The sequence below is a fragment of the Mycobacterium sp. ACS4331 genome (genome assembly GCF_001667265.1).
Classification (GTDB): Bacteria; Actinomycetota; Actinomycetes; order Mycobacteriales; family Mycobacteriaceae; genus Mycobacterium.
The window spans coordinates 171,317-227,873 of record NZ_LZHW01000013.1 but is presented as its reverse complement, the minus strand read 5'-3'; the positions used below and the strand labels follow the sequence as shown (position 1 = coordinate 227,873).

Below are 56,557 nucleotides of genomic sequence, written 5' to 3'. Positions count from 1 at the left end.
CGGAGATCTCGCGGATCACGCACGTCTCGAAGGACTCGCCGGCTTCGACGAATCCGGCCAGCAGCGAGAACATCCGCTCGGGCCAGGCCTGCTGCCGCGCCAGCACGACCCGATCCGCGCCGTCGTGCACCAGGCAGATCACCGCGGGGTCGATCCGCGGGAACTCCTCCACGCCGGTGACCGGGTTGATCCGCGCCCACCCGCCTTTGATCGCGCGGGTCGGCGCACCGTCGACCGGCGAGAACCTCGCACTGTCATGCCAGTTCAGCAGCGCGGTCGCGGTGGACACCAGCTGCGCGCTGACGTCGTCGAAAACCCTTCCGGTGCGCCGGATGTCGAGGACCGTGGCGTCCGACGCCTCATCCGGCGGCACCAGCGGCGCGCGGATGGCCCAGACGTGCCTGCCGTCGTCGATGCGCCCGAGGAACACCGCGTCGTCGGGGGGCGTGTCGCCGAGATCGGCGGTGCCGCCGAGGGCCACCCGGCCGTCCACGATGAGCACCTGTCCGCGGTTGTCGACGCGCAGGACCGCGGCCGACGCCCAGCCCTCGACAGCCGCGTCGACGTCGGTGCGAAGGTGATCGGAGCGGTCGGCCCCGACCCGCGACAGCAGGGGCGTGTTGCGCAGGGTGAAATCAGGCACGGTCTTCGCCTCCGCTTCGGACGTAGAGCAGTCGGTCGCCGAGCTCGAGCGCGTCGACCTCGGGATCGTCGACGCGGTGCAGGTTTCCGTCGCGCACCACACCCAGCACGATATCGACCAGGTGTTTGGGGGACCCGCCGACCTCTTTGCGTTCCACATCGCGTTCGGCGACCGCGAAACCCTCGTCCGGGGTCAGCAGGTCCTCGATGAGTTCCACCACATTGGGTGTGCTGGTCGCGATGCCGAGCAGGCGGCCCGCGGTCTCCGAGGAGACCACCACCGAGTCCGCGCCGGACTGCTGAAGCAGGTGCTGGTTCTCGGCCTCCCGGATCGAGGCGATGATCTTGGCCGTCGGCGCCAGTTCCCGCGCCGTCAGCGTGACCATCACCGCCGTCGGATCACTGTTGGTGGCGACGATGATCGACTTGGCGTGCTGGGCCCCGGCCAGGCGCAGCACGTCGGACTTGTTGGCGTCGCCGCGCACGGTCACCAGACCGGCGGCGCTCGCGCGGTCCAGTGACGCCTGATCGGTGTCGACGACGACGATCTCGCCGGGCGGGACGCCGTCACCGATCATCGCCGTGACGGCCGTCTTCCCCTTGGTGCCGTAGCCGATGACGATGGTGTGGTTGCGCACGGTGTTCCTCCAGCGCTGGATCTTGAGGGCCTGCCGCGACGCCGCGGTCAGGGTCTCCACGGTGGTGCCGATGAGCACGATCAGAAACGCCACCCGCAGCGGCGTGATGACCAGGACGTTGATCAGTCGCGCGGTGGGGGTGACGGGGGTGATGTCGCCGTAGCCCGTCGTCGACAGCGACACCGTGGCGTAGTACAGGCAGTCCAGGAAGGACAGGCCGCCGGGCACCGGCTCGTCGGAGATGTCGCGGTAGCCGTCGCGGTCGAGGTAGACGATGATCACCGCCGCAAACAACGCCAGCAGGGCGTAGATGACGCGCATGAAGATCCTGCGTCCCGGGCTGACGAACTGCTCCGGGATGTGCAGGTGTTCGACCAGCGCGGCGTCCGGCTTGGCCGTCAACGTCTCGTCCAGTCGGCGCAGGCGCCTGCGCATTCTGTTTTTAGCCACGATGCTCTGTCATCGACACCGGCACTGCTCGCCGCACGTCATCATGTAACCATGACGTCCTTCCGTTCCGCGCCGGGAACCGCCCTGACCGACTCCGACCGGCGAGCCGGAGCACGCGCCGCGCACAGGCTGGCCGCCCTTCTGGGTGGTGTCGGGGTGCTGCACTTCGTGGCGCCCGCGCCGTTCGACTCGATCATCCCGGTCGAGCTTCCCGGCAGCGCGCGCACGTACACCTACGCCTCGGGGGTCGCCGAACTGGCCACCGCGGGCCTGCTCGTGGCACCGCGCACCCGCAGGGTGGGCGCCGCGGCCGCGGTGGCCCTGTTCCTCGCGGTGTTCCCGGGCAACCTCAACATGGTCCGGCTGTGGTGGGGCAAGCCCTGGCCCATGCGGGCAGCCGCCCTCGCCCGGCTTCCGCTGCAGATTCCGATGATCACCGAGGCGCTGAAGGTGCGCCGGCTGTCGTGATCGCCGGGTCGGCCTCACGCAGCAGCTGTTCGAGTTCCTCGCGGGTGGGCAGATCGTCGGGCTCCAGCGTCTGACCGCTGCGGACATAGTGGAAGGCCCCGCGCACCGACGACTCCGGGCAGCCGTTGAGCGCGGCCCAGGCCAGCCGGTACACCGCGAGCTGGATCGCCGCCGTGCGCATGCCGTCGGCGTCGGCGGGTGGGGCGCCGGTCTTCCAGTCCACCACCGTGAATCCGTCCTCGTCCGCGAACACCGCATCGATGCGCCCCCGCACCACGCGTCCGGCGACGGTCATCTCGAACGGCACCTCGATGTCGATCGGCGTGCGCGCGGCCCATCGCGAACTCATGAACTCCGCCTGCAGGTCCGCCAGTTCCTCGGCCTGGGCCCGCGCGTGCTCGCCGTCGACCGCACCGGGCAGGTCATCGAGGTCGAACAGCCGATCCGCGCCGTAGAACCGCTGCACCCAGTCGTGGAAGGCCGTGCCGAGCAGGGCATGTGGGTCCGGCCGCTGCGGCACCCGGCGGCTCAACCGGGCCAGTGCCGCGCCCGCGTCCTTGCCGAGTTCGACCAGGGTGCTCACCGACAGCAGGTTCGGCAGGGCCGCCGACGCCGCGGCGGGCCGCTCGGCGCGTTCGGCCAGCAGTGCGTCGACGTCGGCGACCCACCCGTGCTCGTCGCCGTCCGCGTCGACCGCACCACGCATCGCTGCGGCGACCAGGGCGGCGCCCCGCTCGACCTCGACCCGCACGCCGGCCAACGGATCCACCGGCCAACTGGCTTCGACCACGTTGTCCCGCAACGGGTTCTGCTCCGATGACGGCGGGTCGGGGGCCCACTGCACCACCTCACCGCAGGGGTGCCCCTCGGCCGCCGCGGTCTCGATGATGTCCTTGAGTTCGCACAGAAAGTCCGACGGGCCGCGCGGTTTGGTCTCGGTGGCTCCCCAGTGGTGACCCGAGAGCAGCAGCGTGTCCTCCGAGCGGGTGATGGCCACGTAGAGCAGTCGGCGCTCCTCGTCGATGCGCCGCTGTTCCAACTGTGCGCGATGGGCGTCGATGGTGTCCGACAGCTGCTTTCGGTGGGTGACCATGTCGGTGTCGAGGACCGGAACCCCGTGCGCCCCCAGTTCGGCGCGGTCACCGCGCAGCAGCGGCGGCAGATCGGCCGGATCGGTCAACCATGTCCGCGCGTTCGCCGTGGACGGGAACACCCGGGCCGACAGGTGCGGGACCGCCACGATCTCCCACTCCAATCCCTTCGCCGCATGCACCGTCAGCACCTGGATCCGGTCCGCGGACACCGACACCTCGGCGGGCGCCAACCCGTTCTCCACGTCCTCGGCCACCGTGAGATACCCCAGAAGACCATGGACATCCGTGCGCGCCAACGGAGTTCGGGACGCATAGGCATCGACCACCGCCGCGAACGCGTCCAACTGCTCGGCGCCGAGTGAATCGGGACCGACATGGCGGGCCCGCACCTCGGTGTCGACACCCAACCTGCGGCGCACCTCGGCCACCAGGTCCGGCACGGGCCGATCCAGGTGCCCGCGCAGCACCGTCAACTCCTCGGCCAGCGCACAGATGCGCTCGTAGCCCGCGGCCGAATACTCCTCGGCGGGACCGGGATCGCAGATCGCGTCGGCCAGCGAGGCCACGTCGGTGTCGGGACGCAGCTGGCTGAGCACCTGATCGACGGACCCCTCGTCACGGGGGCGGTCGTCGAGAGCACGGGCCCGGTTCCACAGCGCGGTGAGGTCACGGGCACCCAGGCGCCATCGCGGTCCGGTGAGCACCCGCATCGTCGCCGCTCCCGCGGTCGGATCGGCGACCGTGCGCAGCATCGCGACCACGTCGGCGACCTCGTCCACGGCGAGCAGGCCCGCCAGGCCGACGACCTCGACGGGAAGTCCGCGGGCCCGCAGGGCCTCGGCCATGGGGACCGCGTCCGCGTTGCGCCGCACCAGAACCGCCGCGGTGGGCGGGTTCTGCGGTCCCGCTGCCGCGAACGCCCGCGCCATCTGGTCGGCGACCCACTCCCGCTCGACGGCCACATCGGAGAGCAGCGCGCAGCGCACCGTGCCGGGGCCGGCATCCGGACGCGCCCGCAGTTCACGCACCTCGACCGACCGGCGCCGGGCCTCAGCGGACACGGCGTTGGCCACCTGCAGCGTGCTCGGCGGATTGCGCCAACTGGTGCGCAGTTCCAGCGTCGGGGCCGGTGTCCCGTCGGCGCACGGGAAGTCGGTGGCGAACCGGGGCAGATTGGTCGCCGACGCCCCGCGCCACCCGTAGATGGACTGGATCGGGTCGCCCACCGCGGTCAGCGCCAGCGACTCGTCGACGCCGCCGCCGAACAGGGCCGACAACGCGACACGCTGCGCGTGCCCGGTGTCCTGGTACTCGTCGAGCAGCACGACCCGGAAGCGTTGCCGCAGGGCCGCTCCGACAGTCGGAAAGCGCGTCACAAGTTGGGCCGCGGCCGACATCTGCATGCCAAAGTCCATCGCCTTCTCGGCCCTGAGGCGCTGGTGCAGCGCGTCGATGAGGGGCACGAGTTCGGCCCGCTGGGTCTGGACGGCCAGCATCTTCAGCAGCCACTGGTTGGGTCCGCGGTCCCGCTGATTCGGGCCCGGCGGCAGCGTGTGCACGAGCCGTTCCAGTTCCAGGTGGGTGTCGCGGAGTTGGTCGGTGCTGACCATGTGTTCGGCCAACTGGGCGGACAGCCCCAAGACCATCCGGGTCACCGCCGCGGGTGTCTTGTCGGTCTCCAGATCCCCGGGGTGGGCGCAGACGACGTCGAAGGCCAACTGCCACAGTTCGGTCGCGCTGAGCAGCCGGGTGTCGGGCTCGACGGGAAGCAGCAGACCGTGGTCACGCAGCAGCGATCCGGCGAAGGCGTGGTAGGTGCTGACGGTGACGGGTTCGCTCGGACTCGCCTCGACCAGGCCGGTGCCCGCCAGCCGCGACAGCCGCGACCGGACGCGGCGCAGAAGCTGGCCCGCGGCCTTGCGGGTGAACGTCAGACCCAGGACCTGCCCGGGCGTCGCGAAGCCGTTGGCCACCAGCCACACGACCCGCGCCGCCATGGTCTCGGTCTTTCCCGCACCGGCGCCCGCGATGACGACCAGCGGTCCGAGCGGGGCCGAGATGACGGCCGCCTGCTCGTCGGTCGGCGTCGGCAGGCCCAGGGCGGCGGCCAGTTCGGCCGGACTGTACTGCGGCATGTCATACACCTTCGGGTGCGCCGGCGGCGCGGTTGTGGGCGGGGCAGCTGCGGCGGACCGGGCAGTGCGCGCAACCGTCGTTGACGCGCGCGGTGAACTCCGGTCCGGCCGTGGCCGCCGCCGCCTGGTGCACATCGTCCCGCCACGCGTCGCGGGCCTGCGCACCCATCGGATCCTGTTCGCGCTGAGCGGCTCCCGAGGCGCCCGATCTGCCGATGTAGACCAGCCGGCCACCGCCCGGTTCGGTGCCCTCGGGCAGCAGGCCCGCCGCGACCGCGAGCTGATAGGCCGCCAGCTGCGCATGCTGCTGCGCCTCATCCTTGCTGACCGGGTTCTTGCCGGTCTTGACGTCGACGATCACCAGACGTTCCTCGGCGTCGCGCTCCAACCGGTCGATGCGCCCGCGCAGCCGGACCGCGGGATCCGCGGGGTCGACCGGCTCCAGCACACCGTCGACGTCGACCTCGGTGCCGACCTCGGTGAGTTCCCCACGAGACTCCTCACGCCACCGGGTGAACGTCTGCACCATGGCACGATGGCGCGCCAGTTCGTTGCGGGCGAACCACTGCGACTCGAACGGGAGTTGGTCCCAGACGGCATCGAGGCGGGCCAGCACGGGCGCCTCGTCGGCGCCGGGCTCGGCGATCAGGGCGTGCACCAGCGACCCGAGCGCCGAGCGCAGTTCACGCGCATCGGTCCCACCGTGGCGTTCCATGAGCCAGCGCAGGGGGCAGTCCTGCAGCTGCTGCAGCGTCGACGGCGACAGGGTGACGGTGTGGCTCTCACCGGCGTCGGCGGACCAGCGCGGCTCCTCAGTGCTCACCGCCGTCAGGCCCTGCCACTGCGCGGGGTCGGCCCCCGGAACACCGGCTTTGGCCAGGCGGGCCAACTGCGCTGCCGCACATGCCCTCTCGTCGGCTCCGATGGCGCCGTCCGGTGCGCACACGACGGCCCGCAGCCGGCCCACCACCGCGGGCACCGACAGCACCGCAGGCGCCACCACGGGCGTCATCTGCCCGGGCACCGCCTCGTCTGTCGCGAACCTGGCGATGTCGTGGAAGAACGGCGACGGAACGCGCAGCCCGTCGTCGGCGTCGGTGCCGGTGCCGTCGACCGCGGTGACGACCAGCCGCCGGCGCGCTCGGCCGACCGCGGTGATCAGAAGACGGCGCTCGTCGGCGATCAGCGGCGCACGATCCGACACCTCGGCGCCGATGCCGTCGAGCACGTCCATCAACCGCTGGGTGCCCAGCACACCGCCGCGCGGAATCGTGTTCGGCCACAGGCCCTCCTGCAGCCCCGCGATCACCACGGTGTCCCACTCCCGGTCCAGCGCCTGATGCGGGCTCAGAATGGCCACCTCCTGGCCGGGCTGGTCCGGCTGGGCCGCCCGGATCGGCAGCTGCCAAGCCCGCACGGTGCTCACCAGACCGGCGACCGTGGCGCCCGCAGTCCGCGACACGTACTGGTCGGCCGCCTCGAAGAGCGCGGTCACCGCGTCGAGGTCGGCGCCCGCGTGCCGACCCGCGTCCCCGCCCCGTTCGACGGCGTTGACCAGCCTGCGCTGCAGGCCGCTGCGGTGCCACGCCTGCCACAGCGTCGTCCGCGGGTCGGCATGCTGCCGCAGTGTGCTCGAGGCCGCCGCCAGCACGGCGTGGACGCGGCGCACGGGGCGGGCCAGCGCTGGTGCCAGTGCCGCCGACGGTCCGTCGGTCAACGCCGCGATCAGCAGTTCACTGAAGTCGCGAGCCGGATCGAGACGGCGCAGCGCGCGCCGAAGCTGCCGCAGGGTGACCGGGTCGACCCGACCGATCGGACCCGTGATGAGGTCCTGCGCGTGCTCGGCGGTCAGACCGTCGACGGCAGCCGACAGCACCGTCAGCAGGGCGCGCACCGTGGGGTTGTAGGCCAACGGCGGATGCGTCGCGCCGCCCGCGACCGGTACTCCCGCGTTCGCGAGCACTCGCGGCAGCATCGCCCCGACCCCGCCGACTGACCGGGCGATGACGACCATCTGCGACCACGGCACGCCGTCGATCAGGTGCGTGCGCCGCAGGGTGTCCGCGATGACCGCGGCCTCGGCCTGCTCGGAGGCGGCCAGCGTCGCGATCACCTGACCGGGTTCTGTGGTGCCGCTGCAGAGTTCACGGATGGGGCCGGACCCCGGAAGCTGGCGGGCCAACCCGTCGACCACGGCTGCGATGCGGTCCGCGCAGCGGTGCGACGCGGTGAGGGTGACGGCGGGCCACTCGGATTCGAGCAGCAGCGCCGGGTCCGCCCCACGGAATTTGAAGGCCGCGCGGTTGGGGTCCCCCGCGAACACCGCGAAGTCCGCCCCGGCGGCCAGCACGCGCGCCAGCAGCGCGGCCTGCGGATCGAGGTGCTGTGCGTCATCCACCAGCAGCACCCGCACGCGCGCGCGTTCGGCCGCCAACAGGTCGGGGTCGCTGCCCAGGGCCTCCAGGGCCGCACCGACAAGTTCGGCGGCGCCGAGCGCGGGCACGGTGGCCTGCGGGGCCGCGGTCCCGACCGCCGAGCGCAGGAGCATGACCTGTTCGTACTGCTGCGCGAACCGGCCCGCGGCCACCCATTCGGGCCGTCCCTGCGACCGGCCGATCCGCTGCAGTTGCCGCGGGTCGATCCCGCGTTCGGTGCAGCGCGCGAGCAGATCACGCAACTCGGTGGCGAACCCCGCGGTGCCCAGTGCCGCATGCAGCGTCGCCGGCCAGTACGCCGCGCCGTCCTCGAGGTCACCGGCGAGGAGTTCGCGGATCACGCCGTCCTGCTCGGCGCTGGTGATCAACCGCGGTGGAGGGTCGCCGACCCGCTGTGCGGCCAACCTCAGCACGCCGAACGCGTACGCGTGCACCGACCGCACCAGTGGTTGCCGCACGACCGCACGACCCGACCCGGCTTCGGCCGCGGTGAGCAGCGCCGTCGTCAGCGCGCTGCGCACCCGGGCGCTGACCCGCCCCGAACCGGTGAGCAGCAGAACGGATTCCGGGTCGGTGCCCGCGGCGATCCGGCTGCTGGCGATGTCGACCAGCAGGCTCGAGGTGCCGGTCCCCGGGCCACCCAGCACACGCACGGTGCCGCGACGGTCGGCGTCGAGGAGCTGACCGGCGGTGCCGTCCCAGTGCCGCGTTCCGGCCGAGGAGACCTCGGCGGTGGCGGTGTGCGGTGTGACCATGCGGGCATGACACCACAGGCCTCCGACAAGTTGCCCCACCCGCGACGGCACCTGGCAGGATCTACAGGCCGTGAGCCCTCTGCATGTGCACCGCCACGGACCCGCCGGACCCGCCGGAGTGCTGGCCGTCCACGGCCTCACCGGTCACGGTCAGCGCTGGCGGGCGCTCGCCGAGACCCACCTGCCCGATGTCACGCTCGTGGCCCCCGACCTGCTGGGGCACGGCCGGTCCCCGGTCGCCGCGCCCTGGACGATCGACGCGAATGTGGCTGCCCTGGCCCGGGTTCTCGACGAGACGGCGCAGGGCCCCGTCGTGGTGGTGGGCCACTCGTTCGGCGGCGCGATCGCCCTGCACCTGGCGGCCACACATCCCGACCGGGTCAAGGCGCTGGTCCTGCTCGACCCGGCCGTCGGGTTGGACGGGTCCTGGATGCACGAGATCGCCGAGTCGATGTTCGCCTCACCGGACTACACCGACCGCGCGGAGGCCCGCAATGAGAAGAGCAGCGGATCGTGGGGCGACGTCGACGACGCGCAACTCGACGCCGAACTCGACGAGCACCTCGTCGAACTGCCCAACGGCCGGGTCGGGTGGCGCATCTGCGTTCCCGCGATGATGGCGTACTGGAGTGAGCTTGCACGCGATGTCGTGTTGGCGCCCAAGGGTATTCCGACCACGCTGGTGCGCGCGACCCGCACGTCGCCGCCCTATGTGACCGCCGACCTCATCGACGGCCTTGAGACTCGACTGGGTGCGCAGTTCACGTTGGTCGACCTCGAGTGTGACCACATGGTCGCCCAGGCCAAACCCGCCGAGACCGCACGCCTGATCCGGGCCGCGCTGGAGTCCTGACATGCCCGCGGTGACCGACGAACAGGTCGAACGGGTGCGCGCGCTGGTCGCGTCGATCCCGCCTGGGCGCGTGGCCACCTACGGCGACATCGCCTCGGCGGCAGGGCTTTCCAGCCCGCGCATCACGGGGTGGATCATGCGGACCGACTCCTCCGACCTGCCCTGGCACCGCGTGATCTCGGCGTCCGGACGGCCCGCGGAGCACCTGCGGGCCCGGCAGTTGGAACTGCTGCGCGCCGAGGGCGTGCTGGCCTCCGACGGCCGGGTCAGGCTGCACGGACCCGACTCCGTGCGGCACACCTTCGCCGCGGACCGGAGCTAGAGCGCGAGGCGGACCAGAGCCGCCGTGCGGGCCAACCCGGGGAACGCCGCGGCGGTCGCGCGGGGGTGCAGAGCGTGCACGGCCAGCCGGAACATCAACGCGCGCAGCAGCATCTGCGGCCACTCGGGCAGTGCGCTCCAGCGCTCGATCAGGCCGTCGTCGGCGTCGCCCCAGGCGAGCGCATCGACGACCACGACGCCGGCGGCCCAGGACGGCGGCCGCCAATACGGCGTGATGTCGGTGATGCCGGGCGCCGCGGTGCCGGCGAACAGCACCGTGCCGTGCAGGTCCCCGTGCACCAACTGGTTCGGGCTCTTGGTGGGCCGGCGCAGTCCGGCGAGCTGATTGATCAAGTCGATGGAGCGTTGGCCGTCCGCCGAACCGGGACCGACCCTGGCCTCCGACGGCAGCGAGTGCAGTGGGCGCTCCTCCCACGCCGCGCGGTCAGCCGCGACGAAAACGTCGACGTCGGCCCAGGGCAGCGCGGGCGGCTGGGTCAGGAAGCGCGGACGCTCGAGCTTCGCGGTGGCCTCGTGCAACCGGACCGCGGCCGAGACCACTTCGTCGTGACGCGGTTCGGGAGTGCCCGAGACGTAGGTGTCGGCCCGCCAGCCCGACACGACGTAGCGCCCGTCGGTGGACCGCACGGGCCGGGCCAGCCGGACCCCGTCGACGAACAGCGTCTCGCGAACCTTCGCCGACCATGCGGCGCGGGCGTGGTCGGCCACCAGTGACAGCACGACCTCACCGCAGCGCCAGCCACCCTCCCAGGCGGAACCCAGGGACGTCGGCGTCGATCCGGTCAGACCGAACGCCGCCATCACATGCTCGGGCGGCTGCTCATCGGTCACAGCCATCACCCTATAGTCGGGCGGCCCGCAAACCTGCACGCTGACCTGTTGTGTCGCCCAAGTCGGTGGTTCAGTACATCACCATGTCGGGTTCGTACTGCTTGGCCCACGCGGTGATTCCGCCCTGCAGATGCACCGCGTCGGAGAATCCGGCCTTCTTCACCGCGGCCAGTGCCTCGGCCGAACGCACACCGGTCTTGCAGTACAGCACCGCCTGCCGGTCCTGCGGCATCTTGGCCAGGCCGGCACCGGACTCCAGCGTGGACTTGGGGATGAGTTCGGCTCCGGCGATGTGGTTGATGTCCCACTCGACGGGCTCACGAACGTCGATCAGCGCAAGGTTTCGGCCGGAGTCGATCAGTTCACGCAGTTCGCGCGGCGTGATCGTGGAATCGGCCGCGGCGGCCGCGGCATCCTCGGAGACCACACCGCAGAACGACTCGTAGTCGATGAGTTCGGTGATCTTCGGCGTCGACGGGTCCTTGCGGATCTTGATGGTGCGGTAGGTCATGTCGAGCGCGTCATAGACCATCAGCCGGCCCAGCAGCGTCTCGCCGATGCCGGTGATGAGCTTGATGGCCTCGGTGCCCATCACCGAGGCGATCGAGGCGCACAGGATGCCCAGCACACCGCCCTCGGCGCAGGACGGGACCATGCCCGGAGGCGGGGGTTCGGGGTACAGGTCGCGGTAGTTCAGGCCCAGTCCGTCCGGGGCGTCCTCCCAGAACACCGACACCTGACCCTCGAAACGGAAGATCGAACCCCACACGTACGGCTTGCCCGCCAGCACGGCCGCATCGTTGACGAGGTATCGGGTGGCGAAGTTGTCGGTGCCGTCGAGGATCAGGTCGTACTGGCTGAACAGATCGACGGCGTTCTCCGGTTCCAGCCTCAACTCATGCAGGTTGACCTGCACCAGCGGGTTGATCTCGCGGATCGAGTCGGCCGCGCTCTGCGCCTTGGAGCGGCCGATGTCGGACTGGCCGTGGATGATCTGGCGTTGCAGGTTGGACTCGTCGACCACGTCGAACTCGACGATGCCGATGGTGCCCACGCCGGCCGCGGCCAGGTAGAGCAGGGTCGGCGACCCCAGGCCCCCGGCACCGATGACCAGCACTCGCGCGTTCTTCAGGCGCTTCTGTCCGTCGACTCCGAGGTCGGGAATGATCAGGTGCCTGCTGTATCGCGCGACCTCCTCGCGAGTCAGCTCGGCGGCCGGTGAAACCAGCGGGGGCAGTGTGGACACGAAAGCGACTCCTCCAGGGTGGTGACCTTCACCAATTGTCTCAAAGCGCGTGACACATCAACACGGGAGGCGGGCAGGAACTTCCCAGCAGGGTGTGCATCACACCGCGACCACCGCCTCGGGGCTAGGCGATGGGATACGGCCAGGGGTTGAACCGGCAGGTCTTGTCGTCGGGCTTGATCCAGTCCGGATCGAACTTGGCCGCGTCGACATTGGAGGTGGAGAACGTCTGCTGCATCATCACCGGGGCCAGCGCACCGTTCTCGTCGCACGCCTCGTGGTGCTGATACCCGATGCCGTGACCGACCTCGTGGTTGATCAGGTACTGCCGGTAGGACCCGATGTCGCCCTGGAACGGCACCGCCCCGCGGACCCAGCGCGCCTCGTTGAGGAAGACCCTCGGCTCCGCGGGGCCGCCCGAGGGGGGCCGATAGGCGGGGTTGTAGCAGGACGCCTCGAGTTGGATCTCGTACCCGCAGCCCTCGCGGATGGTGATCGGCGACGTCAGCGACACCCGGAAGTCGGGTTCGCCGGAATCGATGCGGGCGAACGCGAACTGCGGGTTGTGAATCCAGCTCTTGGGGTTGGCCAGGGTCTGGTCGACCATCCGGGCGAACGCGTCGTCACCCCCGAAAGACGTGGTGTCGATGCCGTTCTCGACCTCGACGGTGTACCGGAACACCTTGGCGCTGCCCGTCCCGACCTGCGGCGTGCTGCCCGGGATGACGCGCCAGGTGCGCTCGCCGGCCTCGGTGTACGGGCCGCCGTCGGGCAGGATTCCGGTGGGCAGGTCGGCGTCGAACTGCGTCAGCCCACGCGGCGGCGCACCGATGATCGTGGTGCCCTCCGCACCGATCGTCGGGGGCCCGTGGACCTCCTCGGTGGCGACCGGCGTCCCACTGCTCGCACCGGTGATCGTCTGGTAGATCACCAGCACCGTCACCACCACCAGCACGGGCAGCGCGTAGGCACGCCACCCGTAGGTGGACACGAAGCGCCCCAACCAGGTTCGTTTGCGCCACCGCTGGTGTTCCTCGCGGTTGGCACGGCTGCGCCCGGAATCGCTGGCCAGCGGGTCGCGTTGTGCGCGCAGCGGCTCGCGCCACTCGTTGCGCAGCACAGGCACGCGATTTCCCCCGCGACGCCCCGGGTCGTAGGTCACCGACCAAGGATGGCACAGCGGGCAGCGGACGGGCTCCCGGCGCGCCAGCAGGAGCGACGCAGGGCGGCGCACCCGGGGTTTGGCAGCTCCGGGTAGTACTGTCGTTGCGACGAGCCACCATGCCGGGCTCCCCGCCCGAGCAAGCTCGACGAGGATAAGACAGAGGATTTGATGAGCGATCTCGCCAACACAGGCGCACGGCGAGGTGCCAGAACGGCCAGCGCGGAACGGACCGCCACCACCAACCGTCGCGGCAACCGACTCCCGCGCGACGAACGTCGCGGGCAGCTTCTGGCCGCGGCCAGCGAAGTGTTCGTCGACCGCGGCTACCACGCCGCGGGCATGGATGAGATCGCCGATCGGGCCGGGGTCAGCAAACCGGTCCTCTACCAACACTTCGCCAGCAAGCTCGAGCTGTACCTCGCGGTCCTGGCCAAGCACGTCGAGAACCTGGTCTCCGGCGTCCGGCAGGCGCTGCGCACCACGACCGACAACCGCCAGCGCGTGCGCGCGGCCGTGCACGCCTTCTTCGACTTCATCGAGCACGACGGCCAGGGCTACCGGCTGATCTTCGAGAACGACTACGTGACCGAGCCTCAGGTGTCGGCACAGGTCAAGGTCGCCACCGAGGCGTGCACCGACGCGGTGTTCGACCTGATCAGCCACGATTCGGGCCTGGACCCGCACCGTGCCCGCATGATCGCGGTGGGCCTGGTGAGCATCAGCGTCGACTCGGCGCGCTACTGGCTGGACAACGCCCGCCCCATCACCAAGGACGACGCCGTCGAGGGCACCGTCCAGTTCATCTGGGGCGGGCTGTCACACGTTCCTCTGACCCGGTCCTGACCGGCGCCGGGTCCGACCGATCTAGTCGGTGCTCGGCGGGGTCACCGGACCTGCGCCGATTCCGAACCCGACCCGACGGCTGTCGGCGGGGCCCAGTTCGACATAGGCAACGCGTGCTGCCTGGACCAGGAAACGGCGGCCCTTCTCGTCGGTGAGGCTCAGCACGCCGGCCCCCTCGGACAGCGCGGCACTCACCGACTTCTCCAGCTCATCAGGTGTCTGTGTGCTGTTGAAGACGAGCTCACGCGGGCTGTCCGTGACACCGATCTTGACCTCCACGCCGGACCCTTTCCGTTCAGATTCGCAGAAAACTGCGGCGCCGCGAGTTACGAGCGCGCTGTAGAAGCAGGCTAGTCCACGCTCGACGACCCGCGCCGCACCAGGCGTTCGCGGTCAGCGAAGCCTCTCGACGGACGGTTCTGACCTGCCCGGATGAACTTGGTCACCAAAGCCCGACACACCCCGCGCGCTGCGCCGCGCCGGATGCCCGCGCCGATACCATTCGCAGTGAAGGATGTGACTGGAGTGATCAAAGTGATTTCGAGCGCCGAAGGCGAGGTGACCCGATGAGCAGGCCCTACTGGAGCGGTACGGGAACGCGGGGCGGCAACACCTTCGCCGACGAGTCCCAGCACTCCACCGAGCACGGTGACCCCGGCACCGAATCCCACCCGCCGTCCTACAGGTCGTCGGCCTACAGGGCCGACGGAACCTACGACACATACGACACCGGCGCCACCGAGGTCCTCGACTACGAGGATTACGACGACTACGACGACTACGAGCACGGCCGCGACACCCGCTGGCGGTGGATCGCCGGCGCCGCCGCGGTGGTGTTGTTCGTCTCAGTCGTCGCGATCGCCACCGTGCTCGGCAACGACAGCGCGACATCCACCGCGACCTCGACGCAGACCAGCAGTGCCGAGGCGCCGGTGCAGGACGCCGCACCCACCTCGACGACCCCGCGCACCGTCATCGCCACCGTGCCGCCCGGTCCCGGCCCGTCCGCGCCGTTGGCTCCAGAGACCGTCGTGACCGTGACCACCACGCCGACGGCCACCCATCCATCCCCCGCCGAACTGCCGCCGCCCCCGCCCGTCGAGGGCGCCGCACCGGAGCGGACCATCACCTATTCGGTCACCGGCAACCGCCAACTGTTCGACCTGGTCACCATCATCTACACCGACGAACAGGGCTTCCCGCGCACCGACCTGAACGTCGCGCTGCCGTGGTCGCGCACCGTCGTGCTGAACCCGGGCGTGGAGACGCAGTCGGTGACGGCGACCAGCGTGACCGGTCAGCTCAACTGCACGATCACCGACGGCACCGGAGCGGTCACGGTCGCCCAGAACAACAACTCGCTGATCGCGACCTGCACCAAGTAGCAGCCGGCCTCAGGCCAGGCCGAGTTCGGCCATCCGGGTCGCGTGGGTGTTCTGAAGCCTGTCGAAGAACTCAGTGATCTGGCCGAGCCCGCCCGTGCCGGACACCACAAGGTCGACCAGTTCGTCGTGCTCGGCCAGCACATACTGTGCCTGCGTGATCGCCTCACCGAGCAGTCGGCGCGACCACAGAGCCAGCCTCGAGCGGTGCACCTCGCTGGCCGAGACCGCCTCGCGCACCTCGGCCACCACGAACTGCGAGTGGCCCGTCTCGGCCAGCACGCCGCGCACCACGTCGGCCACCTCGTCGGGCAGCGCATCGGCGATCTCGAGGTAGAAGTCCGCGGCCAGCGCATCGCCGACATAGGTCTTCACCAACGCCTCCAACCACGTGCTCGGCGTGGTCAGGCTGTGGTAGTCGTCGAGAGTGGGGGCGTACTCCGCCATCCTCGTGACGACGTCGACTCCCCTGCGCTGCAACGCATCCCGCAGAAGTTCGTAATGGCCCATCTCGGCGGCGGCCATGCTCGCCATGTTGACCCGCCCCGTCAGGTTCGGGGCCATCCGCGCCTCTTCGGTGAGCCGGTAGAACGCCGCCACCTCGCCGTAGGCCAGGAGCGCGAAGAGCTTGTCGACACCGGGATGATCCACGGGCACCCGGGGGGTCTGCGCAGACTCCTGCGGTGAGGACTCGGGGCCGGCCGCGGGCTGCGTCGAACTCATGGGGTCACTGTAACGATCGGCGGTTGCCTCCAGGCGCGGGCGGCACCCCGAAATCGCCGAAAACCGTCCCGGCGGGGCCGACCAGTTACAATGGTCAGCGGAAGGCTCGTATTCACCGCCTTCCGAGGAAATGTGCGTGCACGTGCACGGCCCGCCTCGAAGATTTTTTCCAGCGCTGGGCCCAGCGGATCCGGTGTCCGTCAGACACCGAGGTTTGTCTCTCTACGACTCGTGTGCGCGAGATGACGCGACGAGAACGACAGACGAGCTCACACCTCGGAATTTGACTCGCATAGACACCGAAAGGTTGCACACCCCCTCCATGACTCAGTTACATACGCAAGCCGAGCAGACCTTCGCCCAACTCGGCGTGCATGACGCCATCGTGCGCGCACTCGCCGAACAGGGCATCGAGCACCCCTTCGCGATCCAGGAGCTGACGCTTCCGCTCGCGCTGGCCGGCGACGACCTGATCGGCCAGGCCCGCACGGGTATGGGCAAGACCTACGCCTTCGGCGTCCCGCTGCTGCACAAGGTCGTCACCGACAGCACCCGCCCCCTGACGGGTGCCCCGCGGGCCCTGGTCGTGGTGCCCACCCGCGAACTGTGCCTGCAGGTCTACGGCGACCTGTCCGGCGCCGCCAAGCACCTGTCCGCCCCCGACGGCGACGGCACCCGCCCCCTGTCGGTGGTGTCCATCTACGGCGGACGCCCCTACGAGCCGCAGATCGAGGCGCTGCGCAAGGGCGCCGACGTGGTCGTCGGCACCCCGGGCCGCCTTCTCGACCTGGCGCAGCAGGGACACCTGCAGCTGGGCGGGTTGTCGGTGCTGGTCCTCGACGAGGCCGACGAGATGCTTGACCTCGGCTTCCTCCCCGACATTGAGCGCATCCTGCGGCTGACCCCGGACTCGCGCCAGTCGATGCTGTTCTCGGCGACCATGCCGGACCCGATCATCACGCTGGCCCGCACGTTCATGAACCAGCCCACCCACATCCGGGCCGAGGCCCCGCACTCGGCGGCCACCCACGACACCACCAAGCAGTTCATCTACCGCGCGCACGCGCTCGACAAGGTCGAACTCGTCAGCCGGGTGCTGCAGGCCGAGGGCCGCGGCGCGACGATGGTGTTCACCCGCACCAAGCGCACCGCGCAGAAGGTCGCCGACGAACTCGCAGAGCGCGGCTTCAAGGTCGGCGCCGTACACGGCGACCTGGGGCAGATCGCCCGTGAGAAGGCGCTGAAGTCCTTCCGCACCGGCGACATCGACGTCCTCGTCGCCACTGACGTCGCCGCCCGCGGCATCGACATCGACGACGTCACGCACGTCATCAACTACCAGATCCCCGACGACGAGCAGTCCTACGTGCACCGCATCGGCCGCACGGGCCGCGCGGGCAAGACCGGCGTCGCTGTGACCCTGGTCGACTGGGACGAGCTGACCCGCTGGACCCTGATCGACAAGGCGCTCGGCCTGGACTGCCCCGAGCCCGCCGAGACGTACTCCAGCTCGCCGCACCTGTACGAGGAGCTGAGCATCCCCGCCGAAGCCACCGGCTCGGTCGGAACCCCGCAGAAAAAGGCCACCAAGCGTCGCGAAGAGCGCACCGAGACCATCTCCAGCGGCGGTGAGAAGCCACGCCGGAGCCGTCAGCGCCGCCGCACCCGTGGCGGCAAGACGCTGACCGGGCACGTCGAGGGCACCGCGCCCGAGGCTGACGCGGTCGCGGTCGCCGTCGCCGACGCTCCTGCGGCCGCAGGCGAGGACGGCGCCGAGACCACGCGCGCTCCGCGCCGGCGTCGCCGTCGCGGGCCTCGCAAGCCCGCCGCTGAAACCAGCGCCACCGCCGGCTGACCGGCCCCGATGGTCAAACCGGAGCGCCGCACCCGCGGCGACATCATCGCGGCCGTCGCGATCATCGCGATCGTCGCTGTCGCCGCCGTGGCGATCTGGTGGACCAGCGATGCCCGCGCGACCCTGAGCCAGCCCGCGGCCGCTCCGTCGATCAGCGTGCCGCCCGCGCATGCGGTCCCCTCTCACCTGCGCGAACTCTGGTCCGCACCGAGCGCCGCGACCACCGTGCCCGTGGTGGCCAGTGGAACCGTGGTGACCGGTGACGGCCGCACGGTGCACGGCCGGAACCCGGAGACCGGTGAACCCGTCTGGACCTACGCGCGCGACCTCGACCTCTGCGGGGTGACCTGGATCTACCAGTACGCCGTTGCGGTGTACCCCGACGTCAGGGGCTGCGGGCAGGTCAGCACGATCGACGCGTCCACGGGCCGTCGCGGCCCGTCCCGCACCGGTTACGCCGACAAGCGCGTGGACCTGTCCTCCGACGGCACCGTCGCGCTGTCCACCGGGGCCAGCAGGCTGGAACTCTGGCGCTCCGACATGGTGCGGGTGATCGGGTACGGCGAGGTGGACGCGCGCGTCAAGCCCAACCACACCGGCGTCGGCAAGGGCTGCACAATCCTGTCCGCGGCGGCCAGCCCGTCGGCCGTCTCGCTGCTGCAGACCTGTGCGGGTGAGCCCGACGTGCGGCTGACGCTGCTGCGACCGGGTAAGGACGACGACGAGCCCGAACTGCGCGACATCCCGCAGGAGGGCGTGCCCTCGAGCGCGGGATCACGCGTGCTGGCGGTCTCCGACACCAACACCGCGGTCTACCTGCCGACTCCGCAGCCCCGCGTGTCGGTCGTCAACGACGTCGGGACCGAGACGTCGAGCACGCCGGTGGGCGCGCCGCCGTCGATGGCCGACCCGACCAGTTCCGTCACGCGGGCCGGGAGCCTGGTCACGTGGTGGACGGGCCGATCGGTCATGGTGTTCAACTCCGACAAGCTGACGCACAAGTACACCGTCTCGGCCGAGGAGAACGTCGTCCCGCTGGGCCCGGCGACCATCATGGCCGACAAGCTGCTGATTCCCGTCACCGGCGGGGTCGGCGTGTACGACGTCTCCGATGGACACCTCGAGCGTGTCATCGCCGTCGAACGTCGCGATATGGAGTCCGGCGTCGGCGTGATCGTGCCCGCCGCCGTCGGTGCGACGCTGCTGGAGCAGCGGGGACGCACCCTCGTCGCGCTCGGATAGTCCGCGCTCAGACCTCCGGAGTGAAGGTCGCCAGTTTCTTCCCCGACTTCCAGTACGTGAGCAGGCTGTCGGCCAGCTCGCGGTAGGCCGCCGCCCCCTTGTTCTTGCGCCCGGCGATCACCGAGGACCCGGACGCCGTCGCCTCCGCGAACCGCACGGTGCGCGGGATCGGCGGTGCCAGCAGCGCCAGTCCGTAGCGGTCGACGACGTCGAACAGCACGTCCCGGCTGTGCGTGGTGCGCGAGTCGTACAGCGTCGGCAGCGCGCCGAGCAGGTTGAGGTCGGAGTTGGTGATCTGCTGGACGTCGCCGACGGTCCGCAGGAACTGGCCCACACCACGATGCGCGAGCGTCTCGCACTGCAACGGCACGATCACATCGTCGGCCGCGGTCAACCCGTTGAGCGTGAGCACGCCCAGCGACGGCGGGCAGTCGATGATCACGACGTCGAAGTCGTCGGCGATCTTGGCCAGCGCGCGCTTGAGCGCATACTCGCGCCCGGCCCGCATCAACAGCATGGCCTCGGCGCCGGCCAGGTCGATGTTGGCCGGAAGCAGCGTGATCCCCTCGCTGGTCTGCACCAACGCGGCATTCGGCTCGACCTCGCCGAGCAGCACCTCGTGCACCGAGACCGGGAGCTTGTCCGGATCCTGGCCCAACGAGAACGTCAGACAGCCCTGTGGATCCAGGTCCACCAGCAGGACGCGTCTGCCCGCCTCCACCATCGCGGCACCCAACGACGCCACCGTCGTCGTCTTGGCCACCCCGCCCTTCTGATTGGCCACTGCCAACACCTTTGTCCCCACGGCGCCATCCTGTCACGTACGGCATCCGCCCGCCCGGACGACTCGACGGCGCGGCCTCGACGGCGTCGGGCAGAATCGTCACTCGTGAGTGTCGGTGAGCATCGGCTGGTCCTGTTGCGCCACGGGGAGACCGAATGGTCGAAGTCTGGGCAGCACACCAGCACGACAGATCTCGACCTCACCGAGTACGGGCGTGAGCAGGCCCGATTGGCGGCGCTGGCGGTCGCGCACCTGGGGCTCGAGGAGGCCGTGGTGTTCTCCAGCCCGCGGCGTCGCGCGCTGGCCACCGCCGAACTGGCGGGTCTGACGGTCGCCGAGGTTCTGCCCGGACTCGCCGAATGGGACTACGGCGACTACGAGGGCCGCACGACGCACGACATCCGCACGCAGGCCCCGGGATGGCTGCTGTGGACGCACGGCTGCCCCGGCGGCGAATCGGTGGCCGAGGTGAGCCGGCGCGCCGACGCGGCGATCGAACTCGCGCTGGACACCATGCGCGAACGCGATGTGGTGTTCGTCGGTCACGGCCACTTCTCCCGGTCGATCGTGACGCGATGGGTCGAACAACCACTGTCCGAGGGTGCGCGGTACGGCTTCGGTCCGGCGTCACTGGCGGTGTGCGGCTTCGACTACGGCCTGCGTCAGCTCAAATCGCTGGGGTTGACCGCCCACCGTGAGAACCCCGAGACACCGTGACAGCTCCGTCATTCGTCCTGAGCGGGCCCGCAGGCACCGTCGTCGGTTCCGGAGTGCGCACCCCGTTCTCCGAGATCGGCGCGGCCCAGCACGCGCTGGGCTCCGGCGATGTGCCGATCGTGGTGGGCGCGCTGCCGTTCGACACCGCCGGTCCCGCCGCGCTGCACCAACCCGAGACGCTCTCGCGGATCGACGCCCTGCCGTGCTGGCCGAGCGTGGTCCTGCCCCACGTCACAGGCCTTGTGCCGCAACCGAGTCCGGCCGTCCACCGGGAGCGGGTGGCGGCCGCGATCGCGCGACTGGGCGCCCCCGGCAGCGAACTGCACAAGGTGGTGCTGGCCCGCGCGCTGCGGATCAGCGCCGACGCGCCGTGGGACGCCCCGACGGTGCTGCGCCGCCTGCACGACGCCGACCCGGGCGCCTACGCCTACCTGGTCGACCTGTCCCCCGCCGGGGGCGCCCACGCGGGCACGACACTGGTGGGTGCGAGCCCCGAGCTGCTGGTGGCGCGCGACGGCGACCGGGTGACGTGCCGGCCGTTCGCGGGTTCGGCGCCACGCTCTGCCGATCCCGACGTCGACCGCGCCAACGGTAGGGCGCTCGCGGAGTCGGCGAAGAACCGGCACGAGCATCAACTCGTGATCGACGTCATGCGTGCCGCGCTCGAACCCCTGTGCGTCGACTTGGACATCGCGGCCGAACCCGAACTGCATCACACCGACGCGCTGTGGCATCTGAACACCCCGATCTCCGGGCGGTTGCGCGAAAGCAGGACCACGGCAATGGATCTGGCGCTCGCACTGCAGCCGACCCCGGCCGTCGGCGGAGTTCCGACCGCCGCCGCCAAGACACTGATCGCCGACCTCGAGGGCGACCGCGGGTTCTATGCTGGAGCCGTCGGCTGGTGCGACGCCCGCGGTGACGGTCGGTGGGTGGTGTCGATCAGATGCGCGCAGCTGTCGGCGGACGGCCGGACGGCCACGGCGCACTCCGGTGGGGGCATCGTCGCAGAGTCCGATCCCGACGACGAGGTCGCCGAGACCACGACGAAGTTCAAGACGATCTTGGCCGGACTGGGAGCGACACCATGACACAGCACATTCGGCCGGCCCGCCCCGGCGACGAGGCCGCCATCACCGCGATGGTCCACGAGTTGGCCGAGTTCGAGAAGGCCGCCCACGAGGCGACCGTCACCGAGGAGCAGATGCGCACCGCCCTGTTCGGCGACCATCCCATCGCGTACGCGCACGTCGCCGAGGTCGACGGCGCCCCCGCGGCCGTCGCGGTGTGGTTCGTGAACTTCTCCACCTGGGACGGCGTGGGCGGCATCTACCTCGAGGACCTGTTCGTGCGTCCCGAGTTCCGACGGCGGGGCCTGGCCCGGGACCTGCTGGTGACGCTGGCCCGCGTGTGCGTGCAACGCGGTTACTCGAGGCTGTCCTGGGCGGTGCTGAACTGGAATGTCAACGCGATCGCGCTCTACGACGGCGTCGGCGGCCTGCCCATGGACGAGTGGACCACCTATCGCGTGTCGGGGCTGAACCTGACCGCGCTGGCCGGCGAGCCGGTCCAGGATCAGCCCTGAGTCAATCTCGCCGCGAAACCCACTGCACGGCAGAGGGACTGAACAGCAGCCCGAGCACCACGAGCGCGACGAGCGCCACCGGAACGGCATAGGTGAGCTGGTGCGAGCTGTAGATGTACCAGGCCACCGGCAGCAGCAGCAGGTTGATGAAGACCGCGATACCGCGGCCCCATCGCCGCTCGGTGACCAGCGCCCACCCACCGGCCGTCACTCCGGCGCCGACCAACAGGAACCAGATGGCGGTGCCGTACCCGCTGACGATGTGCTGATCGGCCCCCAGGACCGCGCGCACCACCAGGATGGCGGCCACGATCAGCATCAGGATGCCTTCGGCCAGCACGATGAACCCGGCCCAGCGCACTGCCGGCGGCGGAGCGTCGATCACTTCGAGAGCCTCTCAGTCAGCCAGTCCACCGCGAACCGGTAACCCAGCGGACCGGCGCCGGCGATCACCACCTCGGCGACGGTCGAGACGTAGGAGTGGTGCCGGAACTCTTCGCGGCGGTGGATGTTGCTCAGGTGCACCTCCACGACCGGCAGTTCGGCGGCGGTCAGCGCGTCGGCGATGGCCACCGAGGTGTGGCTGTAGGCGGCCGGGTTGATGATGATGCCCAGACAGTCCTTGCGGGCCATCTGGATGGCGTCGATCAACGCACCCTCGTGGTTGCTGTGCACCGCGCGAACCACGAAGCCGTGCTCGGCGGCGGCATCGGAGGTCAGCTGCTCGATCTGCACCAGCGTGGTGGTGCCGTAGATCTCGGGCTGACGGGTGCCCAGCAGGTTCAGGTTGGGCCCGTTGACGAGGAGCAGGCGGCGTTCGGTCACCCTCGTACGGTACCGAGGTCAGGCCGGTGGGCGGCACGGCACACCGATACCGGGCGCCGACGCTAGCGCGGTGGCGCGTGGATGTCGGAGGGATGGGTGGCCAGCGGCGTGACCTCGATGTCCATGTAGCCGAACAACGGCAGCTCCGAAAGCATCGTGTGCAGTTCGTCGTTCGAATCGACGTCGAAGATCGAGTAATTGGCGTACTCGCCGACCACACGCCAGATGTGCGGCCATTTTCCGTCGTGCTGCAGGCGCTGTGAGTAGGCCTTCTCCCGGGCCAGGATCTCGGCACGCTCATCCGGGGCGAGATCGGCCGGCAGGTGCACGTCCATGCGAACGCAGAACAGCATCAGCCGACCACCGGGTCGAGGACGAAACCGTAGTCGACCTTCTGGACTCCGTCGGGCTGCGTGACGGGCGCCAGCACCAGCTCGGGCTTGACGGCGCTGGCGATGTCGTCGTCGTTGTGCGCGTCACCGGGGAAGTACAGCTGGGCGGTGAGCGTTTCGTGCCCCGGCGCGGACACCTTGACGTGCAGGTGCGCCGGCCGCCAGGCATGCCAGCCGGCGGCGGCGATCAACTTGCCGCACGACCCGTCGGTGGGGATCTGGTAGGGCGCCGGACGCACCGTGGCGATCTGGAAGGTGCCGTCGGGTCCGGTGGAGAACGTGCCCCGCAGATTCCACTCCGGAAGTCCCGGCGCGAACTGCGAGTAGAAGCCGTCGGCGTCCGCATGCCAGAGTTCGATCTTTCCGGCCAGCGGTCGGCCGTCGGTGGAGCTGATGCGACCGTCCCACACCAGTGGCGTCCCGGCCTCGTTCCGCCGCATCGGCATGGTGCCCATGGCGCCGCGTTCGGGTGAGTTCGGCACGTAGTACGGGCCTTCGATGCTGCCCTTGTTCCCCCGACGGTGGTCGGTGGCGACCTCCTCGACGACGTGCTCGAGCCAGACGTCGAGGAACAGGGGCCACTCCCCGTCCTGGCCCACGCTGATCAGCCACGCCTTCAGCGCGTTGTACTCGTCGTAGGTGACGCGATGCCGGCGGATCGTGTCGTGCACGGCGGCCAACACCTCGCGGGCCAGCACATCGACACGTTCGGGCGCGGTGCCCTTGACCGCGTCGAAGGCGGCCTTGTCGGTGTGGAAGCGTTCGGTCGCGGATGCACCGGATGCGGCGGCGCTGGCCTGTACGGGAACGGTGGATGCGGTCATGGTGTTCTCTCCTGAAATGTGGTGGGAATGGGTGGGGTTCGGACTAGATGTCGGACCGGTACCGAGCGAGCTTCTCGGGGTCGATGTCCACACCGAGCCCGAAGCCGGACGGAGTCTGCAGATGGCCGTCGCGGATCCGAAGCGGTTCGGCGAGCAGGTCGTCTGACATGTCGAGGAAGTTGGACAGCTCCCCCGCCCGTCTCGCCGTCAGCGGGTGCGCCGCTCCGAAGGTGACCGCGCAGGCCGTGCCGAGTTGGCCGTCGATCTGGTTGCCGACGACCACCTCGATGCCCAGCCCCTCCGCCAGATGGTGGACTCGCTGGGACTGTGTGAAGCCGGTGCGCGCGGTCTTGATGCTGATCGCGGTGGCGGAGCCGCCGAGCACCTCGCGCGTCACGTCGGCGGGGGTCGGCACCGACTCATCGGCGATGAACGGGACGTCGAGCCGGCCGACCAGCCAGCGCCGCCCGAGCACGTCGTCGGCCGGACACAGCTCCTCGGCGAACAACAGGTCCAGGTCGGCCATCTCGTTCATCGCGCGCAGCGACTCGGCCGCTGTCCAGCCGCGGTTGCCGTCGATGTAAAGCTCTACGGTAGAGCCGAATCGGTCTCGCAACGCGCGCACCACCGAGGTGTCCAGCGCCACCGGCCGACGGCCGACTTTGACCTTGAACGTGCTGATGCCGTAGGTGTCCCGCATCCGTTCGGCTTCGGCCACCATGGCCGCTGGTTCCTCGAAACCCAGCATGTGGCTGACCCTCATGCGATCGGTGAAGCCGCCGAGCAGGTCGCTGACCGGCATCTCCAGCGTGCGTCCGAGGGCATCCCAGATGGCCATGTCGACGGCGGCCTTGGCGGTCGGGTTGCCCACGGTGCGGGCCAGCCGGGCGTTGACCACTTCGCGTTCGGTGAGCCTCAATCCCACGATCTGCGGGGCGAAGATTCCCGAGATGACGGCGAGGATGCCGGCCTGGGTCTCGCCGTAGGTGAAGGGCCTCGGCGGGGCCTCAGCGACGCCCACGACGCCGTCGTCGGTGTGCACGCGGACCAACACGTGCTCGGCGGCGTACACCTCACCCGAGGCGAACTTGAGCGGCTTGGAGTAGGGAATGGAGAACGGAATCGCCTCTACAGCAGTGATTTTCATGAGTTCTCCTTGACCAGCGCGGTGCTCAGCACGGCCACGGCGGCGTCGAGCACGGGGTTGTCGGCGTCGCGGCGCCAGGCCAGCGACAGTTCCATGGATTCGGCGTCCACCAGATCGCGGAAGACCACACCCTGCAGCGGCACGGCACGCACCGACTCGGGGACCACCGCCACGCCGAGTCCGGCTGCGACCAGGGCCAGAAGCACACCCGTACCGGGTGCCAGATGCTCGCGGTGCGGCATGAACCCGGCGCGGCGGCAACTGCGCAGCACCGCGTCGTTGACCGCGGAGTGGCGACTCGAGTACGCGACGAACGGCTCGCTGCGCAGGTCGGTCAGTGAGACGACGGGTTCGACGGCCAGCCGGTGGTCCACCGAGACGGCCAGCACCAGGTTTTCGACGTCGATGGTGAGCAGTGCGATGCCCTCACCCGTGGCCGGTGGCCGCAACACGCTCAGATCCAAGGCGCCACTGCGGAGTCGGTCGCACTGATCCGGAGTGAGCACGTCGGCCTGGATCTCGAGGGCCACCCCGGGAAGTTCGCGTGTGAGCACCCGGGCGATGCGCGGCAGGTGGGAGAAGGCCGCGGTGCCGGTCAGGCCCATTCTCAGCAGTCCGCTCCGCCCGGCGGCGATCCGGCGCACCCCGCGTTCGGCGTCGTCGACCCCGGACAGGATCCTGGTGGCCTCGGCGCGCAGGTACTCACCGGCCGGTGTCAACGCCACCTGCCGCGTGGTGCGGGTGAACAGCGTGACATCCAGTTCGGCCTCGAGCTGGCGGATCGCGTAGGACAGGGCCGGCTGGGCCACATGCAGCTGCTCGGCGGCCCGGCCGAAATGGCAGGTGTCGGCGACGGCGGCGAAGTAGCGCAGGTGTCGCAGCTCCATGTGTGCCGCTCCCTTCATCGGGCCGGATGTGATCGGTGGCACATACGACGGTAGGACCGCGATCAATACAGAACAAGGACTTATTTACCGGCTATTGATCGTGTTCATTGATCAATCTGGGTCCAGGTCAGGACTGGGAATATGCCTAGTGTGACGGTGGCCACTTCCTGTGACAGTGCATGACAGAGCACACAAGACCCCGCTGACCAGCCTGAGTTGGAGGCCCCCATGACCGCTTCGATCGTTTCGCCCGCGCACGTGGCCGACGTCCTGGCCGACGCTGTGATCGACGACCCGGAAGCCGGCGTGTTCCGCACCAACCGCCGCATTTTCACCGACGAGGAGATCTTCGAACTGGAGATGAAACACATCTTCGAGGGGAACTGGGTTTACCTCGCCCACGAGAGCCAACTGCCCAACCCCGGCGATTACTTCACCACGTACGTCGGCCGCCAACCCGTGGTGATCACCCGCGGTCGCGACGGACAACTGCACTGTCTCATCAACGCGTGCGCGCACCGCGGCGCGATGATCTGCCGCCGCAAGACCGACAACCGTACGACGCTGACGTGTCCGTTCCACGGGTGGACGTTCCGCAACGACGGCACCCTGCTGAAGGTCAAAGACCCCGAGGGCGCGGGGTACCCGGACACGTTCAACTCCGGCGGTTCGCACAACATGACCAGGGTCGCCCGGTTCGAGGGGTACCGGGGGTTTCTGTTCGCCAGCCTCAACGAGGACGTGCTGCCGCTGACCGAACACCTCGGTGACGCCACGACCGTCATCGACATGCTGGTCGATCAGTCACCCGAGGGTCTTGAGGTGCTGCGCGGCTCGTCGACCTACACCTACGACGGCAACTGGAAGGTGCAGGCCGAGAACGGCGCCGACGGCTACCACGTCACCGCCACGCACTGGAACTACGCCGCCACCACCAGTCGCCGGGGCACCGGTGAGTCCACGAACGACACCAAGGCGCTGGACGCCGGAAGCTGGGGCAGATCCGGTGGCGGCTACTGGTCGTTCCCACACGGGCACCTGTGCCTGTGGACCTGGGCCGGCAATCCACAGGACCGGCCGCTGTGGGACAGGCTCGACGAACTCAAGAAGACCTTCGGCGAGGCCAAGGGCGACTTCATGGTCAAGGGGTCGCGCAACCTGTGCGTGTATCCGAATGTGTATCTGATGGACCAGTTCTCGACGCAGATCCGGCACTTCCGCCCCATCGCGCCGGACAAGACCGAGGTCACCATCTACTGCATCGCCCCCAAGGGCGAAAGCGACGCGGCCCGGGCTCACCGCATCCGCCAGTACGAGGACTTCTTCAACGCCTCGGGTATGGCCACACCGGACGATCTCGAGGAGTTCCGGTCCTGTCAGTTGACCTTCCAGGCCCGGTCCGCACCCTGGAATGACATGAGCCGCGGTGCCCAGCACTGGCTTTCGGGCCCCGACGAGATGGCCGAATCGCTGGGCATGCACGCCGTCGTGTCCGCAGGCGTGAAGAACGAGGACGAGGGCCTGTACCCCGTGCAGCACGGCTACTGGCTGCAGACCATGCGCGAGGCACTCGCGCGCGAGACCGGGACGTAGAACATGACCATCCTGGAGCAGCCGCAGCAGGCGAGCGCACTCATCACCCAGAACGCGATCGAGCAGTTCCTGTACCGCGAGGCCCGTCACCTCGACGACCGCGAGTTCGAGAAATGGCTCGACTGCTACGCCGACGACGTCGTGTACTGGATGCCGTCCTGGACCGACGACGACCGCCTGGTCGAGGACCCCCAGCGGGACATCTCGCTCATCTACTACGCCAACAAGGGCGGCCTGGAGGACCGGGTCTTCCGGATCCGCACCGAACGCTCGTCGGCGACATCGCTTCCCGAGCCCCGCACCAGCCACAACATCAGCAACGTCGAGGTGATCGAACGTCGCGGCGATCTGGTCGATGTGCGCTTCAACTGGCACACCATGTACTTCCGCTACAAGACCGTCGACCCGTACTACGGCACCTCGTTCTACACCATCGACTTCTCCGGTGAGCAGCCACTGATCCGCCGAAAGACGGTGGTGCTCAAGAACGACTACATCCACCATGTGGTCGACGTCTACCACTTCTAGGAATCTGGACATGACTGTGCCAACGGACACCGAAACCTACTCGGTGGCACTGTCCTTCGAGGACGGTGTGACACGCTTCATCAACTGCCGCGCAGACCAGACCGTCGCCGACGCCTCGTACCGCCAGCGCATCAACATCCCCCTGGACTGCCGCGACGGCGCGTGCGGCACCTGTAAGGCACTGTGCGAGTCGGGCAGTTACGACGGCGGGTCCTACATCGAGGACGCGCTGGCCCCCGACGAGGCCGAACGGGGATACGTTCTGCCGTGCAGCATGAGGCCGCGCTCGGACCTGGTGCTGCAGATCGCGAGCACGTCCGACGTCGCCAAGACCGCGGCGAAGACCCACACCGGCACCGTGGTCGAGGTCACCAGGCTGTCATCGACCACCGTGCGGTTCAGTCTCGAGATCCCCTCCCGCGCCGAATTGGCCTTTCTTCCTGGGCAGTACGTGAACATCGCGGTGCCCGGCACCGACGTCTCGCGGTCCTACTCGTTCGCCAACGCTCCCGACGAACCGCGGCTGACCTTCCTGGTCAAACTCGTCCCAGGCGGCGCGATGTCGGACTACCTCGACCAGCGTGCCGCCGTCGGGGACGCGATCAGCTTCACCGGTCCCCATGGCTCGTTCTTCCTGCGCGAGGCCGAGCGACCGATCCTCATGTTGGCCGGCGGCACCGGACTGGCCCCGGTGCTGTCGATGCTGGGCAAGCTGCGCGCGGAGGGCAGCACCCGCACCGCGCATCTCATCTACGGTGTCAGCTCCGACGCCGATCTGGTGGAGATTGATCGGATCAGCGACATCGGTTCCGAGATACCGGGATTCACCTGGGATCACTGCGTGTCCGATCCGGCCAGCACCGCCGTCAACAAGGTGCGGATTCCGGCCCTGATCCGGCCCGAACACCTCTACGGCGGGGACGTCGCCGTGTACCTGTGCGGGCCACCGCCCATGGTGGAGGCCGTGCGTGAACACCTCGCCGACAACGACGTGACCCCGACCGGGTTCTACTTCGAGAAGTTCGGGTTGGCGCGCGGCGGATCCCCGGCGGAGCCTCAGCCGGAGGCCGAACCGCAGACCAGGACGGCCGTCGGCGAAGAACTGCTCCTCGCCCGCGACGCGCGCGCCGTCGGCGGCCAGGAGATGCTGCCGGACCACACCCTGGGCCCCTGGCCGCACACGGTGCGCGTCGAGGAGTCCGCGGAGACGGCGCGCAGCATCGCCGGGCAGGAGCTCTTCGCGGCCGCCGCGACCGTCACCCCGGAGCGCGCCGCGCCCGTCGCGGTCGCCGCCGACGGCTATCAGATCGGCGAGGAGCACCCGGACGTGCACGAGTCCGACGCCCTGTTCGAGGCCCGCCAAGCACTTGAGTTCGGCGCGCTCGAGCTGACGCTGGGCCGGCTGACGAGCAGCCAGCTGACCGGTTACCGACTGCTCGCGGAGGCGACACTGCCCTATGTCGACGGGGACCGGTTCGTCGACGCCGCGAAGTACACCGAGACCAATGCGGCCTTCCACGAGCACCTGTTCACCCTCACCGGCAACGAGCACCTGCTGCAGGCCTACCAGGCGCTCGACGTCAAGGGCCGGATGAGCGAGGCGCTCCGGCACGCCACCTGGTGCCACCCCCTGTGCGCACAGGACCACGTCAACATCGTCACGGCCTTCGAGGCCGAGGACCGCGCGAAGGCACGCGCGCTGATCGCCGCGCATTCGGAATGCGCGAAGCAGACCATGCGGCGCGCGATGTCCGACCTCACGGCAACACATGCCGCCCATCGGCCCAGATTCGTCAGCCCGGGCCGGTTCGCCGGCAAGGTGGTGGTGGTGACTGGGGCGGCCCAGGGCATCGGCGAGCACACCGCGCGCCGGATCAGCGCCGAGGGCGGCACGCTGGTGCTCGCCGACCGCTCCGAACTGGTCAAGGAACTCGCCGACGAACTGGCCGGCTCCGGCCCGCGGACCCTGGCGGTGCAGGCCGACCTCGAGCGCTACGAGGGTGCGGATTCCCTGATACGGCAGGCACTCTCGACGTTCGGCCGCATCGACGTGCTGATCAACAACGTGGGCGGGGCGATCAACTTCAAACCCTTCACCGAGTTCACCGATGCCGAGATCCGCGCCGAGCTCGACCGCTCGCTGCTCACCACGCTCTACACCTGCCGGGCCGCACTGCCGGCCATGGTCACAGCCGGCGGCGGCGTCATCGTCAACGTGTCGTCGGCGGCGACCCGGGGTGTGCACCGAGTCCCCTACTCGGCGGCCAAGGGCGGCGTCAACGCCGTCACCGCGTCGCTGGCCCTCGAGTACGCCGACGCCGGGATCCGGGTGGTGGCCACGGCACCCGGGGGAACCGAGGCCCCGCCGCGGCGGATCTCACGGGGAACCCCGACCCCGTCCAGCGAGGTCGAGAGGGAGTGGTTCCAGGCGCACATCGACCAGACGCTCGACTCGTCTGTGCTCAAGCGGTACGGCACGCTCGACGAACAGGCCGCCGCCATCTGCTTCCTGGCCTCCGACGAGGCCTCCTACATCACCGCGACGGTGCTGCCGGTCGCCGGCGGCGATCTGGGCTGAGCCGCCGAATCGACGACAAGGCCGATTCACCCCGTCGTACCATGTGAGGCGTGCTGAGCCGGACCGAATGCGTCGGGCGCGAACGCGATCTGGCCGAACTCGCGGCGCTGCTCGGCACCTCCGAGCGCGGCGCAGTCGTGGTCGCGGTGTTCGGCGAATCGGGAATCGGCAAGACCTCCCTGCTGCGACAGTTGGCCGCAACACATCCCGGCCGATGGGCCACGGCGACCCCGTGGGAGACCGACCTGCCCGGCGGGGTGCTCGCCCAACTTCTGCAGTCTGATGTTCCCGCCGACCCAGTGGACGCCGCGGCGTGTCTGGTCGATCACCTGACCGGCGTGCCCGCTCAACTGTTGGTCATCGATGATGCCGACTACGCCGACATCGAGTCGCTGCAGGCGATTTCGACGCTGGTGCGGCATCAGCGCGAAGTGCCGGTGCTCATGGTGCTCGGCGCGACGGGCGATATCGGGCCGTGCGCCGATGTGTGCACCCGGGAGATCCGGTTGACCGGGCTGTCCCGCGACGACGTCGCGGAATTGGCCCGGCGCCGCGGTACGGCACTGCATCCGACGACGGCCGACCGATTGACCCGGCACACCCGCGGCAATCCGCGTGACGTGCTGGCCCTGCTCGAGGAGACGCCCGCCGCGGTGTGGACCCGACCCGACGCCGAGCTCCCGGCACCTGCCCACGTACTGGCCGCCGTGCGCGAGCGGCTCGCCGGCTGTGACGCACCCGGACAGGCCCTGGTGCAGGCATTCGCGGTGCTGGGTCCGCACGCCACCCTGTCCGAGGCAACCGAGTTGGCCGCCGTCGCCGAGCCACTGCCGGCGCTCGATGCCGCGGTGCGGTCCGGACTGCTCGACGCCACAACACCATTCGCGCCGACGCTGACCGATCCCCTGACCCGGACCGCACTCGCTCAGCTGATGGGGATCGCGGCCACGACCGAGGCCCATCGCCGCGCCGCGTCGATTGTCACCGATCCGATTCGACGGTTGCAGCACCGCGTGGCCGCCTCGCCGTTTCCCGACCCGGACCTGGCCGACGAGGTCGACGCCCTGGCCTGGGCGCGGGGCCGCGACGGGGCCTGGGCGCAGGCCGCCGAACTGTTCCGGGACGCGAGCAGGCTCACCCCCGACCCACTGACCCGGGACGAGCGGCTCACGCTGGCAGTCGACGCACTGGTCGCCGCAGGCGACTGCGGAGCGGCGGCGGCCATGGTGCCCACGGTGGAGAGCATGCGCGAGACACCGCTGCGCAACGCGGTCCTGGGCTACCTGGCGCTGTTGCGTGGCCGGGCCGCCGAAGCCGACGTCAGGCTGCGGCGGGCCTGGGACATCGTCAACGTCAAGCGGAATCCGGCGACGGCCGCACTGATCGCACAACGCCATGTGCTGCACCACCTGATGCGGTGCCGCGGCGACGAGTTGGTGCTCTGGGCGGACAGGGCGGCCGAACTCGCCGACCAGGACTCCCCGGCCGCGATCGAGTCCGCGGCGATCCGTGGTCTCGGACTTGCCGCAGCGGGACATCCGATCTCGGCGACCCAGGCCTACGAACAGCTCACCGCCCGGCTGCGGCACGGGGCGCAGGCGCAGCGCGTGACGATGGGGCGCGGCTGGCTGCAGCTGATTCGCGACGACGTCGACGGCGCTCGCGCCAGCCTCGAAAGTGCAGTCGCCACAGCCAATCTCGGTGGGTCCACCCGCATCACACTGTGGGCCAACGCCTGGCTGGCCCGGGCGCAGTTCGTCACCGGCGAGTGGGACGATGCCCTGGCCACCGTGGCGGCGGGCCGCGTTGCGGCACAGCAGAGCGGAATCACCGTCGTCACACCGCTGTTGGAGTGGACCGCCGCCAATGTCCACGCGCTGCGCGGAGACTGGACTGAGGCCGAGCGCGCGGTGCAGGCCGCCGATGCGGTGACCCACGACTATGCGATGATGCGGATCCCGGTCGTGTTGGCGCGCGCTGCGATCGCCGAAGCCGAGGCCGATTACGCCAGGGTCCGCGAGACCCTGACACCGCTGGTACGCATGGCCGACGGCACCTCGCTGACCGAGCCGGGTCACTGGCCCTGGCCCGATGTTCTGGCCAACGCCCTGGTGGTCGACGGTCACCTGACCGAGGCCGACGCGTTCCTTCGTCCGCACGAACAGCGGGCGCGGGCCCGCGGCCACCGCTCCGCGATGGCGCGACTCGGGTATGCGCGGGGCAGACTGCTCGGTGCACAAGGTGATGTGGCGGCGGCCCGTGCGTCATTCGACGAGTCGCTGCGTCTCCTCGAGGGGCTGCCCCTGCGCTACGACCTGGCGCGGGTCAACTTCGCCTACGGGCAGACCCTGCGCCGGGCCGGAAAGCGGCGCGACGCCGACGCCGTGATCAGCACCGCTCGCGACCTCTATCTGTCGCTGGGTGCGCACACCTATGTGGCGCGCTGCGACCGCGAGCTCAAAGCCGGCGGACTGCACCAGCAGCGCGGGTCACGCGACAGCGTCCAACTGACCCCGCAGGAGGAGGCCGTGACCGCGTTGGTGGCGCAGGGATTGTCAAACCGCGAGGTGGCCGCCGAACTCTATGTGTCGACCAAGACCGTGCAGTATCACCTGACCCGGGTGTACGCGAAGCTCGGGGTGCGCTCCCGGTCCGAACTGGCCGCGGTGCGCCGCTGACGTAAGGTGGCCACGGGACGGGAGCAGAGGAGTCTGACAGCGTGTTCGCCCAACGTCTGCCGCTGGCCGCCGGTGTCGTGGCGGCGATCGGTGTCGGAGTGTGCGCGCCGACCGCGATCGCCGATGCCGGTGTGGTGGCGATCTCCCCGTTCGATGTCAGTGATCCCGCGGTCGGCCACCTCGACCCGGCGCTGCTGACCGCCCTTCAGAACGCTGCGAGCGCCGCGGCCGCCGAGGGAATCACCATGACCGTCACCTCGGGATGGCGCACGCCCGAGTTCCAGCAGCAGCTGCTCGACGACGCGGTGGCCACCTACGGCAGTTACGCCGCGGCACGCCAGTACGTCCAGACCCCGACCGGCTCCAAGCATGTGCTGGGCCAGGCGGTCGACGTGGGTGGTCTCGGGGCCGATGAGTGGCTCATGGCCAACGGGCCGCGGTTCGGGCTGTGCCGGATCTACGCCAACGAGTCGTGGCACTTCGAGTTGGCCACCGACGCGCTGGGCCGCTGCCCGGCACTGCTGCCCAGCGCCGCAGGCTAGCCTGCCGCCGTCAGCACCCGCCCGTCGACCATCGGCGCGGCGGTCTGGACCACCACGTCGTCGTAGTCCACACCGGGCGCGAGTTCCACGACGCGGAAACCGGACCCGGTGACGTCGAAGACACCGAGATCGGTGATCACCCGGCTCACCACGGCTTTCCCGGTCAGCGGCAGATCGCAGGCCGAAACCAGTTTCGCGCCACCGGTTTTGGTGACATGGTCCATCAGCACGATGACCCGGCCCGCGCCGCTGACCAGGTCCATGGCCCCGCCCATGCCCTTGACCATCGAGCCCGGCACCATCCAGTTCGCCAGGTCACCGGTGCCGGCCACCTGCATGCCGCCCAGCACCGCCACATCGACGTGGCCGCCGCGGATCATGGCGAAACTCGTCGCCGAGTCGAAGAACGAGGCACCCCTGACCACCGACACCGTCTGCTTGCCGGCGTTCACCAGATCGGGATCCACCTCGTCCTCATAGGGGAACGGTCCGACGCCCAGGATGCCGTTCTCGGCATGCAGTGTGACGGCCGAGTCCGCGGGCAGGTGATCGGGGATCAGTGTCGGCAGCCCGATGCCGAGGTTGACGTAGTCGCCGTCCTTCAGTTCGGCGGCCGCACGCGCGGCCATCTCCTCCCGTGTCCAGCTCATTTCGTGGACTCCTCACGTCGGCGGGTGGTCAGCTTCTCGATGCCCTTACGGGCGGCCTGTTCGGGCGTCAGTTCGTGCACGCGCTGCACGAAGATGCCGGGCAGGTGGATCTCGTCGGGATGCAGGGCACCGACGTCGACGACGCGCTCGGCCTCGACCACCGTCACCCGGCCCGCCATCGCGGCGGGCGGGTTGAAATTGCGTGCCGCGGCGTGGAATACGCAGTTGCCGGCGGTGTCGGCCACCGCGGCGCGAACCAGCGCATAGTCGGTGACGATCGCCTCCTCGAGCAGCATCTCGCGGCCGCCGAAGCTGCGCACCTCCTTGGGCGGCGAGGCCAGCGCGACGGACCCGTCGGAGTGGTAGCGCCACGGCAGACCGCCTTCGGCCACAAGGGTGCCCACGCCGGTGGGGGTGAAGAACGCGCCGACACCGCTGCCGCCCGCGCGCAGTCGTTCGGCGAGCGTGCCCTGCGGGGTGAGTTCGACGGTCAGTTCCCCGGCCAGATACTGCCGGGCGAACTCCCGGTTCTCCCCCACATAGGACGCGATGACCCTGCTGATCCGGCGCGCTTCGAGCAGCAGGCCCAGGCCTGCGCCGTCGACACCGCAGTTGTTGCTGACGATGGTCAGATCGGTTGCGCCCTGCTCAAGCAGTGCCTCGATGAGGAACCATGGGATCCCGGCCAGGCCGAACCCCCCCACGGCCAGGCTGGCCCCATCGGGAATGTCGGAGACCGCCTCAGCGACCGAGCCGACGACCTTGTTCAGTGTCATGAGTGCTCCAGGTGTTCGATCAGTGCGGCGGTGACGACGCCGGGTTGTTCGGCGTTGGCCAGGTGCGCGGCGTGCTCGACCACCAGCAGCCGGGAGCCGGGAACCGCGGCGACGATCTCTTCGAGTCGAGCGGGCGGGGTTGCGGGGTCGTCGGCCCCGGCGATGGCCAGGGTGGGGGCGGTGATGGCCGAAAGGTCTTGGCGCAGGTCGAGTTCGGCGATGGCCTCACAGCAGGCGGCGTAGCCTTCGGCCGGTGTGCCGGCCACCATGTCGCGCCAGTAAGTTAGGGCGCCGTCGAAGTCCTGGCTGAACCAACGCTGCACCACGGCCTCGGCCACCGCGCCCGCCCCGTCGGCGCGCACCGTCGCGGCGCGCTGTGACCAGCCGTGCGCGGGCGGCAGGTATGCGGCGGTGCACAGCACAACCATGCGATCGACGCGTTCGGGATTGCGGGCGGCCACGCGCATGGCCGTCATACCGCCCAGCGACAACCCGACCAGGTGCGCGCGTTCGACGCCGAGCCGGTCGAGCAGGCCGACGACGTCGTCGGCCAGGTCGTCGATCGAGTAGGGCCCGTCGGGGACCGGGGATGCGCCGTGGCCGCGGGTGTCATAGCGCACCACCCGAAACCGTTCGTTGAGCATGTCGAGTTGGGCATCCCACATGTGATGGGTCGCGCCCAGCGAGTTGGCCAGGACGACGACGGGCCCGTCCGCCCGGCCGGTCACGACGGCGTGCACCTCGGCGGCGCTCATCGGACGACCTCGAAGACCGCGGCCAGGCCCTGCCCACCGCCGACGCACATGGTCTCCAGCACATGGCGGGCATCGCGGCGGTGCGCCTCGTATGCGGCGGTGGCCAGGATGCGGGCCCCGGTGGCGCCGATGGGGTGCCCCAGGGAGATTCCGGACCCGTTGGGGTTGAGCCTGTCGTCTTCTGGGTCGAGCTTCCACTCCGCCAGCACGGCGAGGACCTGGGCGGCGAAGGCTTCGTTGAGTTCGATCAGGTCGATGTCGTCCAGGCCCAGCCCCGCCCGGTCCAGCGCGGCCGCGGTGGCACCGACCGGGCCGATGCCCATGCGCTCGGGGGCACACCCCGACACCGCCCACGAGCGCAGGGCCAGCATCGGGACCAGGCCCCGGCGGTCGGCCTCGGCCCTGGTGGTGACCACGCACAGCGCGGCGCCGTCGTTCTGCCCCGAGGCGTTGCCCGCGGTGACCGTGGATTCGGGGTCGACGCTGGCGCGGATCGCGCGCAGCCGCCCCAGCCGCTCCGTGCTGATGTCGGCGCGCGGGTGTTCGTCACGATCCACGACGACGTCGGGCGCACCGCGCGGGCCGGCAACGGTGATGGGGATCATCTCGTCGGCGAAGCGGCCGGCCTCGTGCGCGGCCACCGCACGGTGGTGGGAGCGCACCGCGAGTTCGTCCTGCTCGGCGCGGTCGATGCCGTACTCACGGCGCAGGTTCTCGGCGGTTTCGATCATCCCGCCGGCGATGGGATGCGTTGTCCCGCCTGCGGTTTCGCGGGCCCGATCCAGCCGGTCCAGCAGCGCGACGCCACCTTGGCGCACGCCGGTGCGCAGGCCGAGGGCGTAGTGCTCGACGTTGGACATCGACTCGGCGCCGCCTGCGACGATCACCCGGGCCGCTCCGGTGGCCACCTGGCCCGCGGCGTAGAGCACCGCCTGCAGGCCCGAACCGCAGCGGCGGTCGATCTGCAGTCCGGGCACGGCCGTGCCGAGGCCGGCGTCGAGTGCCGCGATGCGCCCGAGGGCGGGGGCCTCACCGCTGGCATAACCGTTGCCCAGGATGACGTCGTCGACGTCGTTCTCGCCCAGACCGGTGCGGGCCACCAGTTCGCGCAGCGCGGTCGTGGCCAGCTCCGCCGCCGTCAGACTCGCGAGAGCCCCGCCCATTCGGCCGACGGGGGTGCGGATCGGGCTGCAGATCACAACGTCCATGGTTTCGACCGTAGGGCGCCTGCTCCATATGTGGAAGTACTTAGATTGACGCTATTGATAGCTATAGAGTCCTAATTATGGAGTTGAGGCATCTGCGGTACTTCCGCGCCGTCGCCGAGGAACTGCACTTCGGCCGTGCCGCACAGAGGCTGCACATCGCGCAGCCGCCGCTGTCCCAGCAGATCCGCCAGCTCGAGCGCGAACTCGGGACCACCCTGCTTGTGCGGACCACGCGCAGTGTGGAGCTCACCCCGGCCGGCCAGGACTACCTGACCCGGGTGGTGAAGATCCTCGACGCCGTCGACGACGCCGGGGCCGCGGCCCGCCGCATCGCCGACGGCACCGAGGGTCAGCTGTCGATCGGCTGTGTGGGGTCGGCCACCTACTCGCTGCTGCCCTCACTGGTCCGGGCGCTGGGGGAAACGCTGCCCGATGTCGAGGTCAGCGTTCGCGGGGAGATGCTGGCACCCGCCCAGCTCGCGGCCCTCACCTCGGGAGAGATCGACCTGGCCCTGCTGCGCCCGCCCGCCGAGCGGGAGGGCGTGCTGACCGAGACCATCCGCCGCGACCGCCTGCTGGTCGCGGTGCCCGCCGGGCACCACCTGGCCGGGCGGGATCAGCTGCGGGCCGCCGACCTGCGCCACGAACACTTCATCGCCCACACCGGCCATGGGCTCTCAGTGATGAACAGTGTCCTCACGGCCGTCTGCGCCGACGCCGGATTCGTCGCCCAGGTGCGGCATGAGGTGAGGGAGACCTCGACGCTGGTGACCTGGGTCGCCGCAGGACTCGGGGTGGCCGTCGTGCCCGAACCGACCGCTTCCCTCGATATCGCCGGCGTGCGGTACGTACCCCTGGGGCCGGACCACCTCGGCATCGACCTGCTGGCGGCCCGGTTGGAGTCCGCGTCGACGCCGCTGGTCGAACGGGCGCTGACGGTCCTGCGGGCCATCGCCTGACCGCCGCGGTGCGGATTCCGCGCCGCGCGCGTGTTCGCGCTGGGTTGGGCTGCCCCCTAGGCTCGGAACTCGTGCGTGCCGTGCTGATCGTGAACCCCAATGCCACCTCCACCACCGCTGCGGGCCGCGACCTTCTGGCGCACGCCCTGGAAAGCCGGGTACGGCTGACCGTCGAGCACACGAATCACCGCGGCCACGCGAGCGAGATCGCCGAGAAGGCCGCCGCCGACGGCGTGGACGTGGTGATCGTCCACGGCGGCGACGGCACCGTGAACGAAGTGGTCAACGGCATGCTGGGCAAGCCGGGTCCGCTGCCGCCCCTGCGTCGCGTCCCCGCGGTCGCGGTGGTCCCCGGCGGCTCGGCCAACGTCTTCGCCCGGTCACTGGGCATTCCCGCCGACCCGGTCGAGGCGACGAACCTGCTGGTGGACCTGCTCAGCGAGCACGGTCCCGACCGCAGTTGGCGTCGCATCAACCTGATGGACTGCGGTGAGCGCTGGGCCGTGTTCACCGCCGGGTTGGGCGTCGACGGCGAGGTGGTCGCGGCCGTCGAGGCCCATCGATCGGGGAAACGCAGCGGTAAGGGCGTCTCAGCCGGCCGCTACATCAGGGTCGCGGTGCCCGCGGTGCTGCGCAGCGCCAGGCGAGAGCCCAGGCTCACACTGCACCTGCGGGACCGCGAGCCCGTCACCGGCGTGCACTTCGTGTTCGTGTCGAACTCCAGCCCGTGGACCTACGCCAACAACAGGCCGGTCTGGACCAACCCGGACTGCCGCTTCGAAGGGGGCCTGGGTGTGTTCGCGACCACAAGCATGAACGTATGGCGCAATCTGGGTCTGGTCCGCCAGATGTTGTCGAAGCGGCCGAAGATTGCTGCCAAACATCTGATTCGTGACGACAACGTGTCGTGGGTGCGGGTGACGAGCGACACGCCGGTCGCGACCCAAATTGACGGGGATTTTCTCGGCGAGCGGGAAACTATGACTTTTGCGTCAGTCTCTGACGCTTTGAGTGTTGTGGCGCCACCTGGGGAAACCGCCCCTGAACTGTGATAATGCTTTCATCTGTGATGATTTAGGGCGCAGATGGGTATGAGTGTAGTACAACGGGGTGAGGGCGCGGGAAACTGCCCCCGGCAGTGACATTGCCCACGTGTTAACTGAGTCCTATTGACATCTGTCCAGCCTCTGGAACGATCAGATGCAACAGTGCAGAAACATTCGGTGCACGTGTTGACAGCCGAAGACAAAAAAGATTGGCGCGTTTTGCTGCGCGCCCAAGTAAGGAGTAATTGCCATGGATTGGCGCCACAAGGCGGTCTGTCGTGATGAGGATCCGGAGCTGTTCTTCCCGGTTGGGAACAGCGGCCCGGCGCTCGCGCAGATCGCTGACGCGAAGCTCGTCTGCAACCGCTGTCCGGTGACCACCGAGTGCCTCAGCTGGGCGCTCGAGTCGGGTCAGGACGCCGGCGTGTGGGGCGGCATGAGCGAGGACGAGCGTCGCGCCCTCAAGCGACGCAATGCGCGCACCCGGACCCGTACCGGCGTCTGAGCAGCGCAGACATGACGAAGGCCCCGGCAACCGCCGGGGCCTTCGTCATGTTCAGGGTCACTGCGACAGGCGGGACCGTCGTCCGATGGGCACCCGCAGCACCACGTCGGTGCCTCCTTCGGGCACGTCATGCATGCCCAGTGATCCGTCGAGTTCCGCGGACACCAGCGTCCGCACGATCTGAAGGCCCAGGCGGTCGGACTTCTCGAGGCTGAACCCGGCAGGCAGGCCGCGACCGTCGTCATGCACCACGACATCGAGCCAGCGGGCTGACCGCTCCGCGCGAATGGTCACCGAACCCCGTGTCGCCCCCGGGTCGAAGGCATGTTCCAGCGCGTTCTGCACCAATTCGGTGACCACCATGATCAGCGCGGTCGCCCGGTCGGCGTCGAGCACTCCGAGCGCACCCTCGCGGGTGATCTTGATCGGAGCGTCCACGGACGCGACATCGTTCATGATCGGCAGGATGCGGTCGATCACCTGATCGAGGTTGACCTCCTCATCGACCGACATCGACAACGCGTCGTGCACCAGGGCGATCGAGGTGACGCGGCGCACCGACTCCATGAGGGCTTCGCGGCTCTCGGCATTGTTGGTCCGACGGGCCTGCAACCGCAGCAGCGCCGCGACCGTCTGCAGGTTGTTCTTCACCCGGTGGTGGATCTCACGGATCGTGGCGTCCTTGCTCAGCAGCGCCCGATCACGCCGCTTGACCTCGGTGACGTCCCGGATCAGGACCGCCGCACCTGCGGGCGCGCCGTGGGCGACCAGCGGGATCGTGCGCAACAGCACGGCGGCTCCCCCGGCGTCGACCTCCATCCGCATGCTCGACCCGCCCGCGATCGAGTCCCGGACGTGCTCGGCGAGCTCCTGCGCCTCGAACGGGTCAGAGATCAGCGGCCGCGTGATCGCGACCAGGTTGTGCCCCTCGAGTTCAGATGTGAGCCCCATCCGGTGGTAGGCCGACAGGGCGTTGGGGCTCGCGAACGCGATGTCCCCGTTGCCGTCCAGCCTGATGAACCCGTCCCCCACCCGGGGACTCGACCGTGACATCGCGAGGTCGCCGACATTGGGGAACGTGCCCTCCGACAGCATGAGCACCAGGTCACCGGCACAGTCCAGGTAGGCCTGTTCCAGCGGGCTGGACAGCCGCATCGCGGCCAGCGCGGTCTGATGCGTCAGCACGGCCACCACGGTCTGGCCGTGCTTGACCGGCACGGCCTCGATGTTGAGGCCCATCGGCCGCACGGACAGCGTCGGGCCGGGGTCGTCCTCGCGGCCGATCACTCCGGACTGAAACGCCGCGACCACCAGGGGAAGCTCGTCGGCCGACGCCGTCGTGCCGACCGCATCGCTGAGCAGGACCGTCGGCGCGGTGTTGGGCCTGCACTGCGCCACGCACACCAGGTCGCCGTCGTCGCGGCGCACCCACATCAGATAGTCGGCGAACGACAGATCCGCCAGAAGCTGCCATTCGCTGACCACGGCGTGCAGATGGTCGACCGCATCGCCGGGCAGCACGGTGTGCTCCGCGAGGAGCTCACCGAGTGTGGACACTCGCGGACTAGCTGATCACGGCGATGAGGTCGCCGGCCTGGATGACGTCACCCACGGCCACGTTGACCTTCGTGACGGTGCCTGCCGCCTCGGCCAGCACCGGGATCTCCATCTTCATGGACTCCAGCAGCACCACGGTGTCGCCCTCGCTGATCTGGTCGCCCTCGCTCACCACCACTTCGAGCACGCTGGCAACGATCTCTGCGCGAACATCCTCGGCCATCTTCACCTCATCACCGATCCAGGGCTGTTGACGCCTTATCGAACCACAACCCCGGCCTGGACCGCCCGACACCTGCCCTTGTGTTGCCCGCGGGGCAGAGCACCCCCGCGGACATGAGACAATGGGACCAACGCTGTTCGGGTCCGTCCCGAATTCGACATCTGACACCGGAGGTAATGACATGGCCAAGCGCGGCCGGAAGAAGCGTGACCGCAAGCACAGCAAGGCCAACCACGGCAAGCGTCCCAACGCCTGAGCCTGCTGATACGCAGACCGCCCGAGCTCTCATGGAGCCGGGCGGTCTTTTGTATGGTGGGTGCCCTCACAGGCCGCGCAGGCGGCCCGTGAGCGCGGGAGGCCGCCTCAGCTGTGACGGATGATGGTGGTGCGGCTGATCTCCAGCTGCAACCGCTGACGCAGTCCCTCGGGTGCCTTCTCCCCGCTGCACTTATTCGCGACGAGCTTCTTGATCCGCTCCTCGACGCCGTAGTAGCGCAGGCACGCCGGGCACTCGTCGAGATGATGCTGGAGCTTCTCCCGCGTGTCCTCGGTGCATTCACCGTCGAGCAGCGTCCACACCTCGGCGATCACCGCGGCGCATTCGGGATGCTCAGGGTCGACGGGGCCCACCGGGGGCTGCCAGCGGTCATTGTCCGCAGCGCTCATGACGACACCTCCTCGGCCTCGTCGAGTTGATGGCCCCGGATGAAACCGCGATCCTTCGCGACATCGGTCAGCAGTTCCCGCAGTTGGCGACGACCGCGGTGCAACCGCGACATCACCGTTCCGATCGGCGTATCCATGATCTCCGCGATCTCCTTGTACGGGAAACCTTCGACGTCGGCATAGTAAACCGCCATCCGGAAATCCTCAGGCAGAGCCTGCAGCGCCGCCTTGATCTCGGTGTCTGGCAATGCCTCGAGCGCCTCGACCTCAGCCGAGCGCAGTCCGGTCGACGAGTGCTCGGCGTTGGCCGCCAGCTGCCAGTCGGTGATCTCGTCGGTCGGATACTCCGCGGGCTGGCGCTGTTTCTTGCGATAGCTGTTGATGTAGGTGTTGGTCAGAATGCGGTACAGCCAGGCCTTCAGATTGGTGCCCTCACGGAATGACCGGAAGCCGGCGTACGCCTTGACCATGGTCTCCTGCAGCAGATCCTCGGCGTCGGCGGGATTGCGTGTCATCCGCAGCGCACCGCCGTAGAGCTGATCGAGCAGCGGGATCGCATCGCGCTCGAACCGCGCGGTCAGTTCGGCGTCGGTCTCCTCCGGCGCCGCCACCGCGCTCGTGCCGTCCACGTCATCCAAGTCGGTCATCGTGCCTGACACAGTCCCTTCCACCGCCGCGAACCCGCTCATCCCAACCGACCCCACTGACCCGAACGCCGCAGTCAACTGTGCCGCTGTCGGAGTTTCCAGGCATTGCAGGCTCATCTGAGGTGCCACCTGTCTCCCCTATCTGCCCAATCCTAAGGCCGTGTACCGACAAACTCGCCCTTCATGGGCGGGACTGCAGGTGAGAACAGCATCTGCGGCCGCGGTATTTCCTCGGCCGGCCCGCCGCTAGCCTTGCGCCGTGGCCAAAGCAGCAACCCCCGCGATCGCGGCCCTGGTGAGGGCCGGCGTCCCCCACGAGGTGCTCGCCTACCAGCACGACCCGCGCACCACGAACTTCGGCGCCGAGGCGGTCACCGAGCTCGCCAAGTCCCATGGCGTGCTGCCCGAACAGGTCTTCAAGACGCTGGTCATCGCGCTGCCCAAGGGCCTGGCCGTCGCCGTGCTCCCGGTGCCGGCCACGCTGTCGCTGAAGGCCGCGGCGGCCGCGCTGGGGGCGTCCAAGGCGACGATGGCCGACACCGCCGACGCGCAGCGCGCCACGGGCTACGTCGTGGGCGGCATCTCTCCGCTGGGCCAGCGAAAGAGACTGCCGACAGTCATCGACGCCTCGGCGCTGCAGTGGGAGCAGATCCTGTGCAGCGCTGGCCGGCGCGGGCTGGATCTGGCATTGGCGCCGCAGGACCTCGTCGAGATGACGCAGGCCCTGGTTGCCGACATCCGTACTGGCTAGGGTCTGAGTACATGACTGAGGATCGCCCCCTGCAGGGCAGGACCATGTTCATCTCAGGCGCCAGTCGCGGTATCGGCCTGGCGATCGCCAAGAAGGTCGCCGCCGACGGGGCCAACATCGCGTTGGTGGCCAAGACCGCCGAACCCCACCCCAAGCTGCCGGGCACCATCTACACCGCGGCCAAGGAGATCGAGGAGGTCGGCGGGCAGGCCCTGCCGATCGTGGGCGACGTCCGTGACGGGGACTCGGTGGCCGCCGCGGTGGCCGCGGCCGTCGCACAGTTCGGCGGCATCGACATCTGCGTCAACAACGCCTCAGCGATCAACCTCGGCTCCATCGAAGAGGTACCGCTCAAACGCTTCGACCTGATGAACGGCATCCAGGTGCGCGGGACCTATGCGGTGTCGCAGGCATGCATCCCGCACATGAAGGGCCGCGACAACCCGCACATCCTGACGCTGTCGCCGCCGATCCTGCTCGAGTCCAAGTGGCTGCGGCCCACGCCCTACATGATGGCCAAGTTCGGCATGACGTTGTGCGCCTTGGGAATCGCCGAGGAGATGCGCGAGGAGGGCATCGCGTCCAACACCCTGTGGCCCCGCACCATGGTGGCCACCGCGGCCGTGCAGAACCTACTCGGCGGCGACGAGTCGATGGCCCGCTCCCGCAGGCCCGAGGTGTACGCCGACGCCGCGTACGCGGTCCTGACCAAGCCCTCGAGCTTCACCGGCAACACGCTGCTGTGCGAGGACGTCCTGGTGGACGCCGGCGTCACCGACCTCTCGGTGTACGACTGCGTTCCGGGATCCGAACTCGGGGTCGACTTCTGGGTCGAGGGCGCCAATCCCCCGGGTTACACCGGGCCGTGACCGCAGGGGTCACCAGCCGCGTTCGGCGAGGCGGTGCGGGGCCGGAATGTCGTCGACGTTGATCCCGACCATCGCCTCACCCAGCCCGCGGGAGACCGTGGCCAGCACATCCGGATCGTCGTAGAAGGCGGTCGCCTTCACGATCGCGGCCGCCCGCTCGGCCGGATTACCGGACTTGAAGATGCCTGAGCCCACGAACACACCCTCGGCGCCCAGCTGCATCATCATGGCCGCATCCGCCGGGGTGGCGATGCCGCCCGCGGTGAACAGCGTGACCGGCAGCCTGCCGGCTCGAGCCACCTCGACCACCAGGTCATAAGGGGCCTGCAGCTCCTTGGCCGCCACGTACAGCTCATCCTCGCTCAGCGAGGTCAACCGGCGGATCTCCCCACCGATCCTGCGCATATGGGTGGTCGCGTTGGAGACGTCGCCGGTACCCGCCTCACCCTTGGACCGGATCATCGCCGCACCCTCGGCGATCCGCCGCAACGCCTCGCCCAGATTCGTCGCCCCACACACGAACGGCACCGTGAACTTCCACTTGTCGATGTGATTCGTGTAATCCGCCGGGGTCAGCACCTCGGACTCGTCGATGTAATCCACACCCAGGCTGCCCAGGATCTGCGCCTCCACAAAATGCCCGATCCGTGCCTTGGCCATCACCGGAATCGTGACCGCATCGATGATGCCGCAGATCATGTCCGGATCCGACATGCGCGACACCCCACCCTGAGCACGGATATCCGCCGGAACCCGCTCCAGAGCCATCACCGCCACCGCGCCAGCCGCCTCGGCAATCCGCGCCTGCTCAGGCGTGACCACGTCCATGATCACCCCGCCCTTGAGCATCTCGGCCATCCCACGCTTGACCCGTACGGTGCCGGTCAGGCCACAATCTCCAACGCCCACAACACTTTCCCTTCTCGACAGCGCAGACAGGCCACGAGGACCGGGCAGACACCGCCGATCCGCCAAACCTGGGCACATCGCCGGATTTCGCCTCTTGACTTTAAACATATGAAGTATAAAGTTTACGACACACAGCAGTGACCACCATCACTCGGCGAGGCCGCCCGGCCCGATGCCACACCATCCCCAGGAGCAGAGATGCACGTAGAAGTCGACTGGAAGCGTTGCGAGAACCATGGCCAGTGCGCCATCTCGGCTCCCGATGTCTTCGCCATCGGCGATGACGGAACGTTGTCCTTCGATCCGACCCAGGTGGAGGCCCATGCCGACGAAGTCGAGGAGGCCGCCGACGTCTGCCCCGTCCAGGCCATCCTGATCAGCGCCGGCCAGTAACAGCATGGCCGCCACCTCCCTCCCCGTCGTCGTGGTCGGGGCATCGATGGCCGGCCTGCGGACGTGCGAACAACTGCGATCCGCCGGCTGGGACGGCCCGCTGACCGTCATCGGCGCCGAAGCGCACATGCCCTACAACCGGCCTCCTCTGTCCAAACACACCGGCCCGGCGCCCCGCAGCGTCGAGGAATGGCTGCAGGGCACCGAGTTCCGCCGACGCGCCAGCCTCGACGACACGTCCTGGCGGCTCGGAATCGCGGCGCACCGCGTGGACCTGGGTGCACAGACGCTGACCCTGGCCGATGGATCCCAACTCGACTACGCGGGTCTGGTCATCGCAACCGGTCTACGGCCCCGCCGCCTTCCCGCCACCGCGGCCGCGGCCCGACGCCATGTCCTGCGGACGATCGACGACGCCGCGGCGCTGTACCCCCAACTTCAGCCCGGGCGCCGGGTGGTGGTGATCGGTGGCGGCTTCATCGGATGCGAAATCGCCGTCACTGCTGTCGGTCACGGATGCCAGGTCACCGTCGTCGAGCCACAGCCGGCACCGATGTGGGCGGCGTTCGGCCCGGACCTGAGCACCGCGGTCGCAGCTGTCCACCAGGACAACGCGATCACCTTCCGAACTGGTGTACAGGTGTCGGCGATCAGCGACGAGCCCGCCGAAGCCGTCATCACACTCTCCGACGGCACCGACCTGGCCGCCGATGTCATCGTGGAATCCGTTGGCAGCCAACCCAATGTCGAATGGCTGGAGGGCAACGGCCTGGACCTCACCGACGGCGTGCTCTGCGATGAACATCTGAGCGTGGTGGGCGGTGCGACCGCGCCGGCGCGCAACGTCATCGCCGTCGGTGACATAGCCCGCTTCCACAATCCGCGGTTCGGTGGAGCACCGCGACGCGTCGAACACTGGTTCATGCCCAATGATTCCGCCAAACACGGCGCCCGCGCCCTGGTCGCGTCCCTGACCGGTGAACCCGGACCCGAACAGCCCTTCGCCCCGGTACCCAGCTTCTGGAGCGACCAGGGCGAACTGCGAATCCAGGGGTTCGGGGTTCCCTCCATCGCCGACATCAGCGAAGTCGTAACCGGCACACTCGATCCCGATGGACTACGGGCCGGCGCGGTCATCGAGTACCGCCGCGACGACGCCCTCGTCGCCATCGTCTCCATCAACATTCCACCGAGCCAGCAGTCTGTGCATCGCAGCGCACTGGCCCGCGCAACCGACCCGTTCGCCACGCCCACAGGAGCCAAAGCATGACAGCACTCAGCGATCATCAGGAACAGAACAGTCGTATACCCGCGGAGATCACCGCAGCCATCGAAGCCGGTGTCGAGACGATCTACTACCAGATCGTCACGCTGAGCGGGAAGATCATGGCCAAGATCTCGCCGGCCGCCCAACTGGCCCGCAACCTGGAGAACGGCATCCTGATGCACCGTTCCGCGGTCGCCGACTTCCATTCCGCGCTCGACGGAGAGCTCCTGGGCGGCGGCCCGGCCGCGCCGGAGTTCCAGGCGATTCCCGATCTGGACACCTTCACCGTCCTGCCCTGGGATCCCAAGGCGGCCCGGTTCATGTGCTCGATCTACGAACCCGATCACCGTCCCGGTATCGGCGGGTCACCGTTCGCCGGCGATGCCCGCGGACACCTGCGCCGGGTACACAGCGGATTCCGGGAGCAGACCGGCATGGAGATGCGCACCGGTTGCGAGCCCGAGATGACCTGGCTCGGTGAGGAATTGGCTGTTGTCAGCCGGCCCGGCGAGAACCCGTCCTACGAGTTCGAACAACTCGAGCGGATGCGCCCGATCTATCAGCAGCTAATCCGTTACGCCACCGCCTTCGGCTTCACCATGATCGAGGGCGATTACGAGGATGCCGGTCAGCTGGAACTGAACTGGATGTTCGATTCAGTCGAACTGACCGCTGACCGGCTGATCACCTACCGGATGATCTGCCGGCAGGTCGCCCGCGAATTCGGTGTGACCGCCTCCTTCATGCCCAAGATCGCCCCCGGGGTGATGGGCACCGGATGCCACCACAACATCAGCCTGTGGCGTGACGGAGTCAACGCGTTCTGCGAGCCGGGACGCTCCGAGTTGCACCTGACTCCGGTCGCCCGATACGCGCTGGGCGGCATGCTCAACCACGCCACCGAATCGATGATCGTGATGGGCTCGACCGTCAACAGCTACAAACGTTACTGGGACGCAGGCCAGTTCGCTCCGACCCAGATCGACTGGGGTATGGAGGACAAGACCTGCACGGTGCGACTGTCCGGGAACGGCAGACTGGAATACAAGCTGCCCGATTCGGCCGTGAACCCCTACCTGTCACACGCACTGCTGCTGGCCCAGATCGAGGACGGCATCAACAACGAGACCGATCCGGACAGCGTCGGTGTGCAGACCATCCCACGCACACTGGGCGAGGCAGTCCAACTGTTCGCCGAGGGCAAGTTCGTCAAGTCTTCGCTCACCCCGGAACTTGCCGGCCTGCTGATCGCGCTCAAGAACGACGAATGGGCCCGCTACTGCGGCACGGTCACCGACTGGGAGCGCAGCATGTATCTGCAGGCAGGCGTCTGACATGCGCCCACCCATCGCGATCGCGGCCATGCGTTCACCCAAGGTCGACGGATTGCGCCGAGCGGGCATCGTCGCCTCGCAGAAGGTCGCCGAGGCCGTCTACCGGGCAGGTGGGGAGCCGGTGATCCTGGCCCCGATGGCCACCGATCATCGGCATCCGCTGGATGCCTACCGCGGCATCGTGCTTCCCGGCGGCCGCGACCTGGACCCGGCGTACTACGGGGCATCGGCCGACGAACACCCGTCGCACGGGCCGTACGACCCGGTCCATGACGCAGTGGACCTGCAACTCGCCCGCGACGTCGTCTCCAGCGGCATGCCCGCGCTGGCGATCTGCCGCGGCATGCAGGTGCTCAACGTCGCCCTCGGCGGCACGCTGATCACCGATCTGCCGGCCTCCGAGGTCGATCACGGCCACGGATTCCACGACGTCACACTGGACCACGGCTCCGCGGTGGCCCGGGTCATGCAAACCACCCACGCCTCGGTGTCCACCTACCATCACCAGGCCGTCGACCAACTCGGCCGCGACCTCACAGTCGTCGGCCGCGCCGCGGACGGCTGCATCGAAGCCATCGCACACCGCACCAGTCCGGTGCTGGCCGTGCAGTGGCATCCGGAGGACGACGCCGAGGAGACGGCGTACGAACAAGCCCTCTTCGACGCCATCGTCGACCCGGCCCGACTACTGACCGGAGTTCTGTCATGACCGCCACCCTGATGGACAACATCAGCGCCACCCGCGACCTGATCAGCCGCGTCGACTGCTTCATCGACGGCAGGTTCGTCCCCGCCCAGAGCGGGCAACGCTTCCCCAGCGTGTCACCGCGCGACGGCCAGATCATCGCCGAGATCGCCGCCGGCGACACCACCGACGTCGACCGTGCCGTGCGGGCCGCCCGAGACGCCTTCGCCGACGGACGGTGGGCCCGACAGCATCCCCGGCAGCGCCGGGCCGTCCTGCAGCGGCTGGCCCGCCTGGTCGAGGAACACAAACACGAGCTCGCCCTGCTGGAGTCCTGGGACATGGGCAAGCCGGTGTCCGATGCGATCGGCGTGGACATGCGGGTGGTGGTGCAGTCATTCGACTTCTTCGCCGAAGCGATCGACAAGCGTTATGACGAGATCGGACCCAGCGATCCCAGCGTGCTGTCGATGATCACCCGGGAGCCCGTCGGCGTGGTGGGCGCCATCGTGCCGTGGAACTTCCCGTTGATGCTGACCGCGTGGAAGGTCGCCCCAGCACTGGCCATGGGCAACTCGGTGGTCCTCAAGCCGGCCGAACTGTCTTCGCTGACCGCATTGCGGTTCGCCGAACTGGCCGTCGAAGCCGGCCTGCCCGACGGTGTGTTCAACGTGGTCCCCGGATTCGGGCAGACGGCGGGCTCGGCACTGGCCCGGCACAACGACGTCGACCTGCTGTGCTTCACCGGGTCGGGTCCCGTCGGCCGCCAACTGCTGCGGGATGCCGCCGACAGCAACATCAAGCAGGTCGCACTCGAACTCGGCGGCAAGAGCCCGCAGATCGTCATGCCCGACGCGCCAGACGTCGACCAGGTCGCCGACGGTGTGGCCGGCGGAATCTTCTTCAACCAGGGACAGATCTGTTCGGCCGGTTCCCGTTTGATCGTGCACCGGTCACGTTATGACGAGCTCGTCGACGCGGTCGTGGCGCGGACCCAGAACTGGTTGCCCGGCGACCCGCTGGACCCCGCCACCGCACAGGGCGCCATGGTCGAGGAACGGCACCTGCAACGGGTCCTCGGCCACATCGACGCGGCCCGGGCCTCCGGTGCCGAAATCCTCACCGGCGGTGAACGCGCCGAAGTGATCCCCGGCGGCTCCTACCTGCAGCCGACCGTGATCACCGGCGCGCCAGAGGATTCCGCTGCCGCCCAGGAGGAGATCTTCGGTCCGGTACTGGTCGTCCTGCCGTTCGACACCACCGAGGAGGCCGTCGCCATCGCCAACGGCACCCCCTACGGTCTGGCGGCCTCGGTGTGGACCACCGATCTGTCCACCGCGCACACCGTGTCCCGCGACATCCGGGCGGGCACCGTGTTCGTCAACTGTTACGACGCCGCCGATGTGTCGGTGCCGTTCGGCGGTTACGGTCAGTCCGGATTCGGCCGGGACAAGTCCCTGCACGCACTGGAGAAGTACTCACAGCTCAAAACCACCTGGATCCAGCTGTGAGCGGCGTGACGGTCAGTGTCGACGCCTTCGGTGTCGCGGAGTTGGTGATGTGCCGCACCGAGGCGCGCAACGCTCTGTCGACCGAGCAGGCCGACCAGATCGCCTCGGCAGCAATCGAACTGAACAGCCGTCCCGACGTCCGGGTCGTGGTGATGAGTTCGGCTGACCCCCGTTTCTTCTCGGTGGGCGCCGATCTCAAGGAGCGCCGCAGCCTCGATGAGCCGGGACTGCTGGCGGCCCGCGGCCACTCGACCGCGGCCACCCAGGCGCTGCTCGATCTGGCTGTGCCCACTCTTGCCGCGGTGTCCGGGATGGCGCTGGGCGGCGGACTGGAACTCGCGCTCACCTGTGATGTGGTGGTCGCCGACAGCACGGCGCTGGTGGGTCTGCCCGAGACCGGTGTCGGCATCATCCCCGGCGGCGGTGGCACCCAGTTGCTGCCCCGCAGGATCGGTATCGGCCGGGCCGCCGAATTGATCTTCACCGGCCGGCGGCTGTCGGCCGCCGAGGCACACGGTTACGGCATCGTCGACGTGCTGGTCGACGACGATGCCGTCGGTGCGGCCCTTCAGTTGGCCACGACCATCGCGGCCAAGAGCCCGAATGCGCAACGAAACGCCAAAGCCGCCCTGCGAAACGGCCAGGACCGGCCGCTGGCCGAAGCACTGTCGGTGGAGGACGGCCAGTGGCGGTCCTCGGCCTGCTCGGCGGACTACCGGGAGGGCTTGGCCGCCTTCGCCGAGAAACGCCCGCCCGACTGGCCATCACCATCCCTCTCCCCCGTTCCGCCCCGCACCACAGGAGACACCCCATGAGCACGGATGTACAGACCGCGACGATCGCCGAACCGCCCTTCCTCGACATGGCGGATCCGAACTTCTCGATGCGTTCCGAGGAGGCCCTGGCCGCCCGGGCCCAGAGCTGGTATGCCCGTACCCCTTACGGCCTCGCGGTGCTGCGCTACGACGAGATGGCCAAGCTGCTCAAGGACCGCCGGCTGCGGCAGGGCAGCTGGGCCTGGCCGGACAAGAACGGCGTCACCGAGGGACTGTTCCACGAATTCTGGCGCTCCACCCTGATCAACTTCGAAGGACCGGATCACGCCCGGCTGCGGCGGCTGCACAACCCGGCCTTCTCCCCCCGGCTCATCGAGGGCCTGGTCCCCCGGTTCCAGGCGCTCGCCAACGAACTGATCGACAACTTCATCGAACGCGGTGAGTGCGAATTCGTCTCAGAGTTCGCCGAGCCGTATGCCGCGCGGGTGATCGCCATCCTGCTCGGCATCCCGGAAACCGAGTGGAAGCGCATCGCGGAATGGTCCTCGGTGGTCGGACTTGCGCTCGGCGTCACGATCCGCGACGACCTGGACCGCATCGAGGCCGCCATGGCCGGTCTGAACAAGTACGCCGAGGACCTCATCGCGGATCGCACGCAGAATCCGAAGGACGACTTCGTCACCAAGCTGGTTCAGGCAGCCCAGGACGAGGCCAAGATGTCGCGCCTGGAACTGCGGACGGCCCTGGTGAACGCGATCTTCGCCGGCATGGACACCACCCGCAACCAGGTCAGCCTGGCAATGTCGACCTTCCTCGACCACCCCGACCAGTGGGAGCTGCTGGCCGCGCGGCCCGAGCTGGGCCGTGCCGCGGTGGAAGAGGTCATGCGGGTGGCCCCGACCGTGACCTGGGTGACCCGGGAGGCCTTGGAGGACTTCGAATTCCAGGGTGTGCAGATCGCCAAGGGCACCACAGTCCACCTGCTCAGCGGGCTGGCCGGAACCGACGACACCGGCAATGTCGACGTCTCGTTCGACATCACCGGGGAACGCCGGCCGCATTTCGGGTTCGGCGGCGGTGTCCACCACTGCCTGGGTCACTTCATCGCCCGCAGTGACATGAGCGAGGCGCTGCCCCTGCTCGCGCAGCGGCTGATCTCACCACGTCGCGCCCCAGGTGAGAAGTGGTTACCCGACAGCGGCAACACCGGGCCTGTCGTCCTGCCCATCACCTTCACCCCGGGCCAGGTGACCCGATGACCTCACCGCTGCGCCTGATCTGCGTCAACATCGAGTCCCCCCCACTGTTCACCAAGGCGACGGCCGAAGCCGACCGCGTCGGCTATGAGGTCGACGTCGCGCACGCGATCGCCGCAGAGATCGGCCGCGAGGTGCAGTGGGTGCACCTGCCGTGGAGCGAGATGATCCCGGCACTCAACGACGGTGCCGGGGACGCGATCCTGTGCGGCCAGGGCATCACCGAGCACCGCAGCACGCTGGTGTCGTTCACCCGCCCGTACGCGGTGTTCGACGAGGCCATCCTGGTGCGCCGCGGCGAGGGCATCACCTGCGCCGCCGATCTGGTCGGCAAGCGGGTCCTGGCCATCGCCGATTCGACCAATATGGCGCTGGCCCAGACCTTCACCGGAGCAGAGGTCGTACCCTTCGATGCCAGCGGCGAGGATGTCCTCGGCGAACTGGTGGCGGCCCTGAGGTCCGGCGCGGTGGACGCCGTGGTCGACGACGAGGTGGCCCTGCAACCACTCACCGACGCCGAGGATCTCGCCATCGCATTCTCAGTCCCGACCGGCAACCGCTGGGCGCTGGCCGTGGCCCAGGACAAACCCGCGGTGCTGCAGACCCTCGACGAAGGGCTGGCACAGGCACTGGCCAACGGCACCATTCACGACGCCTGGCAGCGTTGGTTGCCCGGTCTGCGCTATCCCTTCCCCGCGCCCGACATGGGAGTCCGGTCGTGACCACCGTGCTGGTGATCGGATCGGCCGACGACCAGAGCCTGCCCGCTCCGTTCCTGCGGTTGTCCATCGCCGCCGAACGCGCGGTCCGGAAGAGCCTGCAGACCCGTGGAGTCGACGTCCGATTCGTCGACACGGCACATCCCCCGTATCCCGGTCTGAGTGAAAGCTTTGATGGGGCAAGCGGTTTGGTGATGCTGGGTGGCGGAGACATCGACCCGACACTGTACGGGCTGCCGGCCGACCAGCCCGGCCTCTACGGGGTCAACCGCACCATCGACGAGTACGCCATCGCCGCGGTGCGCACGGCCCGCGACAACGGCGTTCCCATCCTCGGCATCTGCCGCGGATCACAGCTGATCAACGTGGCCTACGGCGGTTCGCTGATCCCCGACATCGTCGACTGGGCGATACACCACGGGCCCACGACGGATACGATCTTCATCTCCGAACGGATTTCGCTGGCACCGGCGTCTCGGCTGGCCGGGATCTTCGGAACCCAGACGCTGATCGTGAAGTCCGGTCATCACCAGGCCGTCGACCGGGTGGCCGATGGCTTCGTCAGCGCCGCGACCGCTGACGACGGAATCGTCGAAGCCATCGAGTCGACTGACCCCACAGAGTGGATCGTCGGGATCCAGTGGCACCCCGAACACGCCGAAGCGGATCCTCGCGCACTTGACCAACTGTTCGATGCCTTCGTCTCCGAAACTGAACGCTGCGCCGCAGGAGTGAGCCGATGAGTTCCACCCAGAACGCCGAGGCGGGCCATGACCTCCCACTGGCCGGCGTGCGAGTCCTCGACTTCACCCGGATCCTGTCCGGACCGTACTGCACGCTCTTCCTCGCCGAACTCGGTGCCGAGATCATCAAGATCGAACGGCCCGGGGTCGGTGACGACACCCGGGCCTGGGGCCCGCCCTTCATCGACGACCGGGACGAGATCAGCGCCTACTTCGCCGCGCTGAACCGCGGCAAGTCCTCGGTTGCACTGGATTTCACCACTGAGCCCGGGCGCGAACTGGTGCACAGACTGGTGACCGACTGCGACATCGTGGTGGAGAACTTCCGCCCCGGAGTCGCCGAGCGGTACGGCCTGGACCATGACACCCTGGCTGCCCACAATCCGGCCGTCGTCACCTGCGCCATCTCCGGTTTCGGCCGCAGCGGTCCGTATGCCGGATACCCCGGCACCGAGATCGTCGTCGAAGGCATGTCCGGCCTGATGAGCGTCACAGGATCACGCCACGGTGAACCGGCCCGCTTCGGTATCGCCATGACCGACATCGCCACCGGGCTGACCGCGGCCGGCCAGATCATCGCCGCGCTCGGGGTGGCCCGCAACAGCGGCGTCGGCACCCACATCGACACCTCCCTGTACGAAACCGCGGTCGGCGTCCTGGGCACCCTGGTGGCCTCGGTGAGTGTCAGCGGCGAGGTGCCGGGACGATGGGGGTCCCACCATCCGTCGATCGTGCCGTACGGCGGCTTCCCCACCGCCGACGGCGACGTCATCACCGGCACGGTCAACGACCGGATGTGGCCGACACTCTGCCGCGCGATCGGTGCCGAGCATCTGCTCGACGATCCTGAACTGGCCACCAATGCCGGCCGGGTCCGCCACCGGGATCGAGTCGAGAGTGCCGTCGCGGCAGCGACTTCTGGATTCAAGACCGAGGAACTGACCCAGATCCTGCTCGACGCCGGATTGCTGGCTGCACCGATCCGGACGGTCGCCGACATGGTCGAAGACCCGGCCACTCACGAGCTCGGGGTGTTCAACCGCACGCACGACTACCCCGGACTGCTGACCTCGCGACTGACCGGCCCCGGAGTCGACTCGGGCACCGGCCGGGTGCCCGCCGTCGGCGCCGACACCCACCGAGTGCTCGCCCGTCACGCCGGGCTCACCGACGAGGAACTCTGCCGACTACACGCGGCCGGCGTGCTGTGACCTCAGCCCCGACAACTCGATCTCACACCGAAAGGACGACCACGCCGTGACGACCACCAGCACGACAACGACCACCAGCACACCGAGTGTGCACGCGCCCGTACCGCTCAACCACATCGGTGGTCAATGGCGCGCCGCCGAAGCGAGTTGGACGCTGCAGAACCCCGCCGACATCCGGCAGACGGTGGCCACCGTGCCCTCGGCCAGCGCCGCGGACATGGCCGAGGCCATCGAGACCGCCGCCGGCGCGGCGAAGGCCTGGGGCCGGACCTCGGCCTTCGAACGTGGCGACATCGTGGCCCGTGCCGCAGAGATCATGCTCACGCGCCGTGAGGAGTTCGCCCGTGCCATCACCCTGGAGATGGGCAAACCGATCACCGAGTCCCGCGTCGAGGCCGGCCGGATGATCGAGCAGACCCGTTACTTCGCCGGCACCGCCCGCCACCCGGACGGATACACCGCAAATCTGGCAACACCGCAGGAGTACGGCTACACCTTCCGTGCTCCGCTGGGTGTGGTCGGGCTGATCTGCCCGTGGAACTTCCCCGCCATGATCACCAACTGGAAGCTGGCGCCCGCGCTGGTGTACGGCAATGCGGTGGTGCTCAAGCCTGCCGAGATCGCCCCGTTGACGGCGACGCTGTTGGTGCAGACGTATCTGGAGGCCGGAGTTCCACCCGAAGTGCTCAACCTGGTGCTGGGTTCGGGATCCGTGGTCGGTCCGGTGCTGACCTCACATGCCGCAGTGGCCGGCATCAGCTTCACCGGGTCGACCGCGACCGGCCTGCGAATCGCGGCTCAGGCCAGCGCCCACGCCATTCGCACCCAATGCGAGATGGGCGGTAAGAACGCTCTGGTCGTGATGCCCGATGCCGATCTGGACCAGGCGATCTCGGCGATCATGGTGGGCGGCTACGGCACCTCGGGCCAGCGGTGCACGTCGAGCAGCCGGGTGTTGGCGC

Annotated in this window: 57 protein-coding genes (2 of these 57 cut by a window edge); 32 read left to right on the top strand and 25 right to left on the bottom strand. The window is 69.0% G+C overall.

Going from position 1 to position 56,557, the window contains the following annotated elements; translation table 11 throughout:
• Positions 1–643, bottom strand: the 5' portion of a protein-coding gene (nudC, locus tag A5727_RS04785; RefSeq protein WP_068245280.1) for an NAD(+) diphosphatase. It extends 287 nt beyond the left edge of the window; only the first 643 of its 930 coding nucleotides appear in the window; its start codon is at positions 641–643; its stop codon lies beyond the left edge, outside the window.
• The gene (locus A5727_RS04780) at positions 636–1,730 is read right to left on the bottom strand and encodes a potassium channel family protein (protein ID WP_068245277.1); all 1,095 of its coding nucleotides are present in this window, start codon (positions 1,728–1,730) and stop codon (positions 636–638) included. Before A5727_RS04780 ends, nudC begins: the two co-directional genes overlap by 8 nt.
• Positions 1,731–1,781: 51 nt before the next feature.
• Between A5727_RS04780 and A5727_RS04775 the strand changes: the two genes are divergently transcribed.
• Positions 1,782–2,198, top strand: a complete 417-nt coding sequence (locus tag A5727_RS04775; protein ID WP_068245274.1) for a DoxX family protein — start codon at positions 1,782–1,784, stop codon at positions 2,196–2,198.
• On the opposite strand, the gene A5727_RS04770 is transcribed toward A5727_RS04775, so the two are convergent.
• On the bottom strand, positions 2,164–5,427 hold the full coding sequence (locus tag A5727_RS04770; RefSeq protein ID WP_068245270.1) for an ATP-dependent helicase: 3,264 nt from the start codon (positions 5,425–5,427) through the stop codon (positions 2,164–2,166). The genes A5727_RS04775 and A5727_RS04770 overlap by 35 nt on opposite strands.
• Position 5,428: 1 nt before the next feature.
• Positions 5,429–8,617 (bottom strand): ATP-dependent DNA helicase, encoded by a 3,189-nt coding sequence (locus A5727_RS04765; protein ID WP_082949600.1) that lies wholly within the window; start codon positions 8,615–8,617, stop codon positions 5,429–5,431.
• A 70-nt stretch (positions 8,618–8,687) separates the two neighbouring features.
• On the opposite strand from A5727_RS04765, the gene A5727_RS04760 reads away from it, so the two are divergent.
• The gene (locus tag A5727_RS04760) at positions 8,688–9,470 is read left to right on the top strand and encodes an alpha/beta fold hydrolase (RefSeq protein ID WP_068245267.1); all 783 of its coding nucleotides are present in this window, start codon (positions 8,688–8,690) and stop codon (positions 9,468–9,470) included.
• A 1-nt stretch (position 9,471) separates the two neighbouring features.
• Positions 9,472–9,792, top strand: a complete 321-nt coding sequence (locus A5727_RS04755; protein ID WP_068245265.1) for an MGMT family protein — start codon at positions 9,472–9,474, stop codon at positions 9,790–9,792.
• Here A5727_RS04755 and A5727_RS04750 read toward each other — a convergent pair.
• The 3 genes from A5727_RS04750 to A5727_RS04740 form a co-directional block, all read right to left on the bottom strand.
• Complete coding sequence (locus tag A5727_RS04750) at positions 9,789–10,643, bottom strand: TIGR02569 family protein (protein WP_068245379.1); 855 nt, start codon at positions 10,641–10,643, stop codon at positions 9,789–9,791. The genes A5727_RS04755 and A5727_RS04750 overlap by 4 nt on opposite strands.
• A gap of 70 nt (positions 10,644–10,713) precedes the next feature.
• Complete coding sequence (moeZ, locus tag A5727_RS04745) at positions 10,714–11,889, bottom strand: adenylyltransferase/sulfurtransferase MoeZ (RefSeq protein WP_068245262.1); 1,176 nt, start codon at positions 11,887–11,889, stop codon at positions 10,714–10,716.
• Positions 11,890–12,013: 124 nt separating this feature from the next.
• Positions 12,014–13,051: a DUF3152 domain-containing protein gene (locus A5727_RS04740; protein ID WP_068245259.1), complete on the bottom strand. Its 1,038-nt coding sequence runs from the start codon at positions 13,049–13,051 to the stop codon at positions 12,014–12,016.
• 171 nt (positions 13,052–13,222) lie between these two features.
• Between A5727_RS04740 and fasR the strand changes: the two genes are divergently transcribed.
• Positions 13,223–13,897 carry an HTH-type transcriptional activator FasR gene (gene fasR, locus A5727_RS04735; protein WP_068245256.1) on the top strand — a complete coding sequence of 225 codons (675 nt, stop codon included), beginning with the start codon at positions 13,223–13,225 and terminating at the stop codon, positions 13,895–13,897.
• A gap of 21 nt (positions 13,898–13,918) precedes the next feature.
• Here fasR and A5727_RS04730 read toward each other — a convergent pair whose 3' ends face one another.
• Complete coding sequence (locus A5727_RS04730; protein ID WP_068245253.1) at positions 13,919–14,176, bottom strand: DUF3107 domain-containing protein; 258 nt, start codon at positions 14,174–14,176, stop codon at positions 13,919–13,921.
• A 287-nt stretch (positions 14,177–14,463) separates the two neighbouring features.
• On the opposite strand from A5727_RS04730, the gene A5727_RS04725 reads away from it, so the two are divergent.
• Positions 14,464–15,282 (top strand): hypothetical protein, encoded by an 819-nt coding sequence (locus A5727_RS04725; RefSeq protein WP_068245249.1) that lies wholly within the window; start codon positions 14,464–14,466, stop codon positions 15,280–15,282.
• A 9-nt stretch (positions 15,283–15,291) separates the two neighbouring features.
• Here the strand turns inward: A5727_RS04725 and A5727_RS04720 are convergent, their stop codons facing one another.
• Positions 15,292–16,002, bottom strand: coding sequence for a ferritin-like fold-containing protein (locus tag A5727_RS04720; RefSeq protein WP_068245246.1), 711 nt, complete (start codon positions 16,000–16,002; stop codon positions 15,292–15,294).
• A 322-nt stretch (positions 16,003–16,324) separates the two neighbouring features.
• Here A5727_RS04720 and A5727_RS04715 point away from each other — a divergent pair, with 322 nt between their 5' ends.
• Positions 16,325–17,857 carry a DEAD/DEAH box helicase gene (locus tag A5727_RS04715; RefSeq protein WP_068245242.1) on the top strand — a complete coding sequence of 511 codons (1,533 nt, stop codon included), beginning with the start codon at positions 16,325–16,327 and terminating at the stop codon, positions 17,855–17,857.
• A gap of 9 nt (positions 17,858–17,866) precedes the next feature.
• Complete coding sequence (locus A5727_RS04710; RefSeq protein WP_068245239.1) at positions 17,867–19,099, top strand: Rv3212 family protein; 1,233 nt, start codon at positions 17,867–17,869, stop codon at positions 19,097–19,099.
• A gap of 7 nt (positions 19,100–19,106) precedes the next feature.
• On the opposite strand, the gene A5727_RS04705 is transcribed toward A5727_RS04710, so the two are convergent.
• A complete protein-coding gene (locus A5727_RS04705; protein ID WP_082949598.1) occupies positions 19,107–19,904 on the bottom strand; it encodes a ParA family protein in 798 nt (265 codons plus the stop codon).
• Positions 19,905–19,988: 84 nt separating this feature from the next.
• Between A5727_RS04705 and A5727_RS04700 the strand changes: the two genes are divergently transcribed.
• From A5727_RS04700 to A5727_RS04690, 3 genes are read left to right on the top strand one after another with little or no spacing between them, the layout of a single operon-like run.
• Positions 19,989–20,600, top strand: coding sequence for an acid phosphatase (locus A5727_RS04700; protein WP_068245236.1), 612 nt, complete (start codon positions 19,989–19,991; stop codon positions 20,598–20,600).
• Positions 20,597–21,691: an isochorismate synthase gene (locus A5727_RS04695; RefSeq protein WP_068245232.1), complete on the top strand. Its 1,095-nt coding sequence runs from the start codon at positions 20,597–20,599 to the stop codon at positions 21,689–21,691. Before A5727_RS04700 ends, A5727_RS04695 begins: the two co-directional genes overlap by 4 nt.
• Positions 21,688–22,185, top strand: a complete 498-nt coding sequence (locus A5727_RS04690; protein ID WP_068245229.1) for a GNAT family N-acetyltransferase — start codon at positions 21,688–21,690, stop codon at positions 22,183–22,185. Before A5727_RS04695 ends, A5727_RS04690 begins: the two co-directional genes overlap by 4 nt.
• A 1-nt stretch (position 22,186) precedes the next feature.
• Here A5727_RS04690 and A5727_RS04685 read toward each other — a convergent pair whose 3' ends face one another.
• The 6 genes from A5727_RS04685 to A5727_RS04660 form a co-directional block, all read right to left on the bottom strand.
• Positions 22,187–22,504 (bottom strand): hypothetical protein, encoded by a 318-nt coding sequence (locus tag A5727_RS04685; RefSeq protein ID WP_502687655.1) that lies wholly within the window; start codon positions 22,502–22,504, stop codon positions 22,187–22,189.
• Positions 22,505–22,566: 62 nt separating this feature from the next.
• Positions 22,567–23,010: a type II 3-dehydroquinate dehydratase gene (gene aroQ / locus A5727_RS04680; RefSeq protein WP_068245226.1), complete on the bottom strand. Its 444-nt coding sequence runs from the start codon at positions 23,008–23,010 to the stop codon at positions 22,567–22,569.
• A gap of 62 nt (positions 23,011–23,072) precedes the next feature.
• Positions 23,073–23,363 (bottom strand): muconolactone Delta-isomerase, encoded by a 291-nt coding sequence (gene catC / locus A5727_RS04675; RefSeq protein WP_068245223.1) that lies wholly within the window; start codon positions 23,361–23,363, stop codon positions 23,073–23,075.
• Entirely contained in the window at positions 23,363–24,226 is an 864-nt protein-coding gene (gene catA / locus A5727_RS04670; protein WP_068245220.1) for a catechol 1,2-dioxygenase, read from the bottom strand. Before catA ends, catC begins: the two co-directional genes overlap by 1 nt.
• 43 nt (positions 24,227–24,269) lie before the next feature.
• Positions 24,270–25,373: a mandelate racemase/muconate lactonizing enzyme family protein gene (locus A5727_RS04665; RefSeq protein ID WP_068245217.1), complete on the bottom strand. Its 1,104-nt coding sequence runs from the start codon at positions 25,371–25,373 to the stop codon at positions 24,270–24,272.
• Positions 25,370–26,260, bottom strand: coding sequence for a LysR substrate-binding domain-containing protein (locus A5727_RS04660; protein WP_068245214.1), 891 nt, complete (start codon positions 26,258–26,260; stop codon positions 25,370–25,372). The genes A5727_RS04665 and A5727_RS04660 overlap by 4 nt, the downstream gene beginning before the upstream one ends.
• A gap of 228 nt (positions 26,261–26,488) precedes the next feature.
• Between A5727_RS04660 and benA the strand changes: the two genes are divergently transcribed.
• The 5 genes from benA to A5727_RS04635 all read left to right on the top strand — a co-directional run bounded on the left by benA (position 26,489) and on the right by A5727_RS04635 (position 34,179).
• Positions 26,489–27,853, top strand: a complete 1,365-nt coding sequence (gene benA / locus A5727_RS04655; protein ID WP_068245211.1) for a benzoate 1,2-dioxygenase large subunit — start codon at positions 26,489–26,491, stop codon at positions 27,851–27,853.
• 3 nt (positions 27,854–27,856) lie between these two features.
• Positions 27,857–28,381: a benzoate 1,2-dioxygenase small subunit gene (gene benB, locus A5727_RS04650; RefSeq protein ID WP_068245207.1), complete on the top strand. Its 525-nt coding sequence runs from the start codon at positions 27,857–27,859 to the stop codon at positions 28,379–28,381.
• Positions 28,382–28,391: 10 nt separating this feature from the next.
• Positions 28,392–30,959 (top strand): benzoate 1,2-dioxygenase electron transfer component BenC, encoded by a 2,568-nt coding sequence (gene benC / locus A5727_RS04645; RefSeq protein WP_068245204.1) that lies wholly within the window; start codon positions 28,392–28,394, stop codon positions 30,957–30,959.
• A gap of 53 nt (positions 30,960–31,012) precedes the next feature.
• Entirely contained in the window at positions 31,013–33,637 is a 2,625-nt protein-coding gene (locus A5727_RS04640; protein ID WP_068245370.1) for a helix-turn-helix transcriptional regulator, read from the top strand.
• Between the two features lie 86 nt (positions 33,638–33,723).
• Positions 33,724–34,179, top strand: a complete 456-nt coding sequence (locus A5727_RS04635) for a M15 family metallopeptidase (protein ID WP_502687654.1) — start codon at positions 33,724–33,726, stop codon at positions 34,177–34,179.
• On the opposite strand, the gene A5727_RS04630 is transcribed toward A5727_RS04635, so the two are convergent.
• The 4 genes from A5727_RS04630 to A5727_RS04615 are packed head-to-tail and all read right to left on the bottom strand — an operon-like array spanning position 34,176 to position 37,568.
• Complete coding sequence (locus tag A5727_RS04630; RefSeq protein WP_068245201.1) at positions 34,176–34,829, bottom strand: 3-oxoacid CoA-transferase subunit B; 654 nt, start codon at positions 34,827–34,829, stop codon at positions 34,176–34,178. The genes A5727_RS04635 and A5727_RS04630 overlap by 4 nt on opposite strands.
• On the bottom strand, positions 34,826–35,605 hold the full coding sequence (locus tag A5727_RS04625; RefSeq protein WP_068245198.1) for a CoA transferase subunit A: 780 nt from the start codon (positions 35,603–35,605) through the stop codon (positions 34,826–34,828). The genes A5727_RS04630 and A5727_RS04625 overlap by 4 nt, the downstream gene beginning before the upstream one ends.
• Positions 35,602–36,360, bottom strand: a complete 759-nt coding sequence (gene pcaD, locus A5727_RS04620) for a 3-oxoadipate enol-lactonase (protein ID WP_068245195.1) — start codon at positions 36,358–36,360, stop codon at positions 35,602–35,604. Before pcaD ends, A5727_RS04625 begins: the two co-directional genes overlap by 4 nt.
• Positions 36,357–37,568 carry an acetyl-CoA C-acetyltransferase gene (locus A5727_RS04615; protein ID WP_068245192.1) on the bottom strand — a complete coding sequence of 404 codons (1,212 nt, stop codon included), beginning with the start codon at positions 37,566–37,568 and terminating at the stop codon, positions 36,357–36,359. The genes pcaD and A5727_RS04615 overlap by 4 nt, the downstream gene beginning before the upstream one ends.
• A gap of 77 nt (positions 37,569–37,645) precedes the next feature.
• On the opposite strand from A5727_RS04615, the gene A5727_RS04610 reads away from it, so the two are divergent.
• The 3 genes from A5727_RS04610 (at position 37,646) to whiB1 (ending at position 40,078) form a co-directional block, all read left to right on the top strand.
• Positions 37,646–38,527 (top strand): LysR substrate-binding domain-containing protein, encoded by an 882-nt coding sequence (locus tag A5727_RS04610; protein ID WP_068245189.1) that lies wholly within the window; start codon positions 37,646–37,648, stop codon positions 38,525–38,527.
• Between the two features lie 71 nt (positions 38,528–38,598).
• Entirely contained in the window at positions 38,599–39,579 is a 981-nt protein-coding gene (locus A5727_RS04605; RefSeq protein ID WP_068245186.1) for a diacylglycerol/lipid kinase family protein, read from the top strand.
• A 244-nt stretch (positions 39,580–39,823) separates the two neighbouring features.
• On the top strand, positions 39,824–40,078 hold the full coding sequence (gene whiB1, locus A5727_RS04600; protein WP_068245183.1) for a transcriptional regulator WhiB1: 255 nt from the start codon (positions 39,824–39,826) through the stop codon (positions 40,076–40,078).
• A gap of 57 nt (positions 40,079–40,135) precedes the next feature.
• On the opposite strand, the gene A5727_RS04595 is transcribed toward whiB1, so the two are convergent.
• Both A5727_RS04595 and A5727_RS04590 read right to left on the bottom strand, forming a co-directional pair.
• Positions 40,136–41,635: a sensor histidine kinase gene (locus A5727_RS04595; RefSeq protein WP_068245180.1), complete on the bottom strand. Its 1,500-nt coding sequence runs from the start codon at positions 41,633–41,635 to the stop codon at positions 40,136–40,138.
• A gap of 7 nt (positions 41,636–41,642) precedes the next feature.
• Entirely contained in the window at positions 41,643–41,858 is a 216-nt protein-coding gene (locus tag A5727_RS04590; RefSeq protein WP_068245366.1) for a biotin/lipoyl-binding carrier protein, read from the bottom strand.
• Between the two features lie 181 nt (positions 41,859–42,039).
• Here A5727_RS04590 and A5727_RS28515 point away from each other — a divergent pair, with 181 nt between their 5' ends.
• Complete coding sequence (locus A5727_RS28515) at positions 42,040–42,114, top strand: 50S ribosomal protein bL37 (RefSeq protein ID WP_011728008.1); 75 nt, start codon at positions 42,040–42,042, stop codon at positions 42,112–42,114.
• A gap of 107 nt (positions 42,115–42,221) precedes the next feature.
• Here A5727_RS28515 and rsrA read toward each other — a convergent pair whose 3' ends face one another.
• Complete coding sequence (gene rsrA / locus A5727_RS04585; protein WP_068245177.1) at positions 42,222–42,524, bottom strand: mycothiol system anti-sigma-R factor; 303 nt, start codon at positions 42,522–42,524, stop codon at positions 42,222–42,224.
• Complete coding sequence (locus A5727_RS04580) at positions 42,521–43,171, bottom strand: sigma-70 family RNA polymerase sigma factor (RefSeq protein WP_197507587.1); 651 nt, start codon at positions 43,169–43,171, stop codon at positions 42,521–42,523. Before A5727_RS04580 ends, rsrA begins: the two co-directional genes overlap by 4 nt.
• 259 nt (positions 43,172–43,430) lie before the next feature.
• On the opposite strand from A5727_RS04580, the gene ybaK reads away from it, so the two are divergent.
• Both ybaK and A5727_RS04570 read left to right on the top strand, forming a co-directional pair.
• Positions 43,431–43,922: a Cys-tRNA(Pro) deacylase gene (gene ybaK, locus A5727_RS04575; protein WP_068245170.1), complete on the top strand. Its 492-nt coding sequence runs from the start codon at positions 43,431–43,433 to the stop codon at positions 43,920–43,922.
• Between the two features lie 11 nt (positions 43,923–43,933).
• Complete coding sequence (locus A5727_RS04570; RefSeq protein WP_068245168.1) at positions 43,934–44,791, top strand: SDR family oxidoreductase; 858 nt, start codon at positions 43,934–43,936, stop codon at positions 44,789–44,791.
• Between the two features lie 9 nt (positions 44,792–44,800).
• On the opposite strand, the gene pdxS is transcribed toward A5727_RS04570, so the two are convergent.
• A complete protein-coding gene (gene pdxS / locus A5727_RS04565) occupies positions 44,801–45,700 on the bottom strand; it encodes a pyridoxal 5'-phosphate synthase lyase subunit PdxS (RefSeq protein ID WP_157521211.1) in 900 nt (299 codons plus the stop codon).
• A 198-nt stretch (positions 45,701–45,898) separates the two neighbouring features.
• Here pdxS and A5727_RS04560 point away from each other — a divergent pair, with 198 nt between their 5' ends.
• The 11 genes in view from A5727_RS04560 to A5727_RS04510 are tightly spaced (at most 46 nt apart) and all read left to right on the top strand, a layout consistent with a single transcriptional unit that may run on beyond the window.
• Positions 45,899–46,093, top strand: a complete 195-nt coding sequence (locus tag A5727_RS04560; protein ID WP_068245165.1) for a ferredoxin — start codon at positions 45,899–45,901, stop codon at positions 46,091–46,093.
• A gap of 4 nt (positions 46,094–46,097) precedes the next feature.
• A complete protein-coding gene (locus A5727_RS04555; RefSeq protein ID WP_068245162.1) occupies positions 46,098–47,363 on the top strand; it encodes an NAD(P)/FAD-dependent oxidoreductase in 1,266 nt (421 codons plus the stop codon).
• Positions 47,360–48,694, top strand: coding sequence for a glutamine synthetase family protein (locus A5727_RS04550; RefSeq protein ID WP_068245159.1), 1,335 nt, complete (start codon positions 47,360–47,362; stop codon positions 48,692–48,694). Before A5727_RS04555 ends, A5727_RS04550 begins: the two co-directional genes overlap by 4 nt.
• A 1-nt stretch (position 48,695) precedes the next feature.
• Entirely contained in the window at positions 48,696–49,403 is a 708-nt protein-coding gene (locus A5727_RS04545) for a gamma-glutamyl-gamma-aminobutyrate hydrolase family protein (RefSeq protein ID WP_068245155.1), read from the top strand.
• Complete coding sequence (locus A5727_RS04540) at positions 49,400–50,890, top strand: aldehyde dehydrogenase (protein WP_068245152.1); 1,491 nt, start codon at positions 49,400–49,402, stop codon at positions 50,888–50,890. Before A5727_RS04545 ends, A5727_RS04540 begins: the two co-directional genes overlap by 4 nt.
• Positions 50,887–51,705, top strand: coding sequence for an enoyl-CoA hydratase/isomerase family protein (locus tag A5727_RS04535; RefSeq protein WP_197507586.1), 819 nt, complete (start codon positions 50,887–50,889; stop codon positions 51,703–51,705). Before A5727_RS04540 ends, A5727_RS04535 begins: the two co-directional genes overlap by 4 nt.
• Entirely contained in the window at positions 51,702–52,925 is a 1,224-nt protein-coding gene (locus A5727_RS04530) for a cytochrome P450 (RefSeq protein ID WP_068245149.1), read from the top strand. The genes A5727_RS04535 and A5727_RS04530 overlap by 4 nt, the downstream gene beginning before the upstream one ends.
• Positions 52,922–53,644 carry a substrate-binding periplasmic protein gene (locus A5727_RS04525; protein ID WP_068245146.1) on the top strand — a complete coding sequence of 241 codons (723 nt, stop codon included), beginning with the start codon at positions 52,922–52,924 and terminating at the stop codon, positions 53,642–53,644. The genes A5727_RS04530 and A5727_RS04525 overlap by 4 nt, the downstream gene beginning before the upstream one ends.
• Positions 53,641–54,384 (top strand): gamma-glutamyl-gamma-aminobutyrate hydrolase family protein, encoded by a 744-nt coding sequence (locus tag A5727_RS04520; RefSeq protein WP_068245143.1) that lies wholly within the window; start codon positions 53,641–53,643, stop codon positions 54,382–54,384. Before A5727_RS04525 ends, A5727_RS04520 begins: the two co-directional genes overlap by 4 nt.
• Entirely contained in the window at positions 54,381–55,595 is a 1,215-nt protein-coding gene (locus tag A5727_RS04515) for a CaiB/BaiF CoA transferase family protein (protein ID WP_068245140.1), read from the top strand. Before A5727_RS04520 ends, A5727_RS04515 begins: the two co-directional genes overlap by 4 nt.
• A 46-nt stretch (positions 55,596–55,641) precedes the next feature.
• Positions 55,642–56,557, top strand: partial view of an aldehyde dehydrogenase family protein gene (locus A5727_RS04510; protein ID WP_197507585.1) — the 5' portion only. Its footprint extends 575 nt past the window's final position; the window shows 916 of its 1,491 coding nt (coding positions 1–916); the start codon lies at positions 55,642–55,644; its stop codon lies off the right edge, out of view.

Coding starts and splice junctions, on each gene's coding strand:
- A5727_RS04775 (WP_068245274.1), top strand. CDS start 1,782: ATGACGTCCTTCCGTTCCGCGCCGGGAACCGCCCTGACCGACTCCGAC.
- A5727_RS04770 (WP_068245270.1), bottom strand. CDS start 5,427: ATGCCGCAGTACAGTCCGGCCGAACTGGCCGCCGCCCTGGGCCTGCCG.
- A5727_RS04765 (WP_082949600.1), bottom strand. CDS start 8,617: ATGGTCACACCGCACACCGCCACCGCCGAGGTCTCCTCGGCCGGAACG.
- A5727_RS04755 (WP_068245265.1), top strand. CDS start 9,472: ATGCCCGCGGTGACCGACGAACAGGTCGAACGGGTGCGCGCGCTGGTC.
- fasR (WP_068245256.1), top strand. CDS start 13,223: ATGAGCGATCTCGCCAACACAGGCGCACGGCGAGGTGCCAGAACGGCC.
- A5727_RS04725 (WP_068245249.1), top strand. CDS start 14,464: ATGAGCAGGCCCTACTGGAGCGGTACGGGAACGCGGGGCGGCAACACC.
- A5727_RS04720 (WP_068245246.1), bottom strand. CDS start 16,002: ATGAGTTCGACGCAGCCCGCGGCCGGCCCCGAGTCCTCACCGCAGGAG.
- A5727_RS04715 (WP_068245242.1), top strand. CDS start 16,325: ATGACTCAGTTACATACGCAAGCCGAGCAGACCTTCGCCCAACTCGGC.
- A5727_RS04710 (WP_068245239.1), top strand. CDS start 17,867: ATGGTCAAACCGGAGCGCCGCACCCGCGGCGACATCATCGCGGCCGTC.
- A5727_RS04690 (WP_068245229.1), top strand. CDS start 21,688: ATGACACAGCACATTCGGCCGGCCCGCCCCGGCGACGAGGCCGCCATC.
- A5727_RS04685 (WP_502687655.1), bottom strand. CDS start 22,504: ATGCTGATCGTGGCCGCCATCCTGGTGGTGCGCGCGGTCCTGGGGGCC.
- catC (WP_068245223.1), bottom strand. CDS start 23,363: ATGCTGTTCTGCGTTCGCATGGACGTGCACCTGCCGGCCGATCTCGCC.
- catA (WP_068245220.1), bottom strand. CDS start 24,226: ATGACCGCATCCACCGTTCCCGTACAGGCCAGCGCCGCCGCATCCGGT.
- A5727_RS04665 (WP_068245217.1), bottom strand. CDS start 25,373: ATGAAAATCACTGCTGTAGAGGCGATTCCGTTCTCCATTCCCTACTCC.
- A5727_RS04660 (WP_068245214.1), bottom strand. CDS start 26,260: ATGGAGCTGCGACACCTGCGCTACTTCGCCGCCGTCGCCGACACCTGC.
- benA (WP_068245211.1), top strand. CDS start 26,489: ATGACCGCTTCGATCGTTTCGCCCGCGCACGTGGCCGACGTCCTGGCC.
- benB (WP_068245207.1), top strand. CDS start 27,857: ATGACCATCCTGGAGCAGCCGCAGCAGGCGAGCGCACTCATCACCCAG.
- benC (WP_068245204.1), top strand. CDS start 28,392: ATGACTGTGCCAACGGACACCGAAACCTACTCGGTGGCACTGTCCTTC.
- A5727_RS04630 (WP_068245201.1), bottom strand. CDS start 34,829: ATGAGCTGGACACGGGAGGAGATGGCCGCGCGTGCGGCCGCCGAACTG.
- A5727_RS04625 (WP_068245198.1), bottom strand. CDS start 35,605: ATGACACTGAACAAGGTCGTCGGCTCGGTCGCTGAGGCGGTCTCCGAC.
- pcaD (WP_068245195.1), bottom strand. CDS start 36,360: ATGAGCGCCGCCGAGGTGCACGCCGTCGTGACCGGCCGGGCGGACGGG.
- A5727_RS04615 (WP_068245192.1), bottom strand. CDS start 37,568: ATGGACGTTGTGATCTGCAGCCCGATCCGCACCCCCGTCGGCCGAATG.
- A5727_RS04610 (WP_068245189.1), top strand. CDS start 37,646: ATGGAGTTGAGGCATCTGCGGTACTTCCGCGCCGTCGCCGAGGAACTG.
- whiB1 (WP_068245183.1), top strand. CDS start 39,824: ATGGATTGGCGCCACAAGGCGGTCTGTCGTGATGAGGATCCGGAGCTG.
- A5727_RS04590 (WP_068245366.1), bottom strand. CDS start 41,858: ATGGCCGAGGATGTTCGCGCAGAGATCGTTGCCAGCGTGCTCGAAGTG.
- rsrA (WP_068245177.1), bottom strand. CDS start 42,524: ATGAGCGCTGCGGACAATGACCGCTGGCAGCCCCCGGTGGGCCCCGTC.
- A5727_RS04580 (WP_197507587.1), bottom strand. CDS start 43,171: ATGACCGACTTGGATGACGTGGACGGCACGAGCGCGGTGGCGGCGCCG.
- A5727_RS04570 (WP_068245168.1), top strand. CDS start 43,934: ATGACTGAGGATCGCCCCCTGCAGGGCAGGACCATGTTCATCTCAGGC.
- A5727_RS04560 (WP_068245165.1), top strand. CDS start 45,899: ATGCACGTAGAAGTCGACTGGAAGCGTTGCGAGAACCATGGCCAGTGC.
- A5727_RS04555 (WP_068245162.1), top strand. CDS start 46,098: ATGGCCGCCACCTCCCTCCCCGTCGTCGTGGTCGGGGCATCGATGGCC.
- A5727_RS04550 (WP_068245159.1), top strand. CDS start 47,360: ATGACAGCACTCAGCGATCATCAGGAACAGAACAGTCGTATACCCGCG.
- A5727_RS04545 (WP_068245155.1), top strand. CDS start 48,696: ATGCGCCCACCCATCGCGATCGCGGCCATGCGTTCACCCAAGGTCGAC.
- A5727_RS04540 (WP_068245152.1), top strand. CDS start 49,400: ATGACCGCCACCCTGATGGACAACATCAGCGCCACCCGCGACCTGATC.
- A5727_RS04530 (WP_068245149.1), top strand. CDS start 51,702: ATGAGCACGGATGTACAGACCGCGACGATCGCCGAACCGCCCTTCCTC.
- A5727_RS04525 (WP_068245146.1), top strand. CDS start 52,922: ATGACCTCACCGCTGCGCCTGATCTGCGTCAACATCGAGTCCCCCCCA.
- A5727_RS04515 (WP_068245140.1), top strand. CDS start 54,381: ATGAGTTCCACCCAGAACGCCGAGGCGGGCCATGACCTCCCACTGGCC.